This window comes from Chroococcidiopsis sp. [FACHB-1243], from assembly GCF_014696895.1.
In the GTDB taxonomy this organism is placed as follows: Bacteria; Cyanobacteriota; Cyanobacteriia; order Cyanobacteriales; family Chroococcidiopsidaceae; genus Chroococcidiopsis.
Genome location: NZ_JACJQX010000036.1, coordinates 1 through 57671, shown reverse-complemented (window position 1 = coordinate 57671; position 57671 = coordinate 1). Strand labels below are relative to the sequence as shown.

At 44.9% G+C, this 57671-nt stretch carries 53 protein-coding genes, 2 tRNA genes and 1 pseudogene (1 of these 56 running past the window's edge); 34 read left to right on the top strand and 22 right to left on the bottom strand.

Translation table 11 applies throughout. The annotated features are described in order from the left end of the window. A protein-coding gene (locus tag H6G17_RS23870) for a cation:proton antiporter (RefSeq protein ID WP_192161085.1) crosses the window boundary here: on the top strand, window positions 1–121 show its final stretch. It extends 2207 nt beyond the left edge of the window; the window shows 121 of its 2328 coding nt (coding positions 2208–2328); its start codon lies beyond the left edge, outside the window; its stop codon occupies window positions 119–121. 59 nt (window positions 122–180) lie between these two features. On the opposite strand, the gene H6G17_RS23865 is transcribed toward H6G17_RS23870, so the two are convergent. Continuing rightward, window positions 181–414, bottom strand: coding sequence for an RNA-binding protein hfq (locus tag H6G17_RS23865; protein WP_192161084.1), 234 nt, complete (start codon window positions 412–414; stop codon window positions 181–183). Window positions 415–588: 174 nt separating this feature from the next. Here H6G17_RS23865 and dapF point away from each other — a divergent pair, with 174 nt between their 5' ends. Both dapF and H6G17_RS23855 read left to right on the top strand, forming a co-directional pair. Then, complete coding sequence (gene dapF / locus H6G17_RS23860) at window positions 589–1428, top strand: diaminopimelate epimerase (protein WP_192161083.1); 840 nt, start codon at window positions 589–591, stop codon at window positions 1426–1428. Window positions 1429–1499: 71 nt separating this feature from the next. Beyond that, the gene (locus tag H6G17_RS23855) at window positions 1500–1958 is read left to right on the top strand and encodes a MarR family winged helix-turn-helix transcriptional regulator (RefSeq protein ID WP_192161082.1); all 459 of its coding nucleotides are present in this window, start codon (window positions 1500–1502) and stop codon (window positions 1956–1958) included. A 122-nt stretch (window positions 1959–2080) separates the two neighbouring features. On the opposite strand, the gene H6G17_RS23850 is transcribed toward H6G17_RS23855, so the two are convergent. Continuing rightward, window positions 2081–3544, bottom strand: a complete 1464-nt coding sequence (locus H6G17_RS23850; protein WP_192161081.1) for an NB-ARC domain-containing protein — start codon at window positions 3542–3544, stop codon at window positions 2081–2083. 601 nt (window positions 3545–4145) lie between these two features. Here H6G17_RS23850 and H6G17_RS33570 point away from each other — a divergent pair. Continuing rightward, a complete protein-coding gene (locus H6G17_RS33570) occupies window positions 4146–4769 on the top strand; it encodes a DUF1565 domain-containing protein (protein ID WP_242038566.1) in 624 nt (207 codons plus the stop codon). Further along, window positions 4756–5121 carry a right-handed parallel beta-helix repeat-containing protein gene (locus H6G17_RS33565; RefSeq protein ID WP_242038565.1) on the top strand — a complete coding sequence of 122 codons (366 nt, stop codon included), beginning with the start codon at window positions 4756–4758 and terminating at the stop codon, window positions 5119–5121. Before H6G17_RS33570 ends, H6G17_RS33565 begins: the two co-directional genes overlap by 14 nt. A gap of 53 nt (window positions 5122–5174) precedes the next feature. Here H6G17_RS33565 and H6G17_RS23840 read toward each other — a convergent pair whose 3' ends face one another. Then, window positions 5175–7988 carry a PAS domain S-box protein gene (locus H6G17_RS23840; protein WP_206757170.1) on the bottom strand — a complete coding sequence of 938 codons (2814 nt, stop codon included), beginning with the start codon at window positions 7986–7988 and terminating at the stop codon, window positions 5175–5177. A 504-nt stretch (window positions 7989–8492) separates the two neighbouring features. On the opposite strand from H6G17_RS23840, the gene H6G17_RS23835 reads away from it, so the two are divergent. Further along, window positions 8493–9443 (top strand): cobalamin-binding protein, encoded by a 951-nt coding sequence (locus tag H6G17_RS23835; RefSeq protein WP_192161079.1) that lies wholly within the window; start codon window positions 8493–8495, stop codon window positions 9441–9443. A 25-nt stretch (window positions 9444–9468) separates the two neighbouring features. Here the strand turns inward: H6G17_RS23835 and H6G17_RS23830 are convergent, their stop codons facing one another. Continuing rightward, the gene (locus H6G17_RS23830) at window positions 9469–10164 is read right to left on the bottom strand and encodes a PHP domain-containing protein (protein ID WP_192161078.1); all 696 of its coding nucleotides are present in this window, start codon (window positions 10162–10164) and stop codon (window positions 9469–9471) included. A 332-nt stretch (window positions 10165–10496) separates the two neighbouring features. Continuing rightward, window positions 10497–11147, bottom strand: a complete 651-nt coding sequence (locus tag H6G17_RS23825) for an L-threonylcarbamoyladenylate synthase (protein ID WP_192161077.1) — start codon at window positions 11145–11147, stop codon at window positions 10497–10499. A gap of 169 nt (window positions 11148–11316) precedes the next feature. Between H6G17_RS23825 and larC the strand changes: the two genes are divergently transcribed. The 3 genes from larC (at window position 11317) to H6G17_RS23810 (ending at window position 13645) form a co-directional block, all read left to right on the top strand. After that, window positions 11317–12597: a nickel pincer cofactor biosynthesis protein LarC gene (larC, locus tag H6G17_RS23820; protein WP_192161076.1), complete on the top strand. Its 1281-nt coding sequence runs from the start codon at window positions 11317–11319 to the stop codon at window positions 12595–12597. 98 nt (window positions 12598–12695) lie between these two features. Beyond that, entirely contained in the window at window positions 12696–13070 is a 375-nt protein-coding gene (locus H6G17_RS23815; RefSeq protein WP_192161075.1) for a hypothetical protein, read from the top strand. Next, entirely contained in the window at window positions 13067–13645 is a 579-nt protein-coding gene (locus H6G17_RS23810; protein ID WP_192161074.1) for a TetR/AcrR family transcriptional regulator, read from the top strand. Before H6G17_RS23815 ends, H6G17_RS23810 begins: the two co-directional genes overlap by 4 nt. Before the next feature lie 84 nt (window positions 13646–13729). Here H6G17_RS23810 and H6G17_RS23805 read toward each other — a convergent pair whose 3' ends face one another. After that, window positions 13730–14458: an apolipoprotein A1/A4/E family protein gene (locus tag H6G17_RS23805; protein ID WP_192161073.1), complete on the bottom strand. Its 729-nt coding sequence runs from the start codon at window positions 14456–14458 to the stop codon at window positions 13730–13732. Window positions 14459–14551: 93 nt separating this feature from the next. Then, window positions 14552–15118, bottom strand: a complete 567-nt coding sequence (locus H6G17_RS23800) for a DUF6658 family protein (protein WP_192161072.1) — start codon at window positions 15116–15118, stop codon at window positions 14552–14554. A 292-nt stretch (window positions 15119–15410) separates the two neighbouring features. Between H6G17_RS23800 and H6G17_RS23795 the strand changes: the two genes are divergently transcribed. Next, a complete protein-coding gene (locus H6G17_RS23795; RefSeq protein WP_192161071.1) occupies window positions 15411–16352 on the top strand; it encodes a lysylphosphatidylglycerol synthase domain-containing protein in 942 nt (313 codons plus the stop codon). Between the two features lie 141 nt (window positions 16353–16493). On the opposite strand, the gene H6G17_RS23790 is transcribed toward H6G17_RS23795, so the two are convergent. Together H6G17_RS23790 and H6G17_RS23785 are read right to left on the bottom strand one after the other, a co-directional pair. Continuing rightward, window positions 16494–17729 carry a hypothetical protein gene (locus H6G17_RS23790; RefSeq protein WP_192161070.1) on the bottom strand — a complete coding sequence of 412 codons (1236 nt, stop codon included), beginning with the start codon at window positions 17727–17729 and terminating at the stop codon, window positions 16494–16496. 307 nt (window positions 17730–18036) lie between these two features. Next, window positions 18037–18121, bottom strand: a tRNA-Leu gene (locus tag H6G17_RS23785). A gap of 308 nt (window positions 18122–18429) precedes the next feature. Here H6G17_RS23785 and ndhL point away from each other — a divergent pair. The 7 genes from ndhL to H6G17_RS23750 all read left to right on the top strand — a co-directional run bounded on the left by ndhL (window position 18430) and on the right by H6G17_RS23750 (window position 23856). Continuing rightward, window positions 18430–18642: an NAD(P)H-quinone oxidoreductase subunit L gene (ndhL, locus tag H6G17_RS23780; RefSeq protein ID WP_015156778.1), complete on the top strand. Its 213-nt coding sequence runs from the start codon at window positions 18430–18432 to the stop codon at window positions 18640–18642. A gap of 36 nt (window positions 18643–18678) precedes the next feature. Then, on the top strand, window positions 18679–18990 hold the full coding sequence (locus H6G17_RS23775; RefSeq protein ID WP_192161100.1) for a DUF3007 family protein: 312 nt from the start codon (window positions 18679–18681) through the stop codon (window positions 18988–18990). 10 nt (window positions 18991–19000) lie between these two features. Beyond that, complete coding sequence (gene trpA, locus H6G17_RS23770) at window positions 19001–19801, top strand: tryptophan synthase subunit alpha (RefSeq protein WP_192161069.1); 801 nt, start codon at window positions 19001–19003, stop codon at window positions 19799–19801. A 39-nt stretch (window positions 19802–19840) separates the two neighbouring features. Next, window positions 19841–20500: a dTMP kinase gene (tmk, locus tag H6G17_RS23765; protein ID WP_192161068.1), complete on the top strand. Its 660-nt coding sequence runs from the start codon at window positions 19841–19843 to the stop codon at window positions 20498–20500. Next, on the top strand, window positions 20500–21912 hold the full coding sequence (locus H6G17_RS23760; protein WP_192161099.1) for a monooxygenase: 1413 nt from the start codon (window positions 20500–20502) through the stop codon (window positions 21910–21912). Before tmk ends, H6G17_RS23760 begins: the two co-directional genes overlap by 1 nt. A 64-nt stretch (window positions 21913–21976) precedes the next feature. Next, complete coding sequence (gene holB, locus H6G17_RS23755) at window positions 21977–22927, top strand: DNA polymerase III subunit delta' (RefSeq protein WP_192161067.1); 951 nt, start codon at window positions 21977–21979, stop codon at window positions 22925–22927. A 146-nt stretch (window positions 22928–23073) separates the two neighbouring features. Further along, window positions 23074–23856 carry a hypothetical protein gene (locus H6G17_RS23750; protein ID WP_192161066.1) on the top strand — a complete coding sequence of 261 codons (783 nt, stop codon included), beginning with the start codon at window positions 23074–23076 and terminating at the stop codon, window positions 23854–23856. A 62-nt stretch (window positions 23857–23918) separates the two neighbouring features. Here the strand turns inward: H6G17_RS23750 and H6G17_RS23745 are convergent, their stop codons facing one another. The 3 genes from H6G17_RS23745 to crcB form a co-directional block, all read right to left on the bottom strand. Next, on the bottom strand, window positions 23919–25073 hold the full coding sequence (locus tag H6G17_RS23745; RefSeq protein WP_192161098.1) for a quinone-dependent dihydroorotate dehydrogenase: 1155 nt from the start codon (window positions 25071–25073) through the stop codon (window positions 23919–23921). 50 nt (window positions 25074–25123) lie between these two features. Then, on the bottom strand, window positions 25124–25801 hold the full coding sequence (locus H6G17_RS23740) for a class I SAM-dependent methyltransferase (RefSeq protein WP_199316959.1): 678 nt from the start codon (window positions 25799–25801) through the stop codon (window positions 25124–25126). Between the two features lie 61 nt (window positions 25802–25862). Next, a complete protein-coding gene (gene crcB, locus H6G17_RS23735) occupies window positions 25863–26234 on the bottom strand; it encodes a fluoride efflux transporter CrcB (protein WP_192161096.1) in 372 nt (123 codons plus the stop codon). Window positions 26235–26720: 486 nt separating this feature from the next. Between crcB and H6G17_RS23730 the strand changes: the two genes are divergently transcribed. The 4 genes from H6G17_RS23730 (at window position 26721) to H6G17_RS23715 (ending at window position 29969) form a co-directional block, all read left to right on the top strand. Next, on the top strand, window positions 26721–27608 hold the full coding sequence (locus H6G17_RS23730; protein ID WP_192161065.1) for a M48 family metalloprotease: 888 nt from the start codon (window positions 26721–26723) through the stop codon (window positions 27606–27608). A 53-nt stretch (window positions 27609–27661) separates the two neighbouring features. Further along, complete coding sequence (locus H6G17_RS23725; protein ID WP_192161064.1) at window positions 27662–28078, top strand: hypothetical protein; 417 nt, start codon at window positions 27662–27664, stop codon at window positions 28076–28078. Window positions 28079–28317: 239 nt separating this feature from the next. Continuing rightward, the gene (locus H6G17_RS23720; protein WP_242038562.1) at window positions 28318–28959 is read left to right on the top strand and encodes a superoxide dismutase family protein; all 642 of its coding nucleotides are present in this window, start codon (window positions 28318–28320) and stop codon (window positions 28957–28959) included. An 80-nt stretch (window positions 28960–29039) separates the two neighbouring features. Further along, window positions 29040–29969 carry an ABC transporter permease gene (locus tag H6G17_RS23715; RefSeq protein WP_192161063.1) on the top strand — a complete coding sequence of 310 codons (930 nt, stop codon included), beginning with the start codon at window positions 29040–29042 and terminating at the stop codon, window positions 29967–29969. Between the two features lie 41 nt (window positions 29970–30010). Here H6G17_RS23715 and upp read toward each other — a convergent pair whose 3' ends face one another. Then, on the bottom strand, window positions 30011–30646 hold the full coding sequence (upp, locus tag H6G17_RS23710) for a uracil phosphoribosyltransferase (RefSeq protein ID WP_015156791.1): 636 nt from the start codon (window positions 30644–30646) through the stop codon (window positions 30011–30013). An 861-nt stretch (window positions 30647–31507) separates the two neighbouring features. On the opposite strand from upp, the gene H6G17_RS23705 reads away from it, so the two are divergent. The 4 genes from H6G17_RS23705 to H6G17_RS23690 all read left to right on the top strand — a co-directional run bounded on the left by H6G17_RS23705 (window position 31508) and on the right by H6G17_RS23690 (window position 37180). Continuing rightward, on the top strand, window positions 31508–32641 hold the full coding sequence (locus tag H6G17_RS23705; protein WP_199316958.1) for a HetZ-related protein 2: 1134 nt from the start codon (window positions 31508–31510) through the stop codon (window positions 32639–32641). A gap of 130 nt (window positions 32642–32771) precedes the next feature. Beyond that, window positions 32772–34043 carry a hypothetical protein gene (locus H6G17_RS23700; protein ID WP_192161061.1) on the top strand — a complete coding sequence of 424 codons (1272 nt, stop codon included), beginning with the start codon at window positions 32772–32774 and terminating at the stop codon, window positions 34041–34043. Between the two features lie 178 nt (window positions 34044–34221). Further along, window positions 34222–35994 (top strand): M61 family metallopeptidase, encoded by a 1773-nt coding sequence (locus H6G17_RS23695; protein ID WP_192161060.1) that lies wholly within the window; start codon window positions 34222–34224, stop codon window positions 35992–35994. A gap of 373 nt (window positions 35995–36367) precedes the next feature. Further along, entirely contained in the window at window positions 36368–37180 is an 813-nt protein-coding gene (locus tag H6G17_RS23690; RefSeq protein ID WP_192161059.1) for a carbon-nitrogen hydrolase family protein, read from the top strand. A gap of 95 nt (window positions 37181–37275) precedes the next feature. On the opposite strand, the gene fba is transcribed toward H6G17_RS23690, so the two are convergent. The 3 genes from fba to H6G17_RS23675 form a co-directional block, all read right to left on the bottom strand. Further along, complete coding sequence (gene fba / locus H6G17_RS23685) at window positions 37276–38355, bottom strand: class II fructose-bisphosphate aldolase (RefSeq protein WP_192161058.1); 1080 nt, start codon at window positions 38353–38355, stop codon at window positions 37276–37278. Window positions 38356–38583: 228 nt separating this feature from the next. Then, window positions 38584–38655, bottom strand: a tRNA-Lys gene (locus tag H6G17_RS23680). A 145-nt stretch (window positions 38656–38800) separates the two neighbouring features. Continuing rightward, window positions 38801–39328: a GNAT family N-acetyltransferase gene (locus H6G17_RS23675; protein ID WP_015156799.1), complete on the bottom strand. Its 528-nt coding sequence runs from the start codon at window positions 39326–39328 to the stop codon at window positions 38801–38803. A gap of 360 nt (window positions 39329–39688) precedes the next feature. On the opposite strand from H6G17_RS23675, the gene H6G17_RS23670 reads away from it, so the two are divergent. The 3 genes from H6G17_RS23670 to H6G17_RS23660 all read left to right on the top strand — a co-directional run bounded on the left by H6G17_RS23670 (window position 39689) and on the right by H6G17_RS23660 (window position 41454). Continuing rightward, window positions 39689–40597 carry an alpha/beta hydrolase gene (locus H6G17_RS23670; RefSeq protein WP_192161057.1) on the top strand — a complete coding sequence of 303 codons (909 nt, stop codon included), beginning with the start codon at window positions 39689–39691 and terminating at the stop codon, window positions 40595–40597. 37 nt (window positions 40598–40634) lie between these two features. Further along, entirely contained in the window at window positions 40635–40940 is a 306-nt protein-coding gene (locus H6G17_RS23665; protein WP_192161056.1) for a hypothetical protein, read from the top strand. A gap of 289 nt (window positions 40941–41229) precedes the next feature. Continuing rightward, window positions 41230–41454, top strand: coding sequence for a hypothetical protein (locus H6G17_RS23660; RefSeq protein ID WP_015156802.1), 225 nt, complete (start codon window positions 41230–41232; stop codon window positions 41452–41454). A gap of 17 nt (window positions 41455–41471) precedes the next feature. Here the strand turns inward: H6G17_RS23660 and H6G17_RS23655 are convergent, their stop codons facing one another. From H6G17_RS23655 to H6G17_RS23645, 3 genes are all read right to left on the bottom strand, one after another. Beyond that, window positions 41472–42350, bottom strand: coding sequence for a LapA family protein (locus H6G17_RS23655; RefSeq protein WP_192161055.1), 879 nt, complete (start codon window positions 42348–42350; stop codon window positions 41472–41474). 121 nt (window positions 42351–42471) lie between these two features. Further along, window positions 42472–43086 (bottom strand): flavin prenyltransferase UbiX, encoded by a 615-nt coding sequence (locus H6G17_RS23650; protein WP_192161054.1) that lies wholly within the window; start codon window positions 43084–43086, stop codon window positions 42472–42474. Beyond that, on the bottom strand, window positions 43076–45400 hold the full coding sequence (locus H6G17_RS23645; RefSeq protein WP_192161053.1) for a ribonuclease R family protein: 2325 nt from the start codon (window positions 45398–45400) through the stop codon (window positions 43076–43078). The genes H6G17_RS23650 and H6G17_RS23645 overlap by 11 nt, the downstream gene beginning before the upstream one ends. Window positions 45401–46066: 666 nt before the next feature. Between H6G17_RS23645 and H6G17_RS23640 the strand changes: the two genes are divergently transcribed. Further along, complete coding sequence (locus tag H6G17_RS23640; protein WP_192161052.1) at window positions 46067–47008, top strand: hypothetical protein; 942 nt, start codon at window positions 46067–46069, stop codon at window positions 47006–47008. 32 nt (window positions 47009–47040) lie between these two features. Here H6G17_RS23640 and clpP read toward each other — a convergent pair. After that, a pseudogene (clpP, locus tag H6G17_RS23635) lies at window positions 47041–47661 on the bottom strand (ATP-dependent Clp endopeptidase proteolytic subunit ClpP); the annotation flags it as partial. A gap of 198 nt (window positions 47662–47859) precedes the next feature. Between clpP and H6G17_RS23630 the strand changes: the two are divergent. Together H6G17_RS23630 and H6G17_RS23625 are read left to right on the top strand one after the other, a co-directional pair. Continuing rightward, window positions 47860–49926 carry a thioredoxin domain-containing protein gene (locus H6G17_RS23630; RefSeq protein WP_192161050.1) on the top strand — a complete coding sequence of 689 codons (2067 nt, stop codon included), beginning with the start codon at window positions 47860–47862 and terminating at the stop codon, window positions 49924–49926. A 251-nt stretch (window positions 49927–50177) separates the two neighbouring features. Continuing rightward, window positions 50178–52295 carry a DNA polymerase III subunit gamma/tau gene (locus tag H6G17_RS23625; protein ID WP_192161049.1) on the top strand — a complete coding sequence of 706 codons (2118 nt, stop codon included), beginning with the start codon at window positions 50178–50180 and terminating at the stop codon, window positions 52293–52295. Window positions 52296–52357: 62 nt separating this feature from the next. Here H6G17_RS23625 and H6G17_RS23620 read toward each other — a convergent pair whose 3' ends face one another. Beyond that, complete coding sequence (locus tag H6G17_RS23620) at window positions 52358–53773, bottom strand: glycosyltransferase family 2 protein (protein ID WP_192161048.1); 1416 nt, start codon at window positions 53771–53773, stop codon at window positions 52358–52360. A 119-nt stretch (window positions 53774–53892) separates the two neighbouring features. Here H6G17_RS23620 and cbiD point away from each other — a divergent pair, with 119 nt between their 5' ends. From cbiD to H6G17_RS23605, 3 genes are all read left to right on the top strand, one after another. Then, window positions 53893–55110: a cobalt-precorrin-5B (C(1))-methyltransferase CbiD gene (cbiD, locus tag H6G17_RS23615; protein WP_192161047.1), complete on the top strand. Its 1218-nt coding sequence runs from the start codon at window positions 53893–53895 to the stop codon at window positions 55108–55110. 158 nt (window positions 55111–55268) lie between these two features. Further along, entirely contained in the window at window positions 55269–56858 is a 1590-nt protein-coding gene (gene guaA, locus H6G17_RS23610) for a glutamine-hydrolyzing GMP synthase (RefSeq protein ID WP_192161094.1), read from the top strand. Window positions 56859–56867: 9 nt separating this feature from the next. Further along, on the top strand, window positions 56868–57131 hold the full coding sequence (locus H6G17_RS23605) for a hypothetical protein (protein ID WP_192161046.1): 264 nt from the start codon (window positions 56868–56870) through the stop codon (window positions 57129–57131). Between the two features lie 48 nt (window positions 57132–57179). On the opposite strand, the gene H6G17_RS23600 is transcribed toward H6G17_RS23605, so the two are convergent. Further along, window positions 57180–57536, bottom strand: coding sequence for a helix-turn-helix domain-containing protein (locus H6G17_RS23600; protein ID WP_192161045.1), 357 nt, complete (start codon window positions 57534–57536; stop codon window positions 57180–57182). Between the last annotated feature and the right edge of the window lie 135 nt (window positions 57537–57671).

Genomic DNA, 57671 nt, shown 5'->3' with positions numbered 1-57671 from the left:
GACGCAGTTGCAAAAGTTGCTAGCCGTCACGTCAAGTCCGCTCTCCAGCGTACCAGTGGTGAAAGCTATAGAAGCAGAAGCTTTGCGGGAGTATTTGCCGTTGGATAGTTGGCGGGAGTGACTAGTGACTGGTGGCTAGTGGCTAGAATATCTAGTCACTTATTGCCAGCCGCTAACCACTTATTCGTCTCTCATTTCCCTAACTCTCGGTCTGAGGTAGGCAATCGCTTGTCGCCAAATTGTAGTGGAGCGATCGCTTTCATCAATTAGGCAAACGCAATTAGAATCTTGCCAGCCTAATCTACCCGTCAGTGAGTCGCCTGTCATGAGTTTCATTTCTACGACAATCTGACTTTTAATCAGAGATTGTACCTGCCGAATACTAGGTAATGCTGTATCGTAGTCGCTAGCCATGTTTATACTTAACTTTAATTCCTATGTATTGATAATTCCCTCGATTGGGCTTCCAGTCGTCATCGGAGAAGTCAAAAGTTAAAAGTTAAAAGTCAAAAATGAAGAGTCGGAAGTCAGGAATTGTTAAACCACTCCCTACTCGCTACTCCCTACTCCCTACTCACTGTTCTAAACATGACTACTGAGTTTGTTAAATATCACGGCTTAGGTAACGATTTTATTTTGATTGACAATCGCGCCTCTAGCGAACCAATCGTTACGCCAGAGCAGGCTGTCAAATTATGCGATCGCCATTTTGGGATTGGTGCTGATGGTGTCATCTTCGCACTACCTGGAACCAACGGTACTGATTACACCATGCGGATTTTCAACTCTGATGGCTCGGAACCGGAAATGTGCGGTAACGGAATTCGCTGTTTTGCCAAATTTCTAGCGGATTTAGAGGAGATCGCCAATCCTACCTCTCGCCTCCGCATTCATACTTTAGCTGGTATCATCGTCCCCCAACTCACTGCTGACGGTCAGGTCAAGGTAGACATGGGAGAACCAAGATTGTTAGCCGAGGAAATTCCGACAACTCTTGTCGCTGCTAGAGAGAAAGTTATTAACCAATCTCTAAACGTTGCAGGTCAGACTTGGTCAGTTACCTGTGTCAGCATGGGTAATCCTCACTGTATTACCTTTGTTGATGATGTGGCTGCTATTCCCCTAGAGGAGATCGGACCCCAGTTTGAACATCATCCAGTTTTTCCCCAGCGCACGAATACGGAATTTATTCAAGTTACAGGCAGAGATTACTTGAAAATGCGGGTCTGGGAACGCGGTGCTGGGGCAACTTTAGCCTGCGGTACGGGTGCTTGTGCTTCCCTGGTGGCTGGAGTGTTAGCAGGAAAATGCGATCGCGTTGCTACTGTAGAACTTCCAGGTGGCTGTCTGCAAATTGAATGGTCGCACGACCAAAAACTTTACATGACGGGTGCGGCAGAGCGCGTGTTTGCGGGGCAGATTGAGTAATCTGACCGCAAAAACCCGCTCGCGTATCTCTACGGCTTGACATTACAAATAAGTGTATATACACTAAAAATATGTCAGAGCAAAATGCCCAATTCAATTTAGTTCAGTTAGGCAATGTTGCTAATACCTGTACCTGTTTTAATCTCCGCAAAGCCACTCGCGTTGTGACGCAATTCTTTGACGAGCAGCTCAAGCCGAGTGGATTGTTAATCACTCAGTTTACGATATTAGTAGCGATCGCTCAAGCAGGTTCAGGAACGATCAACGATCTAGCCGATCTCTTAGTTATGGATAGAACAACGTTGACGCGCAATCTAAAACCACTGGAAAGAGAAGGTTTTGTTGCTATTCAGCCAGGTGAGGATCGGCGGATACGGGTTGTTTCTCTGACTGCAAAAGGTCGCAATGCATTGGCTGTAGCATTGCCTTTGTGGGAACGGGCGCAAACTTCTGTAATTAACGGATTAGGTCAACAACAGTGGAATTCGTTGCTGATTGCTTTGAATGATTATGTGTCACGGGGGCGCTGAGCATTATGACTTTGGATCGGCTTTTGAAAAGCAAGTACCATTCTGAAAAATTGATAAATGATTTTCAAAAATAAATGTATATACACTTAAGCACAATACCTGAGATTCAAGTAGAGAAGCGCTTACAATTGCTTTTTTAACGAGCAGCGGTCGCCAAAAGTTTCACTATCTTCCAAACTAATTTCTTGGTAAATTTGTTGAGTAAATTTTTCAGTAATATAATCTATAATTACTGGGATTTGAGTAAATTTTCCTCCGTTTTTATCAATTAAACAACGACGGCAAAGAGAATTCAAAGTATTAACAAGCTGCTGTCTAGAGAAAATAGAAAGTAAATCGTCTTGCAGTTCGATTACCTTAACTGGTTCTCGCTCGATTGCCAGCCAATACATCACTTCTGTTTCTAAATCGGATAAGCGATTAAACTGAGAATCTAATAAATCTCGAATTCCGTCAAGGATAAAAACTTCCGCTCTCCAGCATTGTAGAAATTGAGAAATATTACCGTCAAATAAAGCTTGAATAGCAGATGCAACTATTTTGAGGCTGAGCGGATTGCCACTGTAATAATCAACTAGTTGCTGCCATTCTTCAGGAGTTCCCCAGAAGGTATTAATCGTTCGATAAATAGCATTGATTTCATTAACTTGTAATCCAGTAAGTTGCAGCGATCGCACTGCAAGTTTTTCTCCTGAATAAGCGATAATTTCTTTAGGTTTTTCTCGGCTAGTGAGAATTAAGCAACTTTGATGAATTTCTGTACCCAAACGCTCGATCAACTCCCCATAACCTTCAAATCCTTCTCGATAACAGCCCAAGCGAGCGTTGCTAGCTAGAATTGTTTCCCAACTATCTAAGATTAAAAGACAGCGGTGCTGACGTAAATAAGAGATTAAAAGCGAAATGCGATCGCTTAATTTTTCTGGAAGATAAGGCTCATGTCTTTGAGTGAGGCTTTGAATTATATCTGATAATAATTCAGATAGGAAAGGTGCAGATTGTAGCGATCGCCAAATCGTACAGTCAAATTTATCCTGAATTTGTGCTATTAACTTAGCAGATAAAGCAGTTTTACCAATCCCACCCATTCCTACAATTGCTACCACACGACAGCGTGAAATAGAGTTATTTGCACCTAAAATCCATTGTTCTAGTAAAGATAATTCGGTACTGCGTCCGTAGAAAAAAGAAATATCAATTTCTTGTTTCCAATTTCGGTAATCGGGAGTTGGTAGGGGCGCACAGTCGTGCATTCGTACTGAGAAGTCGGGAATCGAATAGGAAGTGGAATTTAATTGTGAATTGAATTGTCTATCTGGTTCTGTACGTACATAGCGACAAGAATTACGTTTTAGTACGGCAACTAAGTTATTTTTGCTTACCTTTTCTCCCAAAGCATCGCTGAGAATTTGCCACAACTGGGAACCTGCATCTTTAAGATAGCCAGCATCATAGCCAGAAATTTTAGCGATTTCTACGTAAGAATGCCCTACAAAAGACTGTTGCAATAAAATTTCCTGCACTTTAGACAAGTGTTTTTTATCTAAAATTTGCTCGACAATCTTTAAGCCTAATTCGACATCCATTGAGAGGGAGTAGGGAGTAGGGAGTAGAGAAAATACCAATGACCAATGACCAATAAGAATAACCACTAATCTTTCTTTTAGTCAGCAATTTTAATATTTTGTTAATTGACAAAAATTATACATTCGTGGTTTTAGCAAATCTCATAGCACTTGTGCCGCTCCAACTTACGACTTACGACTTACGACTTCATTATGACTTTTTCTGACTGACATACTTGATGACTTTTACCGACTGTCAAAGCCAGAGCTGAGAGTTTAAGGTTTATTTCATCGGTGCATAAAGGTTGCTGCTGCAAATTGAACCAGTCGCAAGTTTAGGCGCTGGGTACTTCTTAACTGCCTAGTTAATTCTGGTGTGTGGACGAGCTTTCAATTGTGGTGTGTGAAAGCGTTTCTGAGTGAGCAAACGGTAGCAGGAGAAACCTCACGAGAAATATCAAATAACACAGCTAATTACTTTTTTAGTAGCAAGAGGGCGATCGCGACAAACTGCGATCGCAATTTGTAGGTTAATACCTGCTGAAGACGTGCATCTTCTCCTCCAACTGCTGTAAGTCAGGCTGGCACGCAATCAATTAGGAAGCATAAGTCTAGGATAAGTATGAACTCTCCCACAATCATCAGGTTTTGTCAAGTTGGCGCGATCGCCGGGTCTTTGTGTATTGGTATGGTGAATTTTCCCACCCAAGCACAACCAAATCCCGTACAGCAACAAGCTTCGGTTTCTGGAGTCAAAACCCCACCGAGTCAGCAGATAATTTACGTTAATTCTGCAACAGGTATAGATGCTACCACAGCAGGTAAAGACCCCTCAATTCCGTTGCGTACTATTACTTTTGCTTTACGACAAGCACAACCGGGAACCCTAATTCAGTTAGCTGCTGGTACTTACTCGGCTCGCAGTGGTGAAGTATTTCCCCTAAAACTCAAATCGGGTGTAACGCTCAAAGGCGATGTTGCGACTAACGGTCAGAACGTTGTGATTAATGGTGGCGGACGCTATCTCAGCCGCACATTTGCGCGTCAGAATGTTGCAGTCGTAGCCGAAAAAGATAGCACAATTATTGGTGTGACAATTGGTAACTCCAACTTACGCGGGACGGGATTGTGGATTGAATCAACTAATCCCACCGTACAGTACAGCACCTTCACCAACAACCATCGAGAAGGAATTTTTGTGACTGGGACTGCTACACCTAAAATTGCGGCAAATGTCTTTGGCTAACGAAGCTCAAGGAGAGATTCGCAACAACGTGTTTCAAGACACTGGTTTCGGACTAGCAATAGGTGGTACGGCTGCACCTGTAGTCGTGGAAAACAAAATTATTCACAACAGAGATGGAATTTTTGTTTCTCAAGAAGCACGTCCGGTACTACGCAACAACGCGATCGAAAATAATCAAAGGGATGGAATTGCGATCGCGGCTTGTTCTCAAGCACGGATCGATTTAGCAGGCAGCAACACCTTCAATAATAACGGTCAATACGACATTCACAACGGTGGTGCTAATCCAATCGTTTTGGTTGGTGGTACGGCAAAAACCGCTCAGCAAGCACCGCACAATCAATGCTATTAAGTCATTGGTCATTGGTCGTTGGTGGCTAGCCACCAGCTACTAGCTACCAGACACTAGCTTAAATACTGCATCAAGATTTTTTCAATTTGAGCAATGCCTATGGGTTTGCTGAAGTAGTCGTTGGCTCCAGCTGCTAAAAAGCGATCGCGTTCTCCTGCCTTTACCAAAGCGGTAAGAATAATCGCAGGTAATTTTTGCCACTCTGGTTGCTGGCGCAAACTGCAAAGCAAATCCATTCCTGACACACCACCTGGTAGCTGTATGTCTAATAGCAGTAAATCTGGCTGGTAGAGATATAACATCCCCTGAAAGTTATGAGGGTGTTTGAGATGCTTGACTTGGTAGCCAACGCTCTCAAAATAATCTTGCAATAGTAGGGCGCTGCGATCGTCGTCTTCTACAATGAGAATCCGTTTAGCGATTGGCGATTGACAGCCGTTAGCAGGACGGTTACAGGATAGCTTGGGATCGATTGGTGATAGGAGCGATCGCTCCTTGGCTGGCTCTTGACATAGATCGTTTGGGTAAGCGTTTGGCAACCATAGGGTAAATTCACTACCTTTACCTACAGTCGAGCGGACAGTGACATCGCCGCCGTGCAACCGCGCTAACTTACGGGTTAACGATAAACCCAATCCCGTCCCTTCATACTGTCGGTTTAATCGACTATCCAGCTGTTTGAACGGCTGAAATAATAGGTTTAGCTGCGATAGCTCAATGCCTATTCCCGTGTCTGCAACCTTAAAAGCAATTCCCTGGTTGACTTGTTCTACCCGTAGCGATACTTGCCCCTTGGGAGTAAACTTAATTGCATTGGCGAGTAAATTTAATAGCATCTGTTTGACACGGCGCTCGTCAGCAATGCAGTTATCGATTTGCGGATCGATTTCACTGAGTAATTGCAACTGCTTGGCAACGGCGCGATCGCGCACGACACTCAAACAGTAAGTGCATAAATCCCGAACATTTAGCCGCACCAGCGTGAGTTCTTCCCTACCTGCTTCAACTTTGCAGAGGTCGAGGACATCGTTAATTAGAGCTAGTAAGTGTTCGCCACTGCTGTGAATGCAACTCACGTATTCTTTTTGCTTGGCATTAAGACTACCAAATAACTCTTGCCCTAGCAGCTGCGATAGCCCTAAAACTCCATTCAAAGGCGTACGTAGTTCGTGGCTCATAATTGCTAAAAATTCGCTTTTCGCCCGACTACCTGCTTCTGCTGCTTCCTTGCTATCGCGTAAATGATTTTCTATCTGTTTGTGAATGGTAATATCTTCTACTAAAGCAATGACAAACTGAGGTCGATTTGCACTATCTCTCACTAGTGAATGATTCAGGCGACACCACACCTGACAACCATCTTTACGAGTGTATCGTTTCTCGATCTCGTAGCGATCGCGTTGACCCATGACCAGTTCGTAAAAAAGTTTGACATCTGCGGCAATATCATCTGGATGAGTGTAGTCAGTAAAACTCATTTTTAACAGTTCTTCCCGACTGTAACCCAGAATGTGACATAGAGCTGGATTGCTATCAATTTGCCCTCCTTTCAAGTCTGAAAGACCGATTCCAATACTGGAATGTTCAAAAATGGCACGGAATTGCAACTCGCTTTCTTGAAGCGCCACTTTTGTTTGCTGGCGCGCGATCGCACCACCAATGCTACCCGCTGCGGCGCTGAGGATCGCTCGTTCGATTTCCGTCCACTGACGTTCTCGATGGCAGTCGTCAAAGCCGACGAAACCCCAAAATTGACCTTCGAGAAAGATCGGCACGACTAAAATGGAGATAATCTGTTGCCGATCTAAAACTTCGCGTTCGTGCGCTGGTAAATTTTTGACTAGTCCACCAATTGGTTTACCTGCAACTAAGTTGTCATACCATAGAGGAGAACAGGTCTGATAAGACAGGCTTTGCAATTCTGGATTATCGATTTGAGCGATGACGGTAGAACTAGTCCACTCAAAACGCTGACTCATTAACAGTTCACCCGTGCTGGGATGAAGATGATTTTCAAATACGTAAACTCGATCGACATCGCAGGCTTGACCCAAAGTTTCTAAGGCTAGGTCGATCGCAGCAGAGAAATCTGTAGTGGTTAGCAGGTGATTATTAGCGCTGGCGACAGCCGCCAGCAGGCGATCGCGTTCTTTGAGGGTAGATTCTGCTTGCAACCTTTCCGTGACATCTCGTCCAATTCCTACGTAGTAAACTGGTTCTCCCGAGCGATCGCGTAGGGAAAAAGCAAATAACTCTACTGTCACCAACCATCCTTGCCGACGGCGCAGAGACACTTCTCCCCGATAATTATCACCATTTTGCAATTGAGTAGAAATCTCCGCCACCTGTGCTTTCGACGAGAAAATTTCGTCTTTTTTCTGTCCGCACAGTTCCTCATCTTCGTACCCTAGTAGAGTGCGGTGAGCGGTGTTTTGTTCGACAAAATTGCCTTGAGAGTCATAAATTGCGATCGCGTTATTAGAATTCGCAATAATTTCTTGGTAAAGGCTTAACTTTTCCTCGGCTTGCTTCAGCTGGGATTGAGTTTGTCGCCACTGAGTTTGCCACTGCTGGCGATCGATTGCATAGCACAATGCCCTCAGCAATCCCTGCGCCTCTACTTCTGCCTTGACTAAATATTCTTGCGCTCCTTGGGCTAATGCTGTTTGGGCATTTTCTGCTTCGTTTTCTCCTAAAACAACAATTGGCATGTGCGGGTAAGCTAACCGCAATTGTTTGAGTTTTTGCCCAGCTCGATCGAGTTCGAGTAGGACAACACTAGCTGATTCTGTTTTGAGTTCCGCTAAAGCTACCTGCACCCGCTCTTGCCAAACGAGTTGTAACGGGGTTCGGACTGCCCGTAGCATTTCTCGAATCCTTCGCTCCAAACTAGGCTGTCCCACTAATAATATTTTCAGTGGAGCTGTGTTTACGTACGTTACAGATTGTCGTTCAGGATTGCTCATTCAGCCCAAGAATTTTAGTAGTTTCGCAGTGAGGCAATTTTAGCTGCGATCTCCAACTCTACTTTTTATCGTGCCTCCGATCTAAATTTTTCTCAGTCGTGAAATTCTGAGTTATTTTTTCAGTCAGATTTTTCAGCCAGTAGGTTTTTTAGTAATGTTTTTCTGTGTATTTTCTTTGATTCTTTATATTAGAAAGCAAATAGCTTTTTAGCGTCAAGAGGAGATATATAAGATTTTTCCATTAAAAAATCGGATGTAATACCAGAGGTTGATTGATAGCAGTGCCATCTCCAGTAGAATTCGATTATAGCTAACAAGTATTTGTGCTAGTTGTATAATTTTTTGCTGAAAAACCAATTTTTACGCTGAAGTATCAGGATGCAAGTTGAGATGTAGGAGCGACTGATGAAAGAGCAAGATCTCAGAATAGTCTCGCTGATTCCTAGTGCTACCGAGATTTTAGCAGCATTGGGTTTGACAGATGTGATTGTCGGGCGATCGCACGAATGCGATTTTCCTCCAGACATACTCAACCGTCCGGCTTGTACGCGGGCGCGAATTAACTCTAACGGTAGTAGCGCTGAGATTCATCAGGATGTCGATCGACTAATCCAATCAGCACTTAGCATCTACCAAATTGAAACCGACCTCTTAGAACAGTTACAGCCGACCCACATAGTCACTCAAGACCAGTGCGATGTTTGTGCCGTAAGTCTTGGTGAAGTAGAACAAGCAGTTGCTAACCTAACGCACTCTCAACCTCAAATCATCTCTCTTCAACCTAACGTTTTAGCAGATGTTTGGGCAGATATAGAGCGCGTGGCTCAGACTCTCGAAGTCGATGCAAATCGCTTAATCGAAAATATTCAGTCGCGGACTGAAATTTGTCGGCAAAAGGTTCGCGGGCTATCGGTGTCAGAATTACCAACAGTCGTATGTATTGAGTGGATCGATTCTCTCATGGTAGCAAGTAACTGGATTCCCGAACTAGTGGCGATCTCCGGGGGTCAATCCTTATTTAGTGTTTCTGGTCAGGCTTCTGCTCAAGTAAAATGGGAAAACCTGATAGCTGCCGATCCAAGCATTATTGTGGTCATGCCTTGCGGTCTTGACCTCAACCGTACCCAGGCAGAAATGTTGCCTTTAACGCAGCGCCCAGAATGGCAGCATCTACGAGCAGTTAGAAGTGGCAGAGTCTATGCTACTGATGGTAACGCTTATTTCAATCGTCCGGGTCCACGCTTAGTCGATTCCCTAGAAATTCTCGCTGAGATTCTTCATCCAGAAATATTTTCCTACGGTTATAAGGGAACTGCTTGGGAACAAGTTCAGTTACCAGTGACCAGTGACCAGTGACCAGTGACCAGTTATTAGTTGCCAATTACAGACGCTGGAGCAGGCTACGACCGTGGGTATCCGTACCGCAGGTATTTAACAAGTCGTATTGTTGAGCCAGAGCGCGTACTTGTTGAGTTTCTTTCGGGCTAGGTCGCCAGGGATGGGGATTGTTGTAGGCATAATATGTTTCTACCCCATCAATTCCCAGTTGATTAGCAGCAGCAATAAGATCGAAAGGCGATCGCTTGTAGCGAGCTGGGTGAGCTAACACTGCCAATCCCCCTGCTTCATGGATTGCACTAATAATGCTAGCAGCACAATATGCTTCTCCGGTTGCAGTACGTCTTTGAAGATAGGGCTGCATACGTGCGTGTTGGGGATCGAATGCATATGCCAGAATATGCACTTCTGTATCTAACAATCCGGCATTAATCTCAACTCCACTCCATAATTGAGGCACGCAGTCTTCTAAATCTGGATGATGCAATTGCCATTGGGCTAAATAACGCTGAGCAGCTCGATACCCACCTATAGTATGGTGGTCGGTAATTGCAAATCCTCGCAGCCCGATTGAAATTGCTTGCTCGATCGCTTCTTCCGGTTCTAACCTACCGTCAGAATATACCGTGTGCATGTGGAAGTTGAAAGTTAGCGGGCAACTTTCAGCATCAATTGTCTGAAAAACTCTCTGCAACTGCTGGCTCAATAAATTAGAAGTCTGGGCATAATAAACAGCCATAACCGCCTCAGAACGAATAGACGTTCATTTAATTTCTCTAACATACTGCCCACTTATATCTGTGTATCACTCGTTACCTATCCCGCAATTGGAAGTTAATTTGGAGCGATCGCAGCGATCTGAGGGAAAACTTTCTTTTCAATATGTTAAGACTAACTTAGCAAAACAATACACTTAATGGCACGATTCGGCTGATGAGAATTTTCGATGAGTCAATTCAGTTATTGGTCATTCGTCATTTGTAACAAATGAGTAGTAAGTAGTGAGAAGTAGGGTGTAGGGTATGGTGAGTGAATTTTGAATTGTCTCCCCTGTCCTTTCCCTACTCCCTTCTAAACCCATGCTACGGCAGCTTCCCAGCCCTTACCTTGGCGGATAATTTCTGGTTCGTCAGTCGTCATGTCAATAATTGTCGAGACTTCATCTTCTGGCTCCGAGCCATCATCGATGATCGCGTCTACTATGTTGTCTAGGCGATCGAATAACTCGACTCGCGATAAGTCAGCTTCAGCCGGAGCAGAGCGCCCGTTGCCATTTTGAGGCAAGTGAGCTGAGGTAGAAATAATCGGATTACCCAAAGCATTTAGTAAAGCAGCACAAATTTTATGATTTGGGACTCGAATTCCCGTTGTTTTGCGCTTAGGATTTTGGACTAATTTCGGTACGAGCTTGGTGGCGGGGAGCAGAAAAGTATAAGACCCTGGGATTAAATGCCTCATAATCCGGTAAGCAGGATCGCTGACGATCGCATAAGTTGCCACATTAGAGAGAGAAGGACACAAAAAAGTTAGCGGTTTATCATTTGATAGCTGTTTGATCTGGCGCACTCGCTCCACTGCCGATTTAGAATTAAGGTCGCAGCCGATCGCGTAGACAGTATCAGTGGGATACAGCATGACTGCACCATCGCGCAGCGCTGCAATAATTTCTTCCACGGTGCGAGTTTGAGGATTGTCGGGATGAATTGTGTAGACTGTAGCCATGATCGGGGAGTAGGGAGTAGGGAGTAGGGAGCAGGGAGTAGGGAGTAGAGAAGCAGAGGAGCAGAGGAGCAAGACAATTCAATATTCAAAATTCATTCCGAACTCTCCCCACTACACCCTACACCCCACACCCCACAACCGATCGACACTCACTACTCACCACTAACTTATGACAAAACTAGCTTACCTCGAATGTCCTACTGGCATTGCTGGTGATATGTGCTTAGGAGCGCTGGTAGATGCTGGCGTGCCGCTAGAATACTTACAAGAACAGCTTAAGGGTTTAGGAATCGAACGGGAATATCAACTAAGGGTTGATTTCGTCCACCGTAACGGGCAGTTAGCAACAAAATTTCATGTCGATTTATTAGGTAACGAGCATCACCACCACGATAATCATACCCATCATCACGGTCGTCATTTGCCCGAGATTGAAGATTTAATTCTCAAAGCTAATTTACCGATTCGTGCTGAAGCTTGGAGTTTAGCTGTTTTTCGTCAGCTAGCTGTTGCGGAAGGAGCAGTGCATGGTATTGCGCCAGAGAAAGTTCACTTTCACGAAGTTGGTGCGGTGGATGCCATTGTAGATATTGTTGGTACTTGCTTGGGTTTAGATTGGTTGGGGATAGATAAAATTTACTGTTCTGCCTTACCCACGGGAGGCGGGACAGTTAAAGCCGCCCACGGACTGATGGCGGTTCCCGTACCAGCGGTATTGAAGTTGTGGGAAATGCGGACTTGTCCAGTTTATAGCAATGGTATCCAAAAGGAATTAGTTACGCCTACGGGAGCCGCGATCGCCACCACTTTAGCTACAGATTTTGGCTCTCCACCCGCTATGACGATACAGCGGATCGGACAGGGTGCGGGTTCCATTCATCTACCGATCCCTAATATTCTGCGCTTGTGGCTGGGTGTGGAGACTTTGCTTGGTAACGTAGTAGGGGCGCACGGCTGTGCGCCCCTACAAGAATCAAATACTAGCCCCTTTCTAGAGGCGATCGCGGTACTGGAAACCCAGATCGACGATCTTAACCCCCAGGCGATCGGCTACGTCTTAGAAGCGCTGCTAGCGGCTGGGGCATTGGATGTTTTCACGCAGTCAATTGGGATGAAAAAATCTCGTCCTGGCATTTTGCTCACTGTTATTTGCCATCCTGACAAGGTGACCGATCTTGAAGCGATCGTCTTTCGAGAAACTACAACTCTAGGTATTCGTCGCTATGCTCAACAACGGCTAGCTTTACAGCGCGAAATCCAATCTGTAACAACCGACTACGGTACGGTGCGAATTAAAATTGCTTGGACTGGTACAGCCACAGAGCGTCAAATTACTAACGTCCAGCCAGAATACGAAGATTGCTGGCAAATTGCTCGACGGCACGATCTCCCTTGGCGAGAAGTTCATCGATTAGCGCTGCAAGCTTGGTACGAAAAGAATTCGGAATGAAAATATTTTAGAAATTTGTGCTGAGCGAATTCAGCTAAACTTAAACATACCATTTGGTATGGTATTGTATGAATATCTCAGCAAAGAAGGAGAATGTCATGAACTGGTTTCTTTTTGCTGCTGCCGTTATCTCGCTAATTACTTTCCTCGCTCATCTTTTTTGGGGTGGACGAGAGGTGGTAATACCATTACTTGATGCCTCAGATCTCCAAGAAATGCCCAAGCTGACAATGTACTACTGCTGGCATATTGTGACGATCGCGCTGTTATTTTTGACCTGTACGTATGCCTGGGCTGCACTATTGCCAACTAATATTCCTTTAGCTCTAGCTGCAACCAGTATTCCAGCTGCTTGTGCGTTGCTTAATGTGGGATTAATAACTATACGCAGGCTAAAACCGCTTGATTACCCCCAGTGGGTATTCTTCATCCCCATTACTCTACTGGGATTTTTAGGTTTGTTCTCAACATGACCACGGCTGAACGATTGACCCGCAAAGACTGGCTCGATACTGGCTTGCAACTATTGGGTTCTGAGGGGGAAAAAGCTTTAACCATCGAACGCCTTTGTCAAGTGACCTATCGGACAAAGGGTTCCTTTTACCACCACTTCAAGAATCACGACGAATTTATTAACGCACTACTTGAGTATTGGCAGTCCGAATATACAAACCGAATTATTGCAACCGTCGAGCAACTTGATAATCTGAGCGATCGCCGTCGAGAACTCGACCGTCTAGCAGCAGGAATAGACAGACATATTGAGCGAGCAATTAGAAATTGGTCGGGAGTCGATAAACGGGTACAACTCGCCCTCAAGCAGGTTGACGATCAGAGAATTCAATACTTAGTCGGCTTAATTGGTGAGATGGGACAAATTGACGAAAAAATTGCACTTGAACTCGCGATTGTTGAGTATTCTACTTTTGTCGGACTTCAGCAATTATTTCCAAATGCCGATTCTCACTGGCTAGAACAAATTTTTAATCGTTTCAACCAAATGGCTTCTGCTTACTGTGTGGCTCTTCATAGAAAAGAACTTGAGTAAATTAGTCAAGTCACTGAGTTTGTTTTTAGCAAAAAATAGGGTGAGCATAGACTCACCCTCAGCAACAGAACTTATTCAAGAAAATTAGTCAACCGCATCTCTAGCAGCTTGTCCGGCGCGATCCAAGCTACGTTGAGTGTTTTGAGCTGCCTCGTCAGCTTTGCGTTGAGCGCTCTTGCCTAAATCTCTAGCTGTATCTTTGGCATCTTCAGCAGCACGGCTGACATTTCTGTCTGCTCCTCGTAGGGCATCAGAGGTGTTGTCTTTGATATTTTCCGTACCGCGCTTCGCGCCTTTGGCTAGGTCTTCAGCAGTACCTTTGATCTTGTCTTGGAGACTCTCGGTATTTCGGTTAACATTCTTACCGAAATCTTCCGCGTTCTCTCCTTTTTTACCTAGAATGCGCTTAGTGTTTTCGCCAACATCACTTGTTTGGTCGATGACGTTGCGCTCGGCATTTTCAATTAAGGCATTAGCCTTTTTGTTAGCTGCCTTCTCTAAATCTCTAGCTCTGGGATCGACATCGCTAAATTCATTCATTGTCGGTCCTCCCTCGAACTTGTTCACCACGCCGGAATCGGGAGAAGTTGCCGTACCACCTGGAACTTCTGGTCTAGGATTCTTCTGTCCTGGAACAGCTAATTCCCCAGCAGGAACATTCTGTCTTCTTCCAGTCACAACTCCTGCATCAGGACTCTTTGCTTGTACAGCATTAGAGCAAGCAGTGCTAACAAAGAGTAAAATTCCTGCCATACAGGTGACTAAAATTCGTCCCAGATGGACTTTTTTCACAGCAGTTACGATCCTGTTCATGTTAATACTCCCTTTAATTGGATAGAGTTATTTATGAGAGCAAAATGTTTTTTGTTCTTGTTTTGCCACAAAAGTTTGCTACTCGATTGGAACCTATTGACCTAAAGCAGGATTGCTTTGAGCTTCTGGTCTTCTGCTACCTTCTGCTGCTTTTTCTTGAGTAAACTCCGATGCCTCTTTAAAAGCTTCTTGCACCTTTTCTAAACGGTTACCGAGCCGCTCTCCTAAATCTTCATTTCTTTGGTTCAACCCGCCTGCTTCGGGTTGTTTAAAGTCTTTCGCTGTTTTGATTGGTAATTCAGTTTCTTTTTCTGCTCTACCAGCTGGGGTTTCTGCTCCAGGGTAAAGAAGTCCTTCGCTGTTAGCTGCTACAAGCAGAGAATATCCATCTAAACTAGCGCGATTAGTTGGCGATTTATCGGGTGTCTCTTTAACTGTGGGGTCGGTAGTATATTTATCTACGTTGTTGTAGTTAACCCCAGGATTTTTGTGAGGATTGTTGTTTCCACCCGCCTGTACAGCAGGGTTGTTAGGATTTGCACCTTGGGCTGTCGTTGCATTGCTACAAGCTGCGCTGAAGATCAGTAATACGCTGACTAGGCATACTGTCAGCACTTGGCGCAATCTTAGTTTTTTGAACAAAGTAGTTAACTTTTGCATAAAACCCTCCTATTTACTGAACTAGTCCGCCAAATGCCCTTGGTCTAAGTGCTGCAATAAACACTAGTACTGTTAATCTCAGCCGCGTGCTAAATTTCATGCTTTCAATTAGACTTACTTATATGTGTGTCAAGAGCATTTTGGCGTTATTGTATAAAGTGGCTCGAATTTGACCAACGATTGCTAATCTTAGGCATTTACGAACGATCGCTACCTCTAGCAAAGGGTGCATTTTGCAATCGCTATAGTTCAATTTGTTTCTAACTCAAGAGAGATTCACATTGGAAACTGAATGCAGCACATTTTGTCACGCCTGAAACCTTACTTGCGCTGGATAATACTAGGCGGGACTTTATTTTTCTTAATAACAGCTTTCAAAAACAATTGGCAAGAAGTAGCAGCAATTCGGATTGCTACTTTAGGATGGCTAACTTTAGCGACTGCTTTAGGTGTAACTCTACTTGCCCATATTTGGTCTGGATGGGTCTGGACTTGGATATTAGAAGAATTCAACCAGACCGTCAATATTCCTCAATTCGTACGAGTGTATTTACAAACAAATATTGCTAAATATTTACCAGGGAATGTCTGGCATTACTACGGTCGAATTTCTGCGGCAAAAACTGCAGGTATTCCTACCAGGATAGCGGCTTTGAGCGTATTATTAGAACCTCTATTAATGGCGGCTGCCGCAATCGTGTTGGCTTTGCTAGGAATCCAATCGACAATCGCTCTAACTCAAAGTTATATCCAATTGTTACTATTTTTTGTTTTAGCTGGGGTATTGTTAGCAATTCACCCTCATTTGCTAAACTTGGCGATGCGGCTGCTCAGTCGAATGAAATTTAAATCGACTACTACGGATACAAGCGATCGCGTTCTCTGTCAAATTAAACGCTATCCTTGGCGACCTTTATTGGGAGAATTGGGTTTTGTGGGATTGCGAGGAACGGGTTTTTTACTAACTCTACTAGCTATAATTCCGCTATCAATAGAGCGTATTCCTTTATTATTTGCTGCTTTTAGTTTAGCTTGGGTATTGGGATTAGTAATTCCTGGTGCGCCTGGGGGTTTAGGAGTCTTTGAAGTCACGGCGATCGCTTTATTGCAACACAGTTTTTCTGTTGGTGCAGTCATTAGCGCGATCGCTTTATATCGCTTTATTAGTATTACTGCTGAAGCTGCTGGCGCGGGATTAGCTTGGCTAAATGAGAGATCGGTCGTCGGTAATTGATGGTTGGTGGTTGGTTACCTGCAAATCATCAATGATGAATGGCAGATAGTAGCAATTTTCAATCATTGGCGAATAATAGATATTTTTATAACTATGTGGATATTATTCGCCCTACAAATGTTCAACAAAGTTAATAAGATATCATTTAACTGATATTGTCATATTATCTGCATAAATGGCAAAGATAATCGTGAAAATTTCAATAAAATTAGTCATCCAAACGCAACTTTCTGGAGACTTTTCATAATACATAATTAAGTCGGCAACACAAGCTTCTAAACGTATTCGTGCGGGTTGACAAATTAAGACAATCTTTAATAGAAGTATGACAACCGTAAGCGGATTACCTTGTGATATTAATGATTCTAGTAGCGGTGAAGGCTGTTTTCGCTTATCTGTTGTTAAATAGTCTATCAGTTTATTGCATGTTTTCAACAACATTGTATCGGTTAGCGGCTGATCGTGCCAGGTTTCATATAACGAATCTAATTTATGCCATAAATTGAGTTTTAAGGTATCAGAAAACTCCTGACTTTCTCCATAGCAGAGTAGATAGTCTTTTAAACTTTGCTTAAACTTTTTGTAGTTCTGTCCTTGAGTTGTTTTGCTAAATACGTTAGCCATGTTTGTATAGCTATAAGTATCGCGTTTAGCTACAATGAGCTTAATGACTCGGAGAATCTCATCTCCCACATCTGTCGGATTTTGAATTTGGCTGTCGATTCCAGCAGATTCAAACCGTGCCATATACATCGCTAAGTCAAACTTAAATCTACACCGTAGTTGTAATGCTCTATTTCTAGCTGCTTCTCGTTGTTCGATTGGGTTTCTTAAGTCGTTGTATTGAGTTGAGAGCAAGATTGGTGCATAGCGAGAATTCCAACGAGTGTGTTCTTGAAATTTAGCCTGAGCATACAATTCTAATTTTTGATAATCGTCGCTTTTAGCAAAAACTTGTATCCAACCTCTTAAGCGATCGACCATTGGCGAAAGAGACTTTCGCTTAGTAATCGGATCGTTTAAAATTTCTAGTAGCTGTTGGATGTATTTAAATTTTCTTTTAGAAACCCAGTTATTGACGAGAATATAACACGACCGTTTGAGCGTATAATGAAATTCTTGGCGATCGTTGGCAAACACAATTTCATATATAGAGCGGATGACATTGGAGTTAATTGGGTCATCATCTTGAATAAATAAGTGTCTGAATTCCTTCAAAACATTTTCAGGCGACCACTGCTTAATAATATCTAATAAGTAAGCATATATAGTTTCCTGTGCTTCTTCAAAGTTGCTTGTTTGCCGCGAGGTAAGATTGCTTGCAGTTTGTGCTTCGCTGGACGAACCAGTAGCATCGAAGATAGTAGGCTTAACCATACAATGCCTTTCCATGTATGCAGCGATTTTGTTTGCGCTCGAATTAGATTTTATATACTACGAACTATAATTTAAAAAGTTTTAGTACAGTAGAGTATTTCTGTGTAATTTTATCGTAAATATGTAGTAAACAGGCATCCGTAAGATCGCGGATGGAGTCGTTTGAGAAAGAAAGATGTCTGAGTAATATCCCGCGATCGCGTATAGCTATTTCAATAGAAAAATTAATAGGGAATTGAGATCGAAGAAAATACGCAATTACAGCACAAAGCCTGCGCTATTAGTGCAGGCTTTCTAAAAAGTCTCATGGGGGCGGAGGGACTTGAACCCTCACGACCGTTTAAGGTCAACGGATTTTAAGTCCGTAGCGTCTGCCATTCCGCCACGCCCCCTCAGCTATCAATGTGAGTTGTGACAGGGTTGTCTACCCCGCTTTACTATTCCAGCACTAAAGGGAAATTTATGCAACTTAAAAAAAGAAAGTCGGTGTGGAGACAAGGGGGGCAGGGGAGCAGGGGAGCAGAGGAGCAACAACCAACAACCAACTACCACTCTTCACGCTCTTACTGATAACTGATAACTGAAGAGCGGTACAATATCTAAAAACAGGGAATACACCGTTAGTTAACACAACTTAGTTAACACAAAGCTCGCTTCAGGCGATCGCTCGTTCATTTATACCTAACTTGGGAAAAAATTTATGATGGTAGCCCTACTGTACTTAGCTTTGGCAGGAGCATACTTGCTTGTCGTCCCAATCGCACTACTCCTCTACTTAAATCTCAGGTGGTATACGGCTACTTCCTTCGAGCGCGGTTTTATGTACTTTATGGTATTCTTTTTCTTCCCAGGTTTATTGGTTTTATCGCCCTTCCTCAACTTTCGACCCAAGCGCCGCCAAATTCAGACATAGAGAAAGAATTACATAGGAGTGGTTGACACAGTTGCAATGCGACGAATTGACGCGATAGGAGTGACTCTAGGAGTCTTTGCTGCTGGAGGCATAGCATACGTTGCTTTAAAAGTTGCTGGCTTAGATAATCTAGAAGCTGGGATCTGGAGCCAGCTATTATTAGTAGGTGGTTTAATTGGATGGCTGCTAAGCTATATCTTTCGCGTGATGGGGAAGAAGATGACCTATCACCAGCAGCGAAGCGCCTATGAAGAAGCTTTCTGGCAAAAAAAGCTAGACGAACTCTCACCAGAAGAACTGGAAAAGCTGCAAGCTGAACTGGAAAAAGAAGAAAAGATTAATTCGTAACCCCTAATTTATGACTGCTATTTCCGAGTGTTTTAAGTCTTTGCGCGATCGCCATGAGTGTGCCTTGATCCCATTTATTACAGCTGGCGATCCTGACTTAGCAACGACCGCTGAGGCACTACGGGTTTTGGATGCGGCAGGTGCAGATATTATCGAATTGGGCGTTCCTTACTCCGATCCACTGGCTGATGGACCGACGATCCAAGCAGCAGCTACCCGCGCTTTGCAACGGGGAACAAAGCTAGAGCAAGTCTTGGAGATAGTCGCGGCTGTCAAGTCAGATTTGCGATCGCCAATTGTTTTATTTACTTACTACAACCCGATTTTATACCGAGGGATCGAGCCGTTCTTTCAACAGATTTCTCAAGCAGGGGTCGCAGGGTTAGTCATACCAGATCTACCCCTGGAAGAGGCGGAATACGTGTTGCAGGTGGCAACCCAATCCGGGGTAGAAGTCATACTACTAGTGGCTCCTACCAGCTCGGCAGAACGAATTGAGGCGATCGCACGGCATTCCCAAGGATTTATTTATTTAGTGAGCGTGACTGGCGTAACTGGGATCAGAACTGGATTAGAAGCACGAGCGCAGGACTTGTTACAACAAATTCGGCAGATGAGCGATAAGCCAATCGGAATTGGCTTCGGCATTTCTCAGCCAGAACACGCAGCACAAGTAAAACAGTGGGGTGCAGATGCAGTCATTGTGGGTAGTGCCGTAGTGAAGCGTCTAGCTGAAGGGACACCAGAGCAAGGACTCGCCGCGATCGCCGAATTTTGCCGCAGTCTCAAAGCTGTTATTGCCAACAAATAATTTTGCCACCTGCTCCCTTACCCCTGATAAAGAACGAATTTGAACTCACCAGGCAAACTGATTGTATTTGAAGGTGTTGAAGGTAGTGGCAAAACCACACAAATCCAAGCTACACAATCCTGGCTTCAGGAGCTTTTCAGCTCTGCGATGCCTAAACGAGATGTCATCGTCACAAGGGAACCAGGGGGGACTCAATTAGGAGCAAAACTGCGCTCTTTGTTGCTGGAATCTAGAGGTGAAGCACCCATACTCAGCACGACTGAATTGTTATTGTACGCCGCCGATCGCGCTCAGCATGTAGAAGAAACGCTCAAGGTGGCGATCGCTTCTGGCACAATTATTCTGTGCGATCGCTATACCGATTCCACGATTGCTTATCAAGGTTACGGTCGCGGTTTAGATTTAAATTTAATCCATCAACTCAACGCGATCGCAACTGCTGGGCTGGAAAGCGACTTAACAATTTGGTTAGATCTCGATGTAGCAGTCGGTTTATCTAGAACTAAAGGACGGGGAAGCAACGACCGCATCGAACAAGAGGCGATCGCCTTTCATCGTCGCGTTCAACAGGGATATTCAGAATTAGCTCGACAAGATCCACACCACATTGTACGAGTTGATGCTAGTTTGAGTGAAAGCGAAGTTCGTCAACAGATTCAGACGATTTTGCGCCAACACTTAGCCGAAATGCTGCGATGATGAACTCAACACGGAGACACGGGCAAGATCGTGCTGTTGTCATAGGAGGGAGCATTGCTGGTATGCTGGCTGCACGGGTACTAGCAGATGATTTTGCGACTGTCGCGATCGTCGATACAGATATGCTACCCAGCCAGCCTCAACCTAGAAAAGGCGTACCCCAATCAGTACAACCTCACGTTTTGTTTGCCAAAGGGTACAGAATATTAGAAGAACTTTTTCCGGGAATCGGTGCTGAACTCTCTACTGCTGGCGCACTATCAATTGATTGGTTGCGGGAGTTTCATCACTTGACTTACGGTAACTGGAGTGCCAACACGACATCTGCCTCAGAAATCATTTCCTGCACTTGCAGTCGTCCGTTGCTAGAGTGGGCAATTAGACGGCGTATTTTAGAGATACCTAATATTGAAATTATTGCCAAACATCGCGCAACGGGTTTGGTGCGCGATTCTCATGGCGATCGCGTTACAGGTATTCGCCTACGTCCCGTGAGTGAAGTCACAGAGAGCGAACTAGTCGCTACATTAATTATCGATGCTAGCGGTCGTCGTTCCCAAGCACCACAATGGCTAGGAAGCGCGGGATTTACCCCACCAGATGAAACCGTCGTCAATCCATTTCTCGGTTATGCAACGCGCCGCTACCGCGCTCCGGTAGGATTTGATGCAGATTGGAAAATTATGTTAATATCCCAGTCTCCACCAGAGAATACACGATTGGGATATTTAGCTAGAATCGAGGGAGGAGAATGGATTGCTACACTAGGCGGCTACAGCAAAGATTTTCCGCCATTGGACGATGAAGGCTTTTTAGCATTTGCCCGCAGTCTACCCAGTCAGAGATTTTACGAGGCGATCGCATCTGCCGAGCCTGTGTCCCCTACCTATGCTCATCGTGCGACTGCTAACAGATTGTATCACTACGAAAAAATTAAGCTACCGCAAGGTTTTATTGTTTTAGGCGATGCAGTCTGCGCCCTGTGTCCGATTTATGGGCAGGGGATGACAATCAGTGCCATGGGAGCGATCGCATTACGCGACTGGATAAAGCAAGGATATGCCTCTAATGTAAATGCTTTAGATTTAGATACCTCAGACTTTCAAAAACGTTTGGCTAAAACGACTGCTTTAGCTTGGGCTATAGCAACGACTCAAGACTTAGGCTTTCCCAAAACAGAGCAGCACCCAACCAACAATTCAAATAAATCGTCGTCAGGCAAGCTAGGCAAGTTCATGCGTTGGTATAATCGGCAGTTGATGAAAGGTACAAGTTCTAGACCAGAACTACATGCCTTAGTGTTGGAGGTAGGACAAATGCTCAAATCGCCTCTTGCCTTCTACCATCCCAAAACAATCTGGCGCGTTTTGACAGTTATTAGGGAGCAGGGAGCAGGGACGAGCTGGGAGTAGGGGAGCTGAGGAGATTAAACAATTTCCGACTTACGAATTACGACTTACGAATTACGACTTCTCCATGACCGCTTCTTTTGCCCAACTCATAGGACAGCATCAAGCAGTAGAATTATTGACTCAGGCGATCGCGCAAAATCGCGTTGCTCCAGCTTATTTATTTGCGGGACCGGAGGGCGTGGGAAAGTGCATGGCAGCTAAATACTTTGTAGAACAATTATTCTGCTCTCAAATTCCAGATTCCAAGCAGCAACAAGTTCGCCAGCGTTTGCAGTTGGGGAATCACCCCGATGTTTTGTGGATCGAACCGCCGCAGCCTGAAGAAAAACGCAAAGCAGCACCAGTTATCCGCATCGAACAAATTCGCCACATCGAGCAATTTCTCAGTCGTCCACCTCTGGAAGCACCTCGTGCTGTAGTCGCGATCGAGTCAGCCGAATCTATGACAGAGGCAGCGGCAAATGCGCTATTAAAAACATTGGAAGAGCCAGGACAGGCGACAATTGTGTTGATCGCTCCCTCTACTGCATCGTTATTACCAACACTGGTATCGAGATGTCAGCGCATTCCTTTCTATCGCTTGAACTCTCAGTCTTTAGCTCAAGTACTACAACAAGTCGGCTACGCGCATATTTTGAGCCAACCAGCTATTTTGGCACTAGCGCAGGGCAGCCCAGGGGCAGCGATCGCGGCTTGGCAAAAGCTAGAGGTAATTTCGGCTGAATTACTGGCAAAACTTCAACAGATTTCTCCATCTTGCCATGAAGCCCTAGATCTTGCGCGTCAAATCGATCGCACTCTGGATTTAGAAACTCAAATTTGGTTGGTAGACTATCTTCAGTATTGCTACTGGCAAAAGTTTTTGGCTAACGAAATTCAGCACTTTCCCTTGGAAAAACTGGAGACAACTAGGCGTTACTTACTGTGTTATGCCCAGCCTCGACTTGTTTGGGAAGTCACGTTACTAGGTTTGACAGATGTAGAAATGTTGCGGGGAATGCCTTTATATCTATAAAATCACCCTATAGATAGTTGCTAATTTTGCTATTGGCAAAAAAGCCCAAGGCGATCGCGATTGTTAAGAGTTACAAAAATTGCGCTCTACTTTTGCCAAGTTTATGATTAATTTGCCAACAAGTGGATCTTTTTGCCAAAATTGCAATGAAAGAAAAATCTTTAGAAAGAGGTGTCGATGGTTTTCTGATTTTGCTGTTGCCAATAGCATTCGCGATCGTCATCTTCTTTACAACTTGGCCTTTACTGCTGGGGCTAGCAATCTTTAGTATTGGTTATAAAGTATGGCAGTACTATCAGTGGCAACAATGGAGTCGGCAAGTTAATCCCATTTTTTTGCAAGTTATTCAAGCTAATCAAGGTCGGATCGCGCCATTAGATTTAGCAATCAAGGCAAATTTGTCTGCTGCTACAGCTAAATACTATTTAGATAGTAAAGCAGCCGAATTTGGCGCTCAGCGACAGGAATATAAAGACTTAGGGACAGTCTATTACTTTATCACCTCCAGCACTTTAGGCAGTATGCTGGACAAGAGCGAACCGCTTAAGGAGTTAGAGCCAGCGAGAGAAAAAGCTCAGAATGTTCAGCAAATTGCCTCACAGTCAGTTAAGCAAGCCGAATCGCTTCCGTTAGAAACTGTCTCAGCTTTTTCTCCTACTCCTAATGCTCCAGAAAGCGCGACCTCCATACAATTGCCGCAGCCGGACGACACCGCAGTAGCTACAGAACAATCAATATCTCACAACCAAAGTCAACCTTTACCCCAAACCCTGATCCAATCAGAACTGGCTAAGCGACTGAATGTCTATTCCAGCACTGTGTATAAGCGGCGAGACGATCCAGATTTTCCTGAGTGGACTCGCAGTCGCGATCCTGATGGCATTTCTTGGGGATTTTCGGCTGAAACTAAGGATTTTTATCGAATTTAGCGAGTGGTTGGTGGCTGGTGGCTAGTAGTAGAATTCTTCATCTAGTTACTAGTCACCAGCCACTAGTCACTCCCTCGACGAGCTGATAACTGACTTCCTCTAACCTCGGAAATAGAGTTCAAATCGTGTTTTGCCATTTTTTGCAGCAATCCCGCGAGGATGCGATTGACTATACCAATTCCTTCGTAAATCCAGCTGGTGTAAACCTGGATTAGGCTAGCACCAGCGATAATTTTTTCCCAAGCATCTTCAGCCGTAAAAATTCCTCCAACACCAATAATTGGTAACTGTCCTTGAGTTTGTTGGTAGATAAACCGAATAATTTCTGTAGAGCGATCGCGTACGGGTAAACCGCTGATTCCTCCAGCTTCTTCGACAATTGATTTGCCAGTTTTAGCAATTATCTGCGTTTTTAATCCATCCCGGCGGATTGTGGTGTTGGTGGCAATAATTCCAGCCAATTGATAAGTTTGGGCAATGTCAAGAATATTGACGATCGCTTCCCACTCTAAATCGGGAGCGATTTTCACCAAAATTGGTTTTTGTCCCTGATTTTCCTGTTGTAAAGCATCTAAAATTAAGCCTAACTGAGCTGCGTCTTGGAGCGATCGCAACCCTGGAGTGTTTGGAGATGAAACGTTCACCACAAAATAGTCACCCCAGGCTTTCAACAACCGAAAACTGTCGAGATAGTCGGCTGCGGCTGATTCTAAGGGAGTAATTTTTGATTTGCCTAAGTTAATGCCTAAAGGTATTGGTCTAAAAGTAGGAGAATTATTGTTCTCAGCTAACCGTTGCGCCATCACCGCTGCGCCATGATTATTAAAACCCATGCGATTGAGAACGGCAAAGTCCTGAGGCAATCGAAATAGACGCGGACGAGGATTTCCTGGTTGAGGATGAAATGTCACCGTCCCCATTTCGGCAAAGCCAAAACCAAAATTCGACCAAATATGAGCCGCTACCCCATCCTTATCAAACCCAGCAGCTAATCCCAAAGGATTAGAAAAATCAATTCCCCAAAGTTGCTGTTGCAATCGCTTGTCTTGCAAACCTGTAGATTTTTGCAGTTGTTCTAAAATCTGTTTCACACCAGGACGCGCGCGATTTCGATCCAGCCAATCTAAAGAATGAATGACGCGATCGTGCATCCACTCAGGATCGGCTTTAATGCCATCAAATAGAAACGGTCTAATTGCAGATTTGTAAATATCCACTTTATGAGGGAGTAGGGAGTAGGGGAAGAGGTAAGAGATATGGTCACTGGTCAATGTCTCCAGTTCCTCTCTACAGTCCAATGACGATCGCTCGATTGATAAATCCTCACACCCGGAATTTCGGCTTGAGTGACGAGTTGTTCGACCTCATCAATTGTAAAAGCTGCGTGCAGAGAATCGCGAAATAAATCTTTCTGGCGATCGCTGTATTCCGTACCAATTCCTTCAACTAACCGATCTATAGTCGCTGCATCACTTGGACGAATTAAATCTCTAATACAAATGGCTCCTTTGGGTTGCAATACTCGTTTGAGTTCTTGCAAAAAAGGCAAGGGGTTCGGTAAGTGATGAACGAGGCTGTTAGAAATGACTAGATCGAAGTAATCGTCAGGATAAGGTAGGCGCTTAGCATCTACTAATTCCAAACTAATTCGATCTTGCAAGCCTGCGGCTTTGACGTTCTGAAAACCTAATTTCAACATATTTTCTGCCAAGTCAATCCCCCATATTTGCCATTGGGGATGCATTTGACTGAGGATAATTGGAATTCGAGCCGTACCAGTTCCCGCATCGAGAACTTTAGCCGTGTCTAACCGACATAACTCACTTGCGGTTTGAGCAAAAGCAGTGTTGACTTCTACGAAATCCATCGCATCGTATTCAACTGCTTCCTCCCAAGAGTCCATCACTTCCGGTTCTAGAATTCTTAGCAATTTGTGATTTGTCATGGGGAAGTGAGTAGTAAGTAGTGAGTGGCTAGTGACTGGTGACTAGAAAAGAATCCAGCCACTAGCCACTAGCCACTGGTTCCACTGTCAACTGATAACTTTCTAACCAATAAAGGCTAGCAGTTGCAATTTGATGGTTTCTTGCTAATGCTACCGTATCTAAGCCATAGGTGGAAAAGGTCGTATAGGAACCTAAAAAACCTACTGCAACTAATAATCTGACTTCTGGAGCAATCGCGATCGCCCGTTCTAAAGCAAGGGTAGCGAAAAAACCCATTGCAAAACACCCTGTGAGGTTGATGAAAAAAGTTCCGTAGGGAAAACTCGTCCCGAAGCGTTGCACAAACCATAAAGTTAGATAATAACGACTCAAAGCTCCAGCGATCGCACCAAAACTAATCGCGATCGGATTGCGAATTGCTGGCTGTTGCAGTGCTAACAGTTAGATCAAATCTTTCCAACTCATAATCATGAGTAGTTGGTAGTAAGATGGGCATGGCTCACCTTACTATAAGATTATCTGTCATCTACAAACGATCGCTCGCTACTACAGCGATAGTAGTCAGTAGTTTTCGATCGCAACAGTTGTGAATACCAATATTTTTGTATTCTAGTTATCAAATATTCTTAAAATACTGTTTTTTAACGTTTGATTCTCGATCGGTCTTCAAATTTATTACTACCGATAGATTCAAAATCTGTATAGATAGTAGCAATTAAGTAATTTCCTTGAGAAAAAATTGTGGCATGACACAATAATGTTCTCTCACCCCTCATAAAGGTGAGTAGATCCGTACTCAGGGGGGAGGTTATCTGCCTCCTAAATCTGAATCAAGGTCGATACAATTAGAGTGCGCTTTGAGTAATGTTGTTGCTATACAAATTCAGCATTAATAACAGCATTACAAGGAGAAAACATATGCAGAATCAGTTCAGAACAGTGGCACTGCTAGGTTTATTAAGTGGTTTATTAATTGCAATTAGCTACTGGATTCTTGGTGGTAGCGCTGGTATTATAACTGGTATTGCCATTGCTGCAATTACTAACCTAGTATCTTGGTATCAATCAGATAAGATCGCACTGGCAGCTTATCGCGCCCGACCGATTAGTCCCCAGCAAGCACCAGGACTATATCAAATGGTAAAACGATTGTGCGATCGCGCTAAATTAACGATGCCTGCCCTTTACCTCATTCCCTCGCGGGCAACGAATGCTTTTGCAACGGGACGCGACCCCGAACACGCAGCTGTTGCTGTAACGGAAGGAATTTTAGAATTATTGCCTGAAGATGAATTAGAAGGTGTCATTGCTCATGAATTGACTCATGTTGCAAACCGCGACACCCTGACGCAAGCAGTTGCAGCGACGATCGCAGGGGCAATTTCTTTCCTGGCTCAAATGGCTAGCTATGGTTTATGGTTCTCTGCACCAACATCTAGAGATAATCGCGGTGGTGTCAACCCGATTGGAATATTACTGACAGTTATACTTGCGCCTGTTGCAGCAACAATTATTCAACTCGCTATTTCGCGGACGCGCGAATTCTCTGCTGATGCTGGTTCGGCACGGATGACTGGTAATCCTCGCGCTTTGGCAAGAGCGCTACAGCGGTTAGAAAGCGCTGCTAGACAGTCACCGATGGTGGGTAATCCTGCTTTTGAACCGCTACTCATTGTTAATGCTTTTTCGGGACAATTCATGAGCGGATTGTTTTCCAGCCACCCTTCAACTGAAGCACGGATCGAGCAACTTTTAAAATTGGAAAGAGAGTTACCGCACTCTACTAAGTTTTCCTTCGGTCAGTAGTCATCAGTTAAGCAAGCAATAGATCGCAAGTTACTCATTTAGGAGATCGAACCATGACTAATGAAATTGGCAATCAAGAAGACAACTCCGTGAGAATCGAAATCATTCCCCAAGATAGCAGCGCTCTTGTTGACGAGCAAATGCTTGGGGAAAGCGATGAAATTAAAAACGAAACCAAAGCCTTGATTGAAGCAATTAGAACCCGCGCTCAACTAGAGGCGCAATCTGCTGGTTCTTTCACTCGCGAAACGTACATAGAAGCTGTACGTAAGGCAAGGGAGTTTGTAGAACGGAATCAGCCCTTGATCGAACGCGATCGCCTGGAGAACTCCTACGAACACCTCAAGCAAGAAGCCGAGAAGAACTGGGAAGTGGTCGCCAGAGAAATACACGAATTTGGCGATCGGCTTGCAGATGCAGCTAAAGCCGCTTGGGATGCCTTTACTGCTCCCCGTGGTTCTAACCGCTAAGTATCTATTGAAAGAGTGTCAAGTATAAAATAGGGCTGTTTTAAAACAGGAGAGTGGCGATCGCTACTCTCCTATTTTTTATTGGTCAGATCGATAGAGTTCGATGTTTAACTCGTTTATCTAAATTTGCTGACAATCTTCAGAAAATCTTCGTAAAAACTCGTACCAGCCCTGTAGTAATTTTTAAAGTATCGAGTTGCTCAATTCGATGAACTTTTTGCGATCGCCAAAAATCTGCCATGGCTGTTGAAACTCGCCTTCAGCAGCTTTTCTCCGTGCTGTTTTCAGAACTAATTTATATGAAAAAATTCGGATTTAGGGTTGTACTAATCGCAATGGCTGTGTCAATGTTCGTCCTCGCCATTGCCTCTAAAGGAAGTTTTGCTCAGGATTCTCGCCCCATTACTGCCAAAGCAAAGATCTTCGGTCCCGATATTGCTGGAGAATTAAAGCTACGGCAAATTAGTAATGGAGTTACTCTTGTCGATCTTTATCTGAAAGGAGATCCTGGCGTTCTCACACCAGGATTACACGGCATTCACTTCCACGAAAAAGCTATTTGTGATGAAGGAACAGAACCCCGATTTAGTACTGCTGGCGGACATTTCGATCCAGGACCATTCGGTAGCTCCTTACCTGTCCAAGAAAATCACCCTTATCATTTAGGAGATTTACCAAATATAGATATTAATCAGAAAGGTGAGGGCAGACTGATAACTGCTACAAGTCGTATTACCCTTTACGAAAGCCCTGTCTCTCTATTTGATGAAGATAGCAGCGCTATCATCGTTCACCAATTACCCGATTTAATGATATCTGGAGGCACGGCAGCACAATCGGGCGGCGGTCGGCTTGCCTGTGGCGCGATCGAACAAAGCTAAACTTCTTAATTCTCCAGCAGATAATTGGCAAGGAATAAGTCAAAAGTTAAAAGTCAAAATTAGCTATTCCCAAATGACAAATGACTAATGAATCTTTCTTTGCCGATTATCTAGCTGCTAGCTTGCGCCTTGCCGTACCCCTAGCGTTTGCAGCTTTAGGAGGTCTTTATTCAGAGAGATCTGGGGTATTAAACATTGGCTTAGAAGGGATGTTGCTCGCTGGTGCTTTTGCTAGCGCGGCTGCAACATTTTACAGTAACAACGTTTGGCTAGGCGTACTAGCGGCTATTCTAGCTGGAGGCATGGTAGGGCTACTGCACGCACTACTGAGCGTGTCTTGGCGTGTGGATCAGTTAGTTTCTGGGTTGGCAATTAATTTAGTTACTGCTGGCTTGACATCTTTTCTGGCGCGGCTGATCTTTAGTGGTGGTGCGCAGAAATTACCAGGTATTGAGGCGATCGCCATTCCTGGGTTAGTCAATATTCCCATAATTGGTTCTTTATTATTCGCGCAAAATATTCTGGTATATTTCCTAATTTTTCTGGTTGTATTTACGAATTACTTATTGTTTTACACTCATCCCGGCTTAACTCTCCGTGCTGTAGGAGAATATCCCCGTGCTGCGGATACGGCTGGAGTTTCCGTACTACTGGTGCGTTATTTCAGCGTCATTCTCAGCGGTTGTTTGGCGGGGTTGGGAGGAGCATACTTAAGTTTGGTACAGGTAAAGTTTTTTGCCGAGGGGATGAGTGCTGGTAAAGGTTTTATTGCGATCGCTGCCCTGATTTTTGGTAAATGGCATCCCATCGGTACTACTTTGGCTTGCTTGCTATTTGGCGCTACCGAAGCTCTCCAACTTCGCATTCAAGCTCTGGGTGTTAATATTCCCTATCAATTTTTGGTCATGCTACCTTACGCGATCGCCCTTCTCGCCCTGGTTGGCTTAGCCGGAAAATCTTCTCCCCCATCTGCTTTAGGTCTTCCCTATCTCAAGGAAAAAAGCGAGTAGCAACCAGTGTAGTCAGACGTTACATGTAACGTCTCTACACTTCATCTCGTGCCGAACAAGCGATCGCCTGCATCTCCCAAGCCAGGAACGATATAACCATGTTCGTCTAAGCGATCGTCAATGGCAGCAGTATAAATTGGTACATCAGGATGTTGAGAGTGGAAATGTTTGATTCCTTCGGGCGCAGCTAGCAAACAGACAAATTTTAAAGAGTTAGGGTTAATAGCCTTGAGGCGATCCACGGCGGCTATAGCTGAATTTCCGGTTGCCAGCATTGGATCGACAATTAAGACATCTCGTTTTTCCACCTCATCGGGAACTTTGAAATAATACTCAATCGCTGTTAAAGTTTTGGGGTCGCGATATAAGCCTATGTGTCCTACCCGTGCGGAAGGCATCAACTCTAACATTCCATCCAAAATTCCTTGCCCTGCCCGTAAAATCGATACTATCACTAGCTTTTTATCGGGAGCTAGCATTGGCGCGTTTGTAGAGGCAATTGGTGTATCTATCTGTTCGGTTTTGAGCGGTAGATCCCGCGTTACTTCGTAAGCTAGTAACAAGCTGATTTCTTTTAACAACGTGCGAAATTTTGCCGTACTAGTTTCGGCTTTCCGCATCAGCGTCAATTTGTGTTGGATTAATGGATGGTCGATCGCATGAACTTCGGCTTGCATATTGGAGCAATAATGGATCTAAATACTTCTTAAAATAGCTGGCGAAAATATAGCAATCTTCATCATATACTGTATTTTTTAGAAACGATTCACTATTAAAGCAACAGAATCGCTTGCGAGTTATTTGTCAATCTCGATCGAGCAATAGTCAGTTATCTAGCAATTACTAGCTAAAATATCTCTACTTTTTGAGCATGAAACTCAGACACTAACTGACTCATAAGACCCTTCGGATCGCCCTTCTAAAATCTCCTTCTAAAACATTTCGCGGCTTTACTAAAACGATACATCAAAAAATATTTCTGCTGTAGCTAAAAATACAGAATTTTTTCGAGCTAGACGAAAAAGAGATGATTTAAGACAAAATTCAACATTGAATCTTGACAAATTGGTATGTTTAATGCATCGTTACTTGATATTATATTAGTGATTTATCCAATCATTTCTAAAAAATATCCTACCATTGAGAGCAAATGTAAATTAATATAAATTATTGCACGATATTTGTACTGAGACTTGAGAAATAAATAGAGGTTCATAAGTGTCCATTGGGTAAATGAACCGCTACTCACAGTATATGGGTGGAAGTTCGTACTGATGACAAGCTAGCTAGGGTCATGACACGCATGGGGAGAACGTTGACAAGACTTCCAAATGTAAAGTTTGATGCCTCTCTGGCTAGGAACTCACTCTATTAGTCACAGCGTCGGTAAGATTGCTGAATAAAAAGAGATGAAAGTTTCATCATTACGACCTGAAACACCACGTACTGCCAACCCAAGCAGCTCCAAAAGGTAGTAGGTAGGAAGAATGCAGGTTGTTATGCAAACTGTAAAGCAGGGATTGGAGGAGTGCCATCTCATGAGTAAGTTGGCAACAGACCTGATACAAAGTTGGCGATCGCGTCTAGGCACTGAATGTCCAGAACAAAGCGATGCCACGAGAGAGAGTATCATTCGTTGGTTAGTCGGCAACGCGATCGAAGATTGGGAACAACTTAATACCAACGAACAAGCGATCGCCAAACAAGCGATGGAATATCGCTTTCGCATCTTCAAGCAACGTTATTTAGGAATGCCACCAGAGCGCGCCTATCGTCAATTGATGACAAGGCTTTGTAGTTTGGAGTTGTTGCGCAATAAAATTCGCACGCTCGTATCAATGAGTCGCGATCGCCAGCGTCAAGTTACAGAAGTATTGCAAGAAGTACTACAAGAATTATTGCAAAGCGATCGCTACATGCAACAGCAAATAGCTTGGATTGCTGAGTGTACGGACGACCTAAAATTACGCAACGCTCTGCTATTTGCTAGTTTAGAAGAATATTGCTTGCGCCCGATCCGCAGTCAACCCTTATTGGTCTATCGCTTTGTCAATTATTTGCGTCGCACGGCACGGGGAGGAGTCACACAAGTTCCTGTTAATAATAAATTACGCCTGCTGTCTGAAGAAATACTAGGCGATGATAGCGATAACTCCTTTAGCTTGTTAGATCCCAAAGCAGTCGCAGACTATCAAGAAGAACAAAGCTTAGAAGAACAGCAAACTGCGCGACAGCTAGTGAAACAAGAATTTTCTAGCTATCTCGAAGAAAATCTGGGAACTACTGCCGCACAATGGCTCCAGCTTTACTTACAAGGTAAGTCGCAAGAAGCGATCGCGGCTCAGTTAAACATCTCAGTTAAAGAGATCTATCGTTTGCGAGAGAAAATTAACTATCATGCCGTACGGGTATTTGGACTCAAACATAAACCGGAACTTGTGAGCGAATGGCTGGAGACTTCCCTCATAGAACACAATATGGGACTGACACAAAACCAGTGGGAAGACTTTTTAAGGCAATTAACTCCAATTCAACAACAAATCGTCCAGTTGAAAAAAGCGAATCAGAATAATGAAGAAATTGCGAAAACCTTGAATTTAAAGAGCCATCAGGTTATGACTGAATGGGGTAAACTCTACTTGATAGCTCAAGAAATGCGCAGCCAAGCATGAGGAATTTCACCTCAACTTATTATTTCCGTTTCTCCATTCAAATCTCTGTAAACTAAACTACTTAACCGTTGGTGTTTTCACTGAACGCGAATATATTAGAATTTAGTATACAGAAAAATATTCTAGTTTTATGGTAGAATTTCATTCCCAAAATGATGAGCCAGCAAGCGGTAGATTCCAACTAAATACCGAGCAAATCTACAGCCTCATTGATAGAATGCTACCTTTTGAAGCTTGCTTATATCATCAAGTTTTGCCTATAGCTGTAGAGGAACAAAACCTAATTTTGGGAATGGTAGATCTAGACGATACTGCTGCCATAGAATACGTCGAACGGATCGCTGCATATTTAAAATACACTTTAGTACCCCAGGCGCTCGACTCAGAAGACCACCGCCAGCTCATGTCAGCCTACTTAAATCGCTCAAAAAACAACGATTTAAGCTCAGATAAGCTGCACTCCATTGCTGCGGGATATCCTGGTGCGTCTGCTGCTAAACCTACAACCGAGAAACCAACAGGACTCAGCCCGAATGACAAACCGACGCTTATTTTAGCTGACGAGCGAGAAAATATTGCAGCCCGGAAGACTTCTCAGCCACAAACGCCACAACCCACACCTTCTCGATTGGGTGAAATTAAGACACCGCAATCCCAACAATCTGCTGTTAGACATTCTGGTTTAGGTGGAATTAAATCGGCACAATCTCAACAAACTGCTGCTAAACCATCTGGTATAGGCGGGATCGGAACGCCAAAGTCCCAGCAAAAATCTTCAGCAAACCCAACTCCATCAGGTTTGTCGGCGATTAAAGTACCAGCTAGTTATTCTACTAACTCAGTCGAGTCCCTCAAAACCCTACCTCCCAAGAAACTCGTACGAGAATTACTCGGACGGGTTTTAGAAAAAGGCATTGGACGGCTTTATTTTGAGCGTAAATCGCTACAGCAAGGGCGGATCGTGTGTAGCCAAGATGGAAATTTGCAGTGCGTGCTAACAGAGGTTCCAGCAAAGCTGTTTCAGGACGCGATCGAGCAACTGAAAGAATTGACGCACATGCCTCTTGCGCCAGCGAAGGAAGCAAAACAGGTAGAGATCGAGCGTTTTTATCATGGCGAACGAATATTATTGCGCCTGCGCGTTATGCCAGGTAACAACGGCGAACAAGCAACTTTACAAGTTTTGCGCGGAGAAGCCTTAGAGTTTTATCAACAACAACAAATAGATACTTTAAGCCGCGACGCAATGGCGATCGCCAACCAGCTTCAGAAAAAGTTGCGCCAACTGCAAGAACGAGCTAGCATCGACGCTGAAGAACATGGCGAACGATACCAATCTCTCCTCGCTCTCAATCAAATCATCGAAAACGTAGAGCGGCAATTGGAACAGCTGAAGCAGTGACCTGCATTATGAGGAAGCAGGGAGCAGAGGAGCAGGGGAGACAAGAGAGACAAGGGAGAGGGGGGAGCAATTCTGGTTCCACTAGCCACTCCTCACTGGTCACTCTCTACTGTCAATCAACCAACAACCACTAAAGAGTTGTTAGATTTATCCTAAGTCCAACAACTCACTACCATTGATGACTGAAGCTACATTAACTCAAGTTGGTAAGATTTCTAGCTTTACACCAACAATTCATTATCAAGTTGCCATGCCTCGACCAGAAAATCATCTGTTTGAGGTTGTTTTGCATTTAAGCGGTTGGAAATTGCCAGTAGTAGATTTAAAAATGCCAGTTTGGACACCAGGTTCTTACTTGGTGCGAGAATATGCCAAACACTTACAAGATTTTTCTGCCAGCGCGGGGGAACAGACTTTAGCGTGGCAGAAGTTAAGTAAAAATCACTGGCAAGTAGAAACAGGCGATCGCCCTGATATTACTGTACGCTACCGTATCCATGCTAACGAGCTATCAGTACGGACGAATCACCTCAATGCGACTCACGGCTATTTTAATGGTGCGGCTATCTTCTTTCGCCTCCCAGGACTAGAACAGCAACCGATCCAAGTAGCGATCGCACCACTGAGATCGGATTGGCGCGTCACAACTCCTCTACCAGCAGTAGCGGGGCAAACTAACACGTTTACTGCTACAGATTTTGATACGTTGGTAGACAGTCCGTTTGAAATTGGCTGTCATCAATCGCATCAGTTTGAGGTGCTGGGTAAGTTGCACGAACTAGCGATTTGGGGTAAAGGTAATGCCGATGCTGCCAAGATGATTCCCGATATTCAAAAGATTATCGAGGTGGAAGCAGAACTATTTGGTGGTTTACCTTACGACAAATATATATTTTTGTTACATCTAGCATCACAAAATAATGGCGGGTTAGAGCATAAATTTGCTTGCTCGTTGATTTATTCTCGCTTTGGATTTCGCGATCGCGAGAAGTACGAGCGCTTCATGCAACTTGTTGCCCACGAATTTTTTCATCTCTGGAATGTCAAGCGAATTCGTCCAAAAGCATTAGAGGTGTTCGATTACGATAACGAAAATTACACGCCGTCCCTGTGGTTTTGTGAAGGGACGACTAGCTATTACGATTTAGCTATTCCTTTACGGGCGGGTATTTATAACGATAAGACTTATTTGAAGAATTTAAGTAAGGAAATTACTCGCCTACAAACTACGCCAGGACGACTCGTACAGCCTGCTTCCGAATCGAGTTTTGATGCTTGGATTAAGCTGTATCGTTACGACAATAATACTAACAATTCCCAAATTTCCTATTATCTAAAAGGGGAATTAGTCTCGCTTTTACTCGATTTATCGATCCGAGAGAAACATCAAAATCGGCGATCGCTAGATGATGTCATGCGTCTGATGTGGCAGCAATTCGGCAAGGATGAAATTGGTTTTACTCCCGCACAGTTAAAACAAGTTATTGAATCTGTGGCTGGAACAAATTTAGATGATTTCTTTAAAAGCTACGTTGATGGTACGGCAGAATTACCTTTCGATCGTTATCTCGAACCCTTTGGGTTGAAATTAGTCGCAGAAGATGAGGAATCCGTGCCTTATATAGGTATGAAAGTGCAAGCAGAAAATGGCAAGGACGCGATTAAATTTGTAGAGGTCGATGCATCAGCGCAGCGAGCCGGAATCGAACCTGGAGATGAATTACTAGCAATTGATGGCTTAAAAGCAACAGCAAATAATCTAAGCGATCGCCTGCGAGATTACCAACCAGGAGATGCGATCGAAGTTACAGTTTTCCATCAAGAAGAACTATGCACTCACACTGTGACTTTAGCTGCTCCTCGTCCCAGTCGCTATCAAGTTGTCCCAGTAGAAAATCCCTCTCCGACTCAAAAACACAACTATGAGGGATGGCTTGGGAGTCGCTGTTAATATCTCCTCTTTTAAAAAAGGCTGTTTCAAAGTTCGAGCAGCCTTTTGCACTGTTATCAAGAGAATCGGTTTAAAGCCCCGTCCTGCTATGCTGGAGAGTATGTCATATTGTAGAGCGAAATCTGACAGCACTCTACCCAATCCTCAAAGTGGTAGCGGCAGATTTTTGAGTTCCCTTGTTATCCTAGTTAATAAGTCTTGGGAGCAACAAACTCAAACAGCGCGGACTTAACCTGCTGTTGGTTAATAGTTATCTGTCGCTAGCAGAAGACAAAGGACAGGAAAACAACAGAACTTTTCTGAGATACGCGAAAGGCACTATTGAAGGATATATTTTTAATAATCTACTTCAGATTGTCTTATCGGAATATACATGAAGTCTTATCTCGCTGCTGCCGTTCAAATGACTAGCGTGCCTGACCTAGAGAAAAATTTGGTACAGGCTGAAGAATTAATCGAACTTGCCGTCCGTCAAGGCGCGGAGTTGGTCACCTTGCCGGAAAACTTCTCTTATTTAGGACGGGAAGAGGATAAAATTGCCCAAGCAGCAGCGATCGCCTCGAAAAGCGAAAAATTTCTCCGAACTGTCGCGCAACGGTTTCAGGTAACAATTCTCGGTGGCGGGTTTCCCGTACCAGTTGACGATCGCAAAGTTTACAATACAGCCTTACTGATTGGACCAAGTGGGGAAGAACTCGCCTGCTATCAAAAGGTACACTTATTTGATGTCAACTTACCCGATGGCAATACTTACTGCGAATCCAGTACCGTACAGGCTGGAACGCAGTTACCAGTGGTTTATCCCTCTACAGAATTGGGTCATCTAGGGCTTTCCATTTGCTACGATGTCCGCTTTCCCGAACTCTACCGCCACTTAGCATACAAGGGAGCCGATGTAATGTTTATCCCAGCAGCTTTTACGGCATACACTGGTAAAGACCATTGGCAAATCTTGTTACAAGCTAGAGCAATTGAAAATACTTGTTATATTCTTGCCCCCGCGCAGACAGGGAAACATTACGCCCTACGTCAGTCTCACGGACATGCAATGATTGTCGATCCTTGGGGGGTTATTTTAGCCGATGCAGGCGATCGCCCAGGCGTGGCGATCGCGGAAATTAATCCCGTTCGTCTCGAACAAGTCCGCCGCCAAATGCCTTCGTTACAGCATCGGGTATTTGTTTAATTAGTCATTAGTCATTAGTCATTTGCAAACGACAAAACCAAAAATGTAAGGTGGGCATTGCCCACCCTACGCTTGTCTGGCAACGCTGTGTTGAATTACACGGTTGCAGTCTTTTTGGTGATAGCGTTTAATTCGCCTTTAGCATACTTAGCAGCAAAATCATCGGTAGAAATTTGCTTGATCTTGCTAGCGTTGCCAGCAGCGCTAAATTGCTGATAGCGATCGGCACAGACTTTTTGCATGTACTTGATGGAAGGCTTCAGGAAGTGGCGGGGGTCAAATTCCTTAGCATCTTGAGCTAGAGCTTCCCGTACCGCAGCAGTGATTGCCAAGCGGTTGTCGGTATCGATATTTACCTTCCGTACTCCACTCTTGATCCCTTTTTGAATCTCTTCAACTGGCACGCCGTAGGTTTCGGGAATTTTTCCGCCGTACTGGTTGATTAGAGCCAGTAAGTCTTCGGGTACTGAGGAAGAACCGTGCATGACCAAGTGAGTGTTTGGCAAACGACGGTGGATTTCTTCAATGCGGCTAATCGCCAAAATTTCGCCTGTTGGCTTGCGGGTAAACTTGTAAGCGCCGTGGCTGGTTCCAATTGCCACTGCCAAAGCATCTACTTGAGTTTGCTCTACGAAATCAACTGCTTGATCTGGATCTGTTAACAATTGATCCTGGGACAATTTACCCTCAAAACCATGTCCGTCTTCAGCTTCACCCATGCCAGTTTCTAAAGAACCCAAGCAACCGAGTTCGCCTTCTACGCTAACGCCTAGAGCGTGAGCTACTTTTACAACTTCGCGGGTAACGTTGACATTGTATTCGTAGCTAGCTGGGGATTTAGCATCAGCTTCTAGAGAACCATCCATCATGACGCTGGTAAAGCCATTTTTGATTGCTGAATAGCAAGTAGCAGGCTCGTTACCATGATCTTGATGCATGGCAATAGGAATATAAGGATAAGTTTCTACTGCTGCCAAAATTAGGTGACGCAGGAAATTTTCACCTGCATACTTACGAGCGCCACGAGAGGCTTGTAGAATCACGGGGCTGTCTGTTTCTTTAGCAGCCTGCATGATTGCTTGGATCTGCTCCATGTTATTCACGTTGAAAGCTGGAATGCCGTATCCATTCTCTGCCGCGTGATCCAACATCAGCCGCATTGGTACGAGCGCCATACAATGTCCTCCTAGTTTTGTTATCAGCTAGTTGCTTTGAACAAGCGTGTTTATTACGCTAATCTTAAGATAAATTTCAGATCATTACTAGAGACTTAGATTTAGAGATGAGGTAAGGTGCTGGGATACCTTCACCACGATCGCTTTATTGCTACCTTGGAGCCGAAGCCAATTTGTCCGGCGTTTACTGTTACTTGAACGCTAGACGAACATATCGAGTTAAAAATATGGGTCGCCTGGGATTCGAACCCAGAACTATTCGGTTAAAAGCCGAGTACTCTACCGTTGAGTTAGCGACCCTTTTGCATTTTTGCAACTTTACTAGTTTACCAGAAGTTCCTGGATTTGTGCAAGCACTTAGTCAAAGTCACTGCATTTCGCGCCAGTTGCAAGAAACAATTTTCTCCCCTGCTCCCTACTCCCTGCTCTCTGCTCCCTTCCCTAGCTAATTGGGATACCAAAACATCCCCTTAATCCCTTCCGGATCGGTCATAAAACCCATGCCCCGATAAAAATCTACCACATGAGGGTCGGCAAACAGAGTAATGTTGCTGATGTCCTCAGCACGAAGTTTTTTAATTGCGTATTTCATCAATGCCTTACCTAGTCCCTTTCCCTGAAAGCTAGGATGCACGACGACATCCCAAATAGTAGCGTTGAAGGCATGATCTGAAGTAGCACGGGCAAATCCAATTAGCCTTCGCTGAGTTCCTCGTACTTGCCACATCGACACGACGAGAAAGCTGTGCTGAATCGCTTTTTTGACCTTACGGAGAGGACGACGCGCCCAACCGACAGCATCGCAAAGTTCTTCCAACTCGTAAAGGTCGATGTTGCGATCGGTGCTAAAAACAATACTTTCACCATTTAGAGCAGAAAAGCCCATAGATTCGACGGCTTCCTCCTCTACTGGCGCTGTCTTGGTTCCGGTAGCAGTTTCAGAACCGCTAAACCAGCCTTTCCAAAAACCCATGCCAATGCAATTTATGAGATAGAAACGATATTGACGACACGAACTAGTATGATACTTCTAGTTTTTCTAGTTTCGCTGTTCTTACCCAAGTTCTAAGGTCTACTTTCCCACCACCCGATTCAAGCGGCAGTTTGGTTGCCAAATGAATGCCCTAGTGTGAGAGACACAGAATTAGAGTTGAAGTACAACTAGCTTACTCATAACCAGCCATTTTTAACTTTAGCACCTTAAAGGAATTAGGGGTAAGAGGCAAGCGGCAAGTGGCAAGAAGGAAACTTCTAGGGCAAGCGTTCTGTCAAAAGAAAGAAGTAAAGATAAACTCTACAACTGCTGAGGTAGCGTTAAGGCTAGGATAGAAGCATGGCAACCATAGAGATTGCGGGAGTGCGTCACGTTTACGAGTTGACTGCACCGACGACTTTTCCCCATGCTTTGGTATTCGTTCACGGTTGGCTCCTCAGCCGTGCCTACTGGCAACCTCTGATTGAAAGGCTGGCAGTAGACTATCAATGTTTATCTTACGATTTGCGTGGCTTTGGTCAATCTCACGCCATTTCTTCTCAAGATAAGGCTGAAGCAGATACTCGGGATCTGGCGTTAAATGGCTCCAATGCTAAAAAAGAAGATAATTCTCCCTATTCACCCACTGCTTATGCTCGCGATTTGAAATGTTTATTGCAGGAACTTAACATTTCCAGCGCTTGGTTGATCGGTCACTCCCTTGGCGGGACGATCGCGCTCTGGACGGCTCAGCAAATGCCCCAGTCTGTACAGGGGGTCATTTGCGTGAATGCTGGTGGCGGAATTTATCTGAAGGAATCTTTCGAGCAATTTCGCGCCGTTGGGACTCATCTGGTGAAACTTCGTCCCCGTTGGTTGCCTTTATTACCGTTAGTCGATTTATGGATGACGCGGGCAAATGTCGCCAGGGCGATCGCCCGCTCGTGGGGTCGTCAGCGCATTGTCGATCTGGCGATCGCTCATCCAGAAGCAGCGCTAGGAGCGCTTCTAGACTCTACTACGGAGACTGAAATTAATCGCTTACCACAGATCGTGTCACAGCTCCAACAACCAGTTTATTTTTTGGCAGGAGATAAAGACAAGATTATGGAACCAAAATACGTCCGCCATCTCGCCAGTTTTCACCCCTTGTTTCAAGCCTGTGGCGAAAATGCGATCGAAATTCCTGAATGCGGACATTTGGCAATGTTAGAACAAACAGATATGGTCGCCGAGCAAATTCGAGCTATAGTGACGCAGTACAAATAGTCCTCACCCCTTTAGTCCTCACCCCTTCCAAAACAGCATGAATTGGCAGCTAGAAGAGTCAGAGTTACAGCAAATTGCTATTATCGTCTTGAGTTTAGCCGATAAGTGTCGGGGAGATAATCTCGCTCTTTTAGCCTTACTGCGACAGTTAGAGCAATTGCATCGGGAAATTCGAGATGGCTTATTTCAAGAATCTTTGCCAGATAATCGTCAAGCACTTTACGCTTTACTAAAAGACGTTGAAACTACGGGCGGTTGGCCTTATATCGAACGGCTGAGAATACAACAGTTGTTGGCAAACTGGCAGTTAGAAGAGGACAAAGGAGACAACTTAAATGTCTAGTGACTAGGTATCAGGTGACTAGATTCTTCAAGTCATTGATACTAGCTGCTAGTCACTGACAACTAACGATCGACTATCGACTTCTATTACTTTGTAACTATAAATTCAACTACTTAAAGAGATTTAGTAGTAAGCTTTGAGAGTATAATGTTGGTATGACTACCATAAGAGAACGCAACATAGTATAAAATTTTCTTTAAAGTTAACCGAAACTATATGTAGACTTGTAAAGTTTAGGATTGATAACTGGGAAGTAAGCTTCCCGATTGTGGTGCATGAGGAGTTGAATATGGCTGAAATTCGCGACCTAGCTCTCCAGGCAATTAAAACTGGATATCTGACACTGGAAGCTGAAGAGAAATTGCGTTATCTGATGTCACATCACTACGGACAAGAAGATTTTCTGGCTTTCATGCGATTGCAGGAAGCCGCTATGCAAGGCAGGGTTAGACAGGAATCGCGGGAGCGGCTAAAGCGAAGGCACTTGAGCGTAGCGATCGCATCACGGACGTAACTCAGTCTGGCGCTAAATTATTTTTCTGAACGGGGCGAATCGTTCTCGTTATCCACTTTCCAGTCTTCGTCATCCACAAATCCCCAATCATCATCATCGTTATTTTGAGGGCGGTTACTGGGTGGTGGCGAAGACGTGTTTTGTTGTTTGTAAGGTGGGGTAAGAACGCGGTACTCGGCATCATAAACTGATTCGGTTCTACCTATACCTGAATTTTTTGGTTCGCGAGCGCTATAGGAGTAAACAGAAGCAGAGCGATCGCTACTTTTGGGTTCATTAAGTTCGTTAGCATCATTGCTAGTTGGGCGATTGGTCTCATCGCTAGCATAGTTTTTTTGCCGCTCTTGGGGTTGACGTTGAGTGTCTTGAGGAACGTAATCCCAGTCATCATCAAGGTTGCTACTGCGTTTTCTGTCCGCAACAGCGCGATCGGTATACTCTTGGCGATCGGGATCTGGCGTGGTGGGTTCTGTGTCTTCAGTAAAGTTCCAATCGTCATTAGCTGTAGTGTCCCATCCGTCCGATTCCTGCACGGATGTTTGAGTTTGTCGTGGGGAACTAGCAGTATAGCTGTAGGTATTTGTTTTAGGAGGGTCTGGCGTTTTGTTAGGATTTTTCTCTTCTGTAGCAAACCGAGTCGAAGTTTTTGCGGTTCGGCGGCGCTGCTTTTTCGCTCTCGGTTGGGCAAAATAGCTAGCGAGCTGAAAACAACTGGCAATGAATATCGAGGTGATTGCACCAGCAGCAACGCTAAACAAAATCCAGATTGACAGAGGTAATGCCTGAGTTTGTCCGCCTAAAAATACCAAAGACAGTACTGGTGTCCAGTTTTGCACCAGCAGTACCGTCAGACCTCCCAGTAATATCAATAAAAGAAAGAAGCGGATGGCAGCCATAATTTTGAGGGGAGACAAGGGGACTAGGAAGACAAGGGGACAAGGAAGACAAGGAAGCAGTTAATTTTGACATTTAACTTTTAACTTCCCTACTCCCTACGACCCGAATCCCTACTCCCTATTATCGTCCTTGCCATCGTTCGAGTGGAATGCAGTCGATATCGAGTTGATCTAAGGTACGGGCAACGACAAAATCCACTAAGTCCTCGACAGTTTTTGGATTGTGATACCAAGCAGGGATTGCTGGCACAATTCTAGCGCCTGCCTCTGCTAGCGTGGTGAGGTTGCGGAGGTGAATCAGACTAAAGGGGGTTTCTCTAGGCACGACAATCAGCTTGCGCCCTTCTTTCAACTGGACATCAGCAGCGCGTTCGAGCAAGTCGGAACTCAAACCATTGGCAAGCTTTGCTACCGTACTCATACTACAAGGCATGACTATCATTCCTAGCGTACGAAACGAGCCACTGGCAATGTTAGCGCCTACATCTCCCCAAGGATGGCAGCGGAGTTTTCCTAGAGATTCGACCCTTGCCTGCTGTCGCCAAAATTGTTCTTGTTGCAAAGGTTCTACAGGCATCCGAATATTTTGTTCCGCCTGCCAAACCATGTAGGCTGATTTGGAGGCAACTAGCTCGATCTCGTAGTCTGCCTCCAAGAGATATTTCACCGCTCGCACGGCATAAATTAATCCCGATGCCCCGCTGACACCCAGGATCAGCGGTAGATTATTCCTCATCGTCAAAATACGTGTCTGAGTCGTCGCTCAAGTCGTTATCTAGGGGTGAGGTGTCGTCTAGCCGATCGCCACTAGGCATTCGATCGCCATTAACTGTCACTAGGTCGATTTGCTGGCGGTAGTAGTCTACGCTCTTGACTTGCACGGAAACGCGATCGCCTAAACGATATGCAGCACGGTTTTTCCGTCCAAATAAAGCTTGTTGTCTGCCGCGATACTCGTACCAGTCATCTTTGAGAGAACTGACGTGGACTAAACCTTCGACTCGCAACGTTCTGCCTTTAGTGTCGGAAACTTCAATTTCCACAAAAAAGCCGTAGGACTGGACTCCGGTAATAATGCCTTCAAACACGTCGCCGATGCGCTGTTTCATCAGTTGAGCTTTTTGTAACCCAACTAAATCGTCTTCGGCTTCCTGAACTTCCTTGTCTCGCTCGTTCAACTGCGCGATCGCACCTGCAATATAAACTTCTAGCTCCTGCTGCGTTTCTGGAGGTAAGACGTTCCAGCCAATTTTGCCATGAGAGGAGCTATGACGTAAATTTATGCTGTCTTTTGCCCGTGTAGTCCGGCGATCGCGCCCTTGCTCGAATATTGTATGTAAGACTCGCTGAACTATTAGATCGGCAAACCGCCGCAAGGGAGCGTGAGAGTGGGTGTAGCCAGGTAGAGCTAAGCTAAAGTATGGTTGGAATTTACTGCTGTAGGCACTCGGCTTCAGTGTATCCCGTAACAAATAAGTCAAGACTTGTTCTGCTTGGGGCGATCGCGCAAACTGCTCGGTAAATTCTTGGTAGTCTCCTGCATGGACGGCATCTTCTCGATCTAAGCCCAGCTCTACTCCTAAGTTAGCTGCTAGCTTGATTGTTTCTTGCACGTCTTCGACATCGGGAGGCGGTTGAATGCGATAAATCGCAGGCACGCCCAAAGCGTTTAGATGCTCGGCAACAACTTGATTTGCTAATAAAAGCAACTCAGTGACCAATTCGGAGAGTTTGGGTTCTCCTTGAGTCAGAACTCCTAACCTGCCTTCGTCGTAGTAGGAGTACTGACGGGATGGTAAGTTGAGGGCAAAGCTACCTCTAGCTTGTCTTTGCTCTTGCAAGGCTTTGCTTAATACTGCTAGCTGCCCTACTTTTTCTACCACTGCGGCTGGTAGTCCTAGTTCTGCGGCGCGATCGCTTAGAATATTCTCTACAACTTCAGCATCGAATTGGTAATCGACTTGGATTGCGCTCGGTTGAATTTCAAACTCCACGATTTGTCCGGTTGCTGCATCCAAAGTCAGCAGAACGGAAATGGCACGGCGATCGCTTTCTGGCTCGAATGCACTCCGTTGCGCCACCGCATCGGGGAATAAAGGCAGAATTTTTTCTCCCAGGTAAACGCTACTGGAACGTTTCAACCCTTCACGATCTAAAGGCGTATCTGGATCGATAAAGTAGGCAAGATCGGCAGTATGAACGCCTAATTGCCACTGTCCCGTCGTCGTTTTTTCCAAAGTAAAAGCATTTTCAACATAGGTCGTATCGTCCGCTGACTCTCGGAAACTTAAGGTGAGGAGCGGACGCAGATCGCTTCTGGTTTTGAATTCTTTGCGGCTAATTTGAGCTGGTAATTCGACCGCTGCTTCAAGCACGGATGAGGAAAAGGCACGGGGTAGGTTGTGCTTGCACGACACCAACTCTACATCTGAGGCGGCTTCGGCATCGCTGCCTAAAACTTGTACCACTCTGCCTAAAGGAGGATATTGGGCAATGGGATAGCGGAGGATTTCTACGTGTACCAAATAGTCAATCGCTTGTGCTAAGTCGTGACTGTCGGGTTGCAGTTCGATTTCAAATAGGAGGCGATCGTCTAGAGGAACAGCTCTAAAATTAGTATCTGTTTGCTTGATTCTTGCTAACAGACTTTGATTTGCCCGTTCTAAAATGAGTTGGACTTCGCCTTCGGGACTGCGACGACGGCTACCTTCTTTCGTCAGTTTCACTAAAACGCGATCGCCATTCCAAGCATTACTTAGATGACTTTCGCGAATGTAAATATCTTCTGCTCCCTCGGCTTCTTGAATTGCAAAGCAAAAACCTTTACTAGAACAACGAAGTTTAGCCTCAATTGTTCCTTCTTCTCTTACCCGACGATACTTACCGTGTTCCTTAACCAAAACGCCGATTTTTTCCAGTACGTCTAGGGCAATAAATAACCTCTGAATACTTCTTTCGTCTTGATAATCTAGTTTTTTTTCTAGGGCTTTTGCTGCAACTAATTTATCACTTGTGAAATTACCTAGTAGTGTAGCGATTGAAAACTCCATGTAGCGAGCCGACCTCCGGTCAAAATATCATACTTCTTGTTGTCTGGGTTAGGCAGTTAGCTATCTCTTCCTGCCTGTGGAAAATACGCTTTTTCCTTTTATCTCTACCATTAGCCAGATCTTTACCACTGGGCGCAACTTTGGCTTTGGTAGGGTGAAACAGTTGGGACTTCTAACAGCAGTATCTCACCCAACTCCCAAAATAACCTTTGTTACTAGGAAAGGCGAGAGGGTTGCATCATCAAGGTCTATACTCTACACAACGGATGTAGTAATGCTGCGTGCGAGTCGGTCGCCTCTCACCAACAGATATATAGCCACAAATAAATCGCAGCTAGGCAGTGAGACAACGAGGATTGAAGTGTCAAAAGTTGTAACACTTGTGATGCAGTAGGATTTGCCCGATTGAGTTGAAATACCATTTACTCAGTTTTGTTACACTCTCTTCAAAAAGTCGGTAACATTTGAGTAAGCAGTACGCCATCTACTAAAATTGGCTATCCCCATTCTATTTTAGGAAACAAGCGACATATAGGAAAGGGGCTAGGGGCTAGAGTGTTTTGGGACAAGGGAGACAAGGGAGACAAGGGAGACAAGGGAGAATTTCGATATATTCTTCTCATTCTGACTCCTAGCTCCTGACAAACAACGAATGACGAATAACAAATGACAAATGACAAAAGCTTAATTTCAGAGTTATTGACAATTTATCAGGGTAAGTTTGTCGTGCGGGTAGCGGTACAGGTTGATGGTATTGTTCGTGCTACTGGGATGACAACAGCAGAAACGCTGGAAGCAGCAGAAGATAAGGCGAGAGAAAGAGCGATCGCTTGTTTCAACCACGATTTTCTCGCCCCAATTGCCCCAAAAAATCAAACAATGCCTGCATTATCTACGCCACCAGAAATACCTGTGGCGCAACCAGCTGCATCTCTATCTGAACCCAGCAATTCTTCTAGTCCTCCTACTCCTGCTGAATCGCAGTTAGATTTTAGCTACACGCCAGAATTAGAACCCCCTACAAAAGAACAAAAATCGACTTCCATCACTACTGGTGGTAGAGGCAAAAGTAAATCATCATTAGCCACCAATTCCGAACCACCACTGGAAACAGATATTTTTGGCGGAGATTTTGCTGCTGACTTATTCGCTGCTAGTGGCAGTAAATCGCCTTTATCCAAAGACAATTATGAAAGCGCAGATTTGTCCTCTAATGAATCTCTAGCGATCGCAGATGATACAACAATAGAAGAAACTCAATCATCTGCGGACTTAGCTACGGAATTACAGAAGATTGAGGTCAAACTGAAGGAAGCAAAGCTGAAGGCAAACGACGAACGCGAATGTTTGGAAACTAACTACGGTAAAGGGTCGCGCTACGAGTTAACAGCCCTACAAGCACGGGACTTCAATCGCTATTTGGAGTTATATAGTCAAACAACTCAAGCCGTCAAAGAGCTACAGGAACTTGGATGGGATGCTAAAGAAGGTCCTAAATACCTGCAAGCAAAATATAGCAAGAATAAGCGGCATCAATTGACCGAGCGGGAATTACAGGGATTTTTGGACTATTTGCAAACCGAGCGCGATCGCATTGGTGTAAGCTAGAAACGCGCAACTGCGCGTTTCTACAAAACAATCTAGCCAACCGCCGCCATCGGTCGTCTACCAACAGCTTTCTTGTCGATAACTTGATCGATCAAACCATAATCCATCGCTTCTTGGGGCGACATAAAGAAATCTCGCTCTGTATCTTGCTCGATCCTTTCTAGCGGTTGACCTGTATGTTCGGCTAAATGCTCGTTCAACCTCCGCTTGTGGTACAAAATTTCTTTAGCTTGAATTTCAATATCAGTGGCTTGTCCCTGTGCGCCACCGAGAGGTTGATGGATCATGATGCGCGAATTTGGCAGGCTCATGCGCTTTCCTTTCATGCCAGCACTAAGTAGAAAAGCCCCCATACTGGCTGCTAATCCCGTACATATAGTACAAACATCGGGGCGAATGTGCTTCATCGTATCAAAAATACCCATTCCCGCCGTCACCGAGCCACCAGGAGAGTTGATATAGAGATAGATGTCTTTCTCGCCATCCTCAGCATCCAAATACAACAACTGGGCAACAATCAAATTAGCCAAGTTAGAATCAATGGCTTGTCCTAGAAAGATAATCCGTTCCCGCAGCAAGCGAGAGTAGATATCAAAAGCGCGTTCCCCGCGTCCAGATTGTTCGATAACAATAGGAATCATTCGGTTAGTCTGTTGTGAGTTTTCTTCATTTTATCTATTTGTTATTGGTCATTGGTCATTGGTCATTGGTAGTTGACAGTAAACGCCCCGCTACACTACGTGAAGACGGTTATTTTTCCCTCAGATGGGCAACTCTCTCTTCCCTCCCTTGTCCCCTCACTCCTCGCTCCTTTTCGATAGACTGGCAGTGAAGGCAACCACAATTTAACCATGACTAATCGTCTGGCTCAAACTCAAAGCCTCTATCTCCGCAAGCACGCCGAAAACCCGATTGCCTGGTGGTTTTGGTGTGATGAGGCTTTGGCAAAGGCAAAAGCAGAAAATAAGCCAATCTTTCTGTCGATTGGTTATTCTAGCTGTCATTGGTGTACGGTCATGGAGGGAGAAGCTTTTTCCGATCTTGCTGTAGCGGAATATTTAAATGCTAACTTTTTGCCAATTAAGGTAGATCGAGAAGAACGTCCCGATATTGACAGTATCTATATGCAAGCCTTGCAGATGATGACTGGTCAAGGGGGTTGGCCTTTGAATATCTTTCTCGCGCCAGAAGATTTAGTTCCATTTTATGGTGGAACTTATTTTCCCTTAGAACCGCGATACGGTAGACCAGGATTTTTACAGGTTCTGCAAGCGCTGCGCCGTTATTACGATACCGAAAAACAGGATCTGCGATCGCGCCAGGAAGCAATTCTCGAAGCTATCCAGCAAGCTGCTATTCTCCCCAATACCCAGCCATTAAATTCAGCATTACTGCGTCAAGGAATTGAAACCAGTACGGGAATTATTACAGGTGGCGACTACGGAACTAAGTTTCCTATGATTCCTTATGCTGACTTAGCTTTACGGGGGTGGCGTTTCTATCCTGTCTGGAAAGATAATTTTCGCTACAATCTTCCAGAATCTTGTACTCAGCGTGGTGTCGATTTAGTTATGGGAGGAATTTACGACCACGTAGGGGGTGGTTTCCATCGCTACACTGTCGATCCGACTTGGACAGTCCCCCACTTTGAAAAAATGCTCTACGATAACGGGCAAATTGTCGAGTATTTAGCAAATTTGTGGAGTGCGGGAGTACGAGAACCAGCTTTTGAAAGGGCGATCGCGCTGAGTGTAAAATGGTTGCAGCGAGAAATGACGGCTCCTGAAGGTTATTTTTATGCTGCTCAAGATGCTGATAGTTTCACGCATCCAAAAGAGGCAGAGCCAGAGGAAGGAGTGTTTTACGTTTGGAGTTACAGCGAGTTAGAAAACATCCTGACTCCAAAAGAATTAACTGCATTGCAAGCAGAATTTACTGTCACTTCCCAAGGCAATTTTGAAGGCAAAAATGTTTTACAACGCCGTCAAACTAGAGAATTAAGCAAGACGGTAGAAACAGCTTTGAAAAAACTATTTCAAGTGCGTTATGGCTCTATAGTTGAAGCATTAGATACCTTTCCCCCAGCTAGGAATAACCAGGAAGCAAAAACTCAAACCTGGGCGGGGAGAATTCCGGCTGTCACCGATACCAAAATGATTGTTGCCTGGAATAGTCTGATGATTTCAGGTTTAGCAAGAGCTGCTGTCGTATTCCAACAAGCTGATTATTTAGACTTGGCTGTTCGTGCAGCAAATTTCATTTTGGAGAATCAGTGGGTAGATGGGCGGTTTCATCGCCTCAATTATGACGGTAAAGCTGCTGTGATGGCGCAGTCGGAAGATTATGCCCAATTTATTAAATCATTATTGGATTTATATCAGGCATCACATGTAACGTCTCTACATTGGTTGGAAAAAGCGATCGCAGTTCAAACAGAATTTGATGAATTTCTGTGGAGTGTGGAACTAGGCGGTTATTTCAATACCGCTAAAGATGCGAGTCAGGAGTTAATTGTTAGAGAACGCAGCTATACGGATAATGCGACTCCGGCGGCGAATGGAGTGGCGATCGCCAATCTCGTGCGGTTAGCTCTACTGACGGAAGATCTAACTTATCTCGATCGCGCCGAACAAGGGTTACAGGCTTTTAGCAGTGCCATGCACCAACACCCACAAGCTTGCCCCAGTCTATTCACTGCTTTTGATTGGTATTCTCACTGTACGACGATTCGGACTTCACAACAGCAAATTGAGACATTTTTAACACAGTATCTTCCTGCTGCCGTGCTGACCCAAGCAGATAACCTACCAGATTCCAGTGTTGGTCTAGTCTGTAAAGGTTTGACTTGTCTTGCACCTGCCCAGAGTTTAGAAAAAATGCTCGAACAAATTCAACAAAGTCAGATGAGGGGAATTTAGGAAAATGGGGCGAATGAAATTCGCGGAACCACACAAATCAAGTCCGCCTGGGCGAACTAATAGTAAAGTCGAGGATTTACATAACCCGCATCTGCGGGTTTTGCTTGTATAGACGCGATTTCTAATCGTCCAGCTTAATAGAATATAATATCGTTTCTTTAGGAGATATACTTCCTCTGCCATACTATAGATGGGGTTCCAAATAGTGCATTAGTACTATGCACCCAGTGGTAGGGAAGAGTTTCAAATCAATGTCTTACGAGCCGCTACACCATAAATATCGTCCCCAGACTTTTGCCGATTTGGTAGGTCAAGAGGCGATCGCGACTACATTAACTCATGCGATCGAGCGACAGAAAATCGCCCCTGCCTATTTATTTACGGGTCCGAGGGGGACGGGAAAAACTTCTAGCGCTCGGATTTTAGCAAAATCGCTGAACTGCCTCAATAGCCACAAACCAACGGCTCAACCCTGTGGTGTCTGTGTCGTGTGTCAAGGAGTTGCTAAAGGTGCGACTCTAGATGTGATTGAAATCGATGCTGCTAGTAACACGGGGGTAGATAATGTCAGAGAACTGATCGAACGCGCCCAATTTGCCCCCGTTCAGTGTCGTTACAAAGTGTACGCAATCGACGAATGCCACATGCTCAGTACGGCGGCGTTTAATGCCCTACTAAAGACATTGGAGGAGCCGCCAGCACATGTCGTATTTGTCCTAGCTACCACCGATCCCCAACGGGTATTACCAACAATTATTTCGCGCTGCCAAAGGTTTGATTTCCGCCGCATTCCGCTAGACGCGATGATAGGGCATTTAAGCACGATCGCAGCTAAAGAAAGCATTGAAATTACCCCAGAAGCCATACATTTAATTGCATCCTTTGCGCAGGGGGGGTTACGGGATGCCGAAAGTTTACTCGATCAGTTGAGCTTATTAGCTGGAGTCGTGACTGTAGAGCGAATTTGGGATTTAGTCGGTTCTGTTGCCGAGCCAGACTTGCTAGAAATTTTACAGGCGATCGCCCAGAACCAACCAGAAGCATTACTCGATGCCGTGCGTCGAATTATGGATCGGGGTAGGGAACCGTTAACGCTGCTGCAAAACTTGGCAGGTTTCTATCGCGATTTACTTGTGGCTAAAACCGCTCCCAACCGTAACGATCTCATCGCCGTTACTCCTGCAACATGGGATGCGCTTTGCATGCAAGCTAAAGCTTGGGATATTTCTAATATCTTGGTAGGACAACAGCACTTAGCTAAAAGTGAAGCCCAAATCAAAAATACAACCCAGCCCCGCTTATGGCTAGAAGTCAGCTTATTGGGATTGTTGCCATCTGCTTCACCTAGGGAGCAGGGAGCAGGGAGCAGGGGAAAGAGAGCTGAGGGAGCTGCGGGAGAATTCACAATTCACAATTCACAATTCACAATTAAGTCATCCACCACGCAACAATCATCAAGCATTAACCAACAGCCAACCACCAGCAGCCAACAGCCAACAACCAACCACCAGCAGCCAACCACCAACCATCAACCACCAACCATCAACCACCAACCGTCAACCTTCAATCAACAACCACCAACTAACCATCAACCAACAGCCAACCACCACCAACCACTAACTACCAGCTACCAACTACCAACTACAAGCACTCAAGAATCTTCAATTCCGAATTCCGAATTCCAAACTCCGAATTCTTCTAATGAGGAAGTTTGGCTGCAAGTGCTGGCTTGCTTGCAACCGCACTCGACTCAAGCATTGCTCAAGCAAATGGGACGATTGATTCAATTTGACGCTGGTATTGCTCGGATTGGCATGAAATCTCCAGCTTGGCGCGATCGCGCTAAGGCTTACGTGCCAAATATTAAAGCTGCTTTTCTCTCGGCATTCGGACAAGAAGTTCAGGTACAGCTAGAATTAGCCGCGATGCCGAAGGAAGTTCGCGAGGCAACCTTGGCTGTGGCTAAGATTGCCCCAGCTAATAGCAGCGCACTTGAAACGAAAAACAATAATACGAATGGCACTGCTCCTGCGATCGAGCATACAACTGGAATAAGTATGGCTCAGCCAGCTGCTCCAGTCTCAAACCCCCAATCAGCAACCGCCTTTCAGGATGGCTCTGCGAAAACACCGCTCTCAGCAGCCGCAACTGGAGATCCGGTGACTCCCACGACTTCCACTCCAGTCGGACAACTAGAAATTAGCGAGTTCGATATTGTAGTTCAACGCTTTGCTAAATCTTTCAATGGTGAGGCGATCGGTGACAGTACAGAATTTACTTCATCTACAGACATCAGCAGTATCTCATCTGCCACTGTTCCAGAGTGGGAAGATAGTGATACTGCCGAAGACTCCGATCTTGATTTTTAGTGTGGTGAGTGGTGCGTGGAAAGACAACCAATTACCAATTACCAATTACCTATTACCAAATCCTAACTCTTACCCTGATGAACAGTTTTAACCCATTTCAATCGTTTGGGGCGAACGGACATTCTTGCAGTGATACTGGGCATCACCACTAACCAGTGAAACATATAAATAGTACCGCGCATGGTTTGAAGTAGCAGCATCAACAGCGTTGATAAACGCAGCTTTCCATCTGGATGGAACCGCTTTAGCCCTTGATACATCCACAACATAGACATTGACATGGCTAAACCTGTCAGGGGACTAAACACGGGCAAACGATTACGGGCGATCGCCATAAACAAATCGGGAACCTGGGCAGCGGGTAATAAGTACTGAATTAGCAGATACATGAACATGTCAAAGGTTTTTTGAGTTCCCATGCGGTTGCTCAGGATCGGTCGCCAGTAGTCTAGGTAACGCTGATAGCCGCCTTCTGCCCAACGATTACGCTGATGCCATAGGGCAAGTGCTGTCGTTACACCTTCTTCCTCTACTACTGGATAAGGTAAAAACTCAATTTCCCACCGATCTAGGTGCAAGCGGAATGTCAAATCGAGGTCATCGGTGATTGTCTCCTCATTCCAGCCACCGCAGCGCTGCAAAGCTGCACGACGGACGAATTGACCGTTCCCTCGTAGTTCCCCCAGTCCGCCAACTGCAAGTCGTTGCTGCTGTACGTAGGCATCCAAAGCCATTTCAGCTTGCTGTCCCAGCGTCCAGAAATTTTCGCTGGCATTGGCGATCGCCTTGCGTACCTGTACGGCTCCTACCTTTTTTTTTGCAAACAGAGGTAGAACTTGTTTGAGTAGGTCGGGAGCAATTCGAGCATCAGCATCAAATACTGCTAAAATTTCACCTTTAGTCAGCGGCAAGACTTGATTTAGCGCTCCTGACTTGCCACCAGTTGCTCCAGTCTGGCGATGCAATACTCTCAAGCAGTCGTATTCCTGTTCCAGTTGTGATAGTATTTTTGGCGTGTTGTCGGTGCTATCATCGTCTATCACCCAAACTTCGTACTTGTCATTTGGATAATCTTGATTGCAAAGTATCTTGACAAGATTGCCGATTACTGCCTCTTCGTTCTTGGCTGCCACAAGCAGGGAAATAAAAGGAGCCGTTGCCAGTGCTTCATCACTAACTAATTCTGCCTGCTGGCGCGGTCGAGCTAAAACTATCCGCAGGGCATGAATCCCAAACAACGTAGTTAGACCAAGTACAAACCATGCTCCCCAAGAAACTAAATGCAGGGCAATAGTACTGCTCCAGATCGTAACTAAAACAACTGCGGCTTTGCGCCTGCGACCTTGGAACAGAGATGGCAGCGACGTTGCTGGCAACGTTTCTACAGATTCTTCTGCATCTGACAGGTCTGACAAGAAAGCGCTCAGTGCGTCTAGTTCGTCATATGAATCATTTTCAGACCATGAATTGGCTGGCATAGGTCACTACTCGATCGAACACCAGTAATTGTTTGCGCCATCAGTGGCTTTGCAGTCTTATTGTATCTGACATTTATACCCATCTCGGCATTTCACCTCTTATCCCCGACTTCCAACCCATGTCACCCCGCTCTGGATACACGTTACCAGTATTCGCTTGTGCTGCGGCTGTAGCAGCTTTACAGCAGATCAAACACGGGCGATCGCTCGATCGCGTTTCAATCGATTTGCTCGAACCACCTGAAATTGTCGAAATTGCGATCGAACAAGTAGCCGAACTCAAGCCAGGAGTCGCTTTAGCAATCACCCGTAGCGATCCAGGAGATAATTTGGACATCACGCGAAATACCCCGATTTGGGCATTAGTTGAATTGGGAGTCGGGGAGAAGAGAGCTGGGGGAGACAAGGGAGACAAGGGAGAGGGGGGAGACAAGGGAGACAACACCAACTACCAACTACCAATTACCAATTACCAACTACCAACTACCACGCACCCGCAAAATATCATCATCAACGGTGGGGAAGGAATTGGACGAATTGTAGATACAGGAGATCGACCTGCAATTTACGCCTATGCCCAAAGATTGCTGTACGCCAACTTAGAGCGATCGCTCGCCCCGGGAGAAACGATTCAAGTTACGATTATCCTCCCAGAAGGCAGAAAACTCGCAGAGCGTACTTCCAATGCTGCTTTTGGCGTGGTAGATGGACTCTCTTTGCTGGGGACGACAGGAATCTCTCAACCTTTGAGCGCCCCAGGACAGTTAGATGTCTGTCGCGAACAATTACAAACAAAAGCACGACAGTTTGAAAGTTTGGTTTTCTGTGTGGGAGAAAATGGTCTAGACTTAGCACCTCAACTGGGGATCGATCGCGAACGGTTAGTTAAAACCGCAAATTGGCTGGGTTCTCTGCTAGTTGAAGCGGGATTGCAGGGAGTCAAAGAAATTTTGTTGTTCGGCTATCACGGTAAGCTGCTGAAACTCGCAGGCGGGATTTTTCACACGCACCACCACCTTGCGGACGGACGGCGCGAGATCCTGACGGCGCATTGTGCCAATTTAGGCTTACCGATAAACGTTTTTCAGGCAATTTTTGCTTGTCCTACAGCGGAAGCCGCGCTGAAATATTTACGGGAATTAGATGTAAGAGAAAACAGCGACTGGGTAAGTCGAGTTTATGAAACGATCGCCTTAGAAATCGATCGACGTTCTCAGAAGTATATCTACAATCACAGCGATCGCCAAGTTAGTGTTGGTACAGTTCTGTTTGACCGCGATCGGCAAATTTTAGTCAAAAGCGAAACTGCTACTACCATCCTGGATCACTTGTGTTAACTTAATAAGAATAAACATTTTAAAGATAGCAATAAATACAGTTTTAGTATCCCTCTTTAGATAGGGATATATTTTTTAAATTTGTCATCGAGAGCTTCATCTCTTAGAGCAACCTTTCTCATCCAGCAGGACTTCCAGCAGTGACAATACAAACAGAAATGCCGCCACAAGATACGTCACTCAGGCGGCTAGCTCGGCAAACGATCGTGATTCTTGACTTCGGCTCTCAATATTCGGAATTGATTGCCCGTCGGATTCGCGAGACTCAAGTTTATTCTGAAGTGATCTCCTATCGCACCACCGCCGAACAACTGCGCCTACTCAATCCTAAAGGAATTATCCTCTCAGGGGGACCCAATTCCGTGTATGACAAAGGTGCTCCGCAGTGCGATCCCGCAATTTGGCATTTGGGTATCCCTATCCTTGGCGTGTGCTATGGAATGCAGCTGATGGTAAATCAGTTAGGCGGGCAAGTCGTTCGCGCCGAACGGGGAGAGTATGGTAAAGCAGCCTTGCGTATAGACGATCCCACGGACTTGCTGACCAACGTAGAAGATGGGACGACCATGTGGATGAGCCACGGGGATTCGTGCGTCAAGCTACCGGAAGGATTTGAAATTCTCGCCCATACAGAAAATACTAGCTGTGCGGCGATCGCCGCACACAATACAAAACTTTACGGCGTGCAGTTCCATCCAGAAGTCGTCCACTCAATCGGTGGAATAGCATTGATCCGCAATTTTGTCTACCACATTTGCGACTGCGAACCAACTTGGACGACAGCGGCTTTTGTTGAAGAGTCAGTGCGGGAAGTACGGGCGAAAGTCGGTGATAAGCGAGTGTTGTTGGCACTTTCGGGTGGTGTAGATTCTTCTACCCTAGCTTTTCTCTTACATCGGGCGATCGGTGACAAACTAACTTGTGTATTCATCGATCAAGGCTTTATGCGCAAGCACGAACCGGAACGGTTGGTGAAGTTGTTTCGAGAACAGTTTCACATTCCGGTAGAGTATGTTAATGCTAGCGATCGCTTTTTAGCTGCGATCGCAGGTGTTACCGATCCCGAAGAAAAACGCCGTCGGATCGGACATGAATTTATCAGCACGTTTGAAGAAAGTTCCAAGCGCCTCGGACCCTTCGACTATCTCGCTCAAGGGACGCTTTACCCAGACGTGATCGAATCTGCCGATACTAACGTCGATCCCAAAACAGGCGAACGTGTCGCGGTGAAGATCAAGAGCCATCATAACGTCGGTGGTTTACCCAAAGACTTGAGATTCAAACTCGTCGAACCCCTCCGCAAACTCTTCAAAGACGAAGTACGTAAAGTCGGACGGGCGATCGGTTTACCAGAGGAAATCGTTCAGCGCCAGCCATTCCCTGGTCCTGGCTTAGCAATTCGGATTATTGGTGAAGTCACAGCCGAACGGTTGGAAATTCTTCGCGATGCAGATCTGATCGTCCGTCAAGAGATCAATCGGCAGGGTTTATACAATGACGTATGGCAAGCCTTTGCGGTTCTTTTACCAATTCGTAGCGTTGGCGTCATGGGCGATCAGCGTACTTATGCTTACCCAATTGTCCTACGTCTGGTTACTAGCGAAGATGGGATGACAGCAGATTGGGCAAGGGTTCCTTACGATTTGTTGGAATTAATTTCTAATCGGATCGTGAATGAAGTTAAGGGAGTAAATCGCGTTGTTTACGATATTACTTCTAAGCCACCTGGAACCATCGAGTGGGAATAGGAAGAGGTTGTGAATATAGAGTTTGATCTCAAAGAAATCTTGACTAGACTGGAAACCAAAATTAACAAAATTTCCGAAGATGTTAGCGATATCAAAACAAATCTAGTCAGAGTGGAAGCAGGACTCAAAGGCGAAATTCGGGTCTTGGATGAAAAAATAGACGGTATTGCCAAGCGAGTTGACACCCAGGAGTTTATCAATCGAGGAGTGGTAATTGGACTAGTTCTGGCAATTTTAGGAGGGTTTGCTAAAATTTTTGGTTTTGTTTCCTAAATCGTAATTTATGGCAGCCTTAGTAGTAGGGTGGTCATTGTCACCCTGCTACTCTTCACGCGATTGCTTTTGTTCTATCAACTGACTCACATAGCGATCGCCCCAATCGCGCATCATCAGTAAAATGGGTTCTAAACTGCGACCGAATTCGGTTAAAGAGTATTCTACTTTCGGTGGCACTTCAGCATAAACGGTACGCTTAACCACACCATCTTTTTCTAATTCGCGTAACTGCAAAGTCAACATTCTTTGAGTGCAGCCTTCTACTAAACGCTGAAGTTCGTTGAATCGCTTCGTTCCCTCCATCAGATGAAACAAGATCACGCCTTTCCATCGACCACCAATCACATCTAATGTTGCTTCTACAGAGCAACCGTAGCGACAATTGTACTGTCTGCTTTGCATAGAATGCCTCGGACAGGATAATTTTTGATACTACTAAGTAAGTAGACAGGAAAATTTACAAGTATGTAACAAAAAATTAATTAGACTGATTCGAGTGAAATTTAACACGCCTGGTACTATAGTTTCCTCTTTCTC

What these genes read in the sequence shown, in the direction of transcription:
- H6G17_RS23630 (WP_192161050.1), top strand. Translation starts at nt 47,860, where the DNA reads ATGACTAATCGTCTGGCTCAAACTCAAAGCCTCTATCTCCGCAAGCAC.
- H6G17_RS23790 (WP_192161070.1), bottom strand. Translation starts at nt 17,729, where the DNA reads ATGGTTAAGCCTACTATCTTCGATGCTACTGGTTCGTCCAGCGAAGCA.
- fba (WP_192161058.1), bottom strand. Translation starts at nt 38,355, where the DNA reads ATGGCGCTCGTACCAATGCGGCTGATGTTGGATCACGCGGCAGAGAAT.
- H6G17_RS23800 (WP_192161072.1), bottom strand. Translation starts at nt 15,118, where the DNA reads ATGCAAAAGTTAACTACTTTGTTCAAAAAACTAAGATTGCGCCAAGTG.
- H6G17_RS23655 (WP_192161055.1), bottom strand. Translation starts at nt 42,350, where the DNA reads ATGGCTGCCATCCGCTTCTTTCTTTTATTGATATTACTGGGAGGTCTG.
- H6G17_RS23775 (WP_192161100.1), top strand. Translation starts at nt 18,679, where the DNA reads ATGCGACGAATTGACGCGATAGGAGTGACTCTAGGAGTCTTTGCTGCT.
- H6G17_RS23730 (WP_192161065.1), top strand. Translation starts at nt 26,721, where the DNA reads ATGCAGAATCAGTTCAGAACAGTGGCACTGCTAGGTTTATTAAGTGGT.
- holB (WP_192161067.1), top strand. Translation starts at nt 21,977, where the DNA reads ATGACCGCTTCTTTTGCCCAACTCATAGGACAGCATCAAGCAGTAGAA.
- H6G17_RS23670 (WP_192161057.1), top strand. Translation starts at nt 39,689, where the DNA reads ATGGCAACCATAGAGATTGCGGGAGTGCGTCACGTTTACGAGTTGACT.
- H6G17_RS23815 (WP_192161075.1), top strand. Translation starts at nt 12,696, where the DNA reads ATGAACTGGTTTCTTTTTGCTGCTGCCGTTATCTCGCTAATTACTTTC.
- H6G17_RS23705 (WP_199316958.1), top strand. Translation starts at nt 31,508, where the DNA reads ATGAGTAAGTTGGCAACAGACCTGATACAAAGTTGGCGATCGCGTCTA.
- H6G17_RS23830 (WP_192161078.1), bottom strand. Translation starts at nt 10,164, where the DNA reads ATGGCTGTTTATTATGCCCAGACTTCTAATTTATTGAGCCAGCAGTTG.
- H6G17_RS23665 (WP_192161056.1), top strand. Translation starts at nt 40,635, where the DNA reads ATGAATTGGCAGCTAGAAGAGTCAGAGTTACAGCAAATTGCTATTATC.
- H6G17_RS23640 (WP_192161052.1), top strand. Translation starts at nt 46,067, where the DNA reads ATGACAAATGACAAAAGCTTAATTTCAGAGTTATTGACAATTTATCAG.
- H6G17_RS23760 (WP_192161099.1), top strand. Translation starts at nt 20,500, where the DNA reads ATGAACTCAACACGGAGACACGGGCAAGATCGTGCTGTTGTCATAGGA.
- cbiD (WP_192161047.1), top strand. Translation starts at nt 53,893, where the DNA reads ATGTCACCCCGCTCTGGATACACGTTACCAGTATTCGCTTGTGCTGCG.
- H6G17_RS23720 (WP_242038562.1), top strand. Translation starts at nt 28,318, where the DNA reads ATGGCTGTTGAAACTCGCCTTCAGCAGCTTTTCTCCGTGCTGTTTTCA.
- H6G17_RS23690 (WP_192161059.1), top strand. Translation starts at nt 36,368, where the DNA reads ATGAAGTCTTATCTCGCTGCTGCCGTTCAAATGACTAGCGTGCCTGAC.
- H6G17_RS23675 (WP_015156799.1), bottom strand. Translation starts at nt 39,328, where the DNA reads ATGGGTTTTTGGAAAGGCTGGTTTAGCGGTTCTGAAACTGCTACCGGA.
- H6G17_RS23805 (WP_192161073.1), bottom strand. Translation starts at nt 14,458, where the DNA reads ATGAACAGGATCGTAACTGCTGTGAAAAAAGTCCATCTGGGACGAATT.
- H6G17_RS23620 (WP_192161048.1), bottom strand. Translation starts at nt 53,773, where the DNA reads ATGCCAGCCAATTCATGGTCTGAAAATGATTCATATGACGAACTAGAC.
- dapF (WP_192161083.1), top strand. Translation starts at nt 589, where the DNA reads ATGACTACTGAGTTTGTTAAATATCACGGCTTAGGTAACGATTTTATT.
- H6G17_RS33570 (WP_242038566.1), top strand. Translation starts at nt 4,146, where the DNA reads ATGAACTCTCCCACAATCATCAGGTTTTGTCAAGTTGGCGCGATCGCC.
- H6G17_RS23840 (WP_206757170.1), bottom strand. Translation starts at nt 7,988, where the DNA reads ATGCTACGGGCAGTCCGAACCCCGTTACAACTCGTTTGGCAAGAGCGG.
- H6G17_RS23650 (WP_192161054.1), bottom strand. Translation starts at nt 43,086, where the DNA reads ATGAGGAATAATCTACCGCTGATCCTGGGTGTCAGCGGGGCATCGGGA.
- H6G17_RS23835 (WP_192161079.1), top strand. Translation starts at nt 8,493, where the DNA reads ATGAAAGAGCAAGATCTCAGAATAGTCTCGCTGATTCCTAGTGCTACC.
- H6G17_RS23600 (WP_192161045.1), bottom strand. Translation starts at nt 57,536, where the DNA reads ATGCAAAGCAGACAGTACAATTGTCGCTACGGTTGCTCTGTAGAAGCA.
- H6G17_RS23810 (WP_192161074.1), top strand. Translation starts at nt 13,067, where the DNA reads ATGACCACGGCTGAACGATTGACCCGCAAAGACTGGCTCGATACTGGC.
- H6G17_RS23715 (WP_192161063.1), top strand. Translation starts at nt 29,040, where the DNA reads ATGACTAATGAATCTTTCTTTGCCGATTATCTAGCTGCTAGCTTGCGC.
- H6G17_RS23740 (WP_199316959.1), bottom strand. Translation starts at nt 25,801, where the DNA reads ATGACAAATCACAAATTGCTAAGAATTCTAGAACCGGAAGTGATGGAC.
- ndhL (WP_015156778.1), top strand. Translation starts at nt 18,430, where the DNA reads ATGATGGTAGCCCTACTGTACTTAGCTTTGGCAGGAGCATACTTGCTT.
- H6G17_RS23695 (WP_192161060.1), top strand. Translation starts at nt 34,222, where the DNA reads ATGACTGAAGCTACATTAACTCAAGTTGGTAAGATTTCTAGCTTTACA.
- guaA (WP_192161094.1), top strand. Translation starts at nt 55,269, where the DNA reads ATGCCGCCACAAGATACGTCACTCAGGCGGCTAGCTCGGCAAACGATC.
- H6G17_RS23700 (WP_192161061.1), top strand. Translation starts at nt 32,772, where the DNA reads ATGGTAGAATTTCATTCCCAAAATGATGAGCCAGCAAGCGGTAGATTC.
- H6G17_RS23850 (WP_192161081.1), bottom strand. Translation starts at nt 3,544, where the DNA reads ATGGATGTCGAATTAGGCTTAAAGATTGTCGAGCAAATTTTAGATAAA.
- H6G17_RS23825 (WP_192161077.1), bottom strand. Translation starts at nt 11,147, where the DNA reads ATGGCTACAGTCTACACAATTCATCCCGACAATCCTCAAACTCGCACC.
- H6G17_RS23795 (WP_192161071.1), top strand. Translation starts at nt 15,411, where the DNA reads ATGCAGCACATTTTGTCACGCCTGAAACCTTACTTGCGCTGGATAATA.
- H6G17_RS23725 (WP_192161064.1), top strand. Translation starts at nt 27,662, where the DNA reads ATGACTAATGAAATTGGCAATCAAGAAGACAACTCCGTGAGAATCGAA.
- H6G17_RS23750 (WP_192161066.1), top strand. Translation starts at nt 23,074, where the DNA reads ATGAAAGAAAAATCTTTAGAAAGAGGTGTCGATGGTTTTCTGATTTTG.
- upp (WP_015156791.1), bottom strand. Translation starts at nt 30,646, where the DNA reads ATGCAAGCCGAAGTTCATGCGATCGACCATCCATTAATCCAACACAAA.
- H6G17_RS23645 (WP_192161053.1), bottom strand. Translation starts at nt 45,400, where the DNA reads ATGGAGTTTTCAATCGCTACACTACTAGGTAATTTCACAAGTGATAAA.
- H6G17_RS23855 (WP_192161082.1), top strand. Translation starts at nt 1,500, where the DNA reads ATGTCAGAGCAAAATGCCCAATTCAATTTAGTTCAGTTAGGCAATGTT.
- H6G17_RS23625 (WP_192161049.1), top strand. Translation starts at nt 50,178, where the DNA reads ATGTCTTACGAGCCGCTACACCATAAATATCGTCCCCAGACTTTTGCC.
- trpA (WP_192161069.1), top strand. Translation starts at nt 19,001, where the DNA reads ATGACTGCTATTTCCGAGTGTTTTAAGTCTTTGCGCGATCGCCATGAG.
- H6G17_RS33565 (WP_242038565.1), top strand. Translation starts at nt 4,756, where the DNA reads ATGTCTTTGGCTAACGAAGCTCAAGGAGAGATTCGCAACAACGTGTTT.
- H6G17_RS23660 (WP_015156802.1), top strand. Translation starts at nt 41,230, where the DNA reads ATGGCTGAAATTCGCGACCTAGCTCTCCAGGCAATTAAAACTGGATAT.
- larC (WP_192161076.1), top strand. Translation starts at nt 11,317, where the DNA reads ATGACAAAACTAGCTTACCTCGAATGTCCTACTGGCATTGCTGGTGAT.
- H6G17_RS23865 (WP_192161084.1), bottom strand. Translation starts at nt 414, where the DNA reads ATGGCTAGCGACTACGATACAGCATTACCTAGTATTCGGCAGGTACAA.